The organism is Fibrobacter sp. (genome assembly GCF_045131395.1).
Lineage (GTDB): Bacteria > Fibrobacterota > Fibrobacteria > Fibrobacterales > Fibrobacteraceae > Fibrobacter.
This window is the reverse complement of record NZ_JBGUQY010000046.1, coordinates 115,343-173,013: the sequence shown is the minus strand read 5'-3', so window position 1 is coordinate 173,013 and position 57,671 is coordinate 115,343. Positions and strand designations below refer to the sequence as shown.

52 protein-coding genes (2 of these 52 running past the window's edge) are annotated in these 57,671 nt (G+C 52.1%); 23 read left to right on the top strand and 29 right to left on the bottom strand.

Features of this window, described 5'->3' with window-relative positions; genetic code table 11:
• Positions 1-2,044 carry the 5' portion of an RND family transporter gene (locus tag ACJMNB_RS11930; RefSeq protein ID WP_405342734.1) on the bottom strand. It extends 335 nt beyond the left edge of the window, so the window shows 2,044 of its 2,379 coding nt (coding positions 1-2,044); it begins with the start codon at positions 2,042-2,044; its stop codon lies beyond the left edge, outside the window.
• Positions 2,045-2,132: 88 nt separating this feature from the next.
• Positions 2,133-3,833, bottom strand: a complete 1,701-nt coding sequence (locus ACJMNB_RS11925) for an FISUMP domain-containing protein (protein WP_405342732.1) — start codon at positions 3,831-3,833, stop codon at positions 2,133-2,135.
• 403 nt (positions 3,834-4,236) lie between these two features.
• Between ACJMNB_RS11925 and carA the strand changes: the two genes are divergently transcribed.
• From carA to carB, 3 genes are read left to right on the top strand one after another with little or no spacing between them, the layout of a single operon-like run.
• Positions 4,237-5,364: a glutamine-hydrolyzing carbamoyl-phosphate synthase small subunit gene (gene carA, locus ACJMNB_RS11920; protein WP_405342730.1), complete on the top strand. Its 1,128-nt coding sequence runs from the start codon at positions 4,237-4,239 to the stop codon at positions 5,362-5,364.
• Positions 5,361-7,025: a CTP synthase gene (locus ACJMNB_RS11915; protein WP_405342728.1), complete on the top strand. Its 1,665-nt coding sequence runs from the start codon at positions 5,361-5,363 to the stop codon at positions 7,023-7,025. Before carA ends, ACJMNB_RS11915 begins: the two co-directional genes overlap by 4 nt.
• Complete coding sequence (gene carB / locus ACJMNB_RS11910; RefSeq protein WP_405342726.1) at positions 7,018-10,281, top strand: carbamoyl-phosphate synthase large subunit; 3,264 nt, start codon at positions 7,018-7,020, stop codon at positions 10,279-10,281. Before ACJMNB_RS11915 ends, carB begins: the two co-directional genes overlap by 8 nt.
• Positions 10,282-10,372: 91 nt before the next feature.
• Here the strand turns inward: carB and ACJMNB_RS11905 are convergent, their stop codons facing one another.
• Positions 10,373-11,479, bottom strand: coding sequence for an iron-containing alcohol dehydrogenase family protein (locus ACJMNB_RS11905; RefSeq protein WP_405342724.1), 1,107 nt, complete (start codon positions 11,477-11,479; stop codon positions 10,373-10,375).
• Between the two features lie 44 nt (positions 11,480-11,523).
• On the opposite strand from ACJMNB_RS11905, the gene ACJMNB_RS11900 reads away from it, so the two are divergent.
• The 11 genes from ACJMNB_RS11900 to ACJMNB_RS11850 all read left to right on the top strand — a co-directional run bounded on the left by ACJMNB_RS11900 (position 11,524) and on the right by ACJMNB_RS11850 (position 21,237).
• Positions 11,524-11,769, top strand: a complete 246-nt coding sequence (locus ACJMNB_RS11900; RefSeq protein ID WP_405342722.1) for a TIGR03905 family TSCPD domain-containing protein — start codon at positions 11,524-11,526, stop codon at positions 11,767-11,769.
• A gap of 71 nt (positions 11,770-11,840) precedes the next feature.
• Complete coding sequence (gene queC, locus ACJMNB_RS11895; RefSeq protein ID WP_405342720.1) at positions 11,841-12,494, top strand: 7-cyano-7-deazaguanine synthase QueC; 654 nt, start codon at positions 11,841-11,843, stop codon at positions 12,492-12,494.
• Between the two features lies 1 nt (position 12,495).
• A complete protein-coding gene (gene queD / locus ACJMNB_RS11890; RefSeq protein ID WP_405342718.1) occupies positions 12,496-12,825 on the top strand; it encodes a 6-carboxytetrahydropterin synthase QueD in 330 nt (109 codons plus the stop codon).
• 3 nt (positions 12,826-12,828) lie between these two features.
• On the top strand, positions 12,829-13,491 hold the full coding sequence (locus tag ACJMNB_RS11885) for a radical SAM protein (protein ID WP_405342716.1): 663 nt from the start codon (positions 12,829-12,831) through the stop codon (positions 13,489-13,491).
• 49 nt (positions 13,492-13,540) lie between these two features.
• On the top strand, positions 13,541-14,845 hold the full coding sequence (gene bioA, locus ACJMNB_RS11880; protein ID WP_405342714.1) for an adenosylmethionine--8-amino-7-oxononanoate transaminase: 1,305 nt from the start codon (positions 13,541-13,543) through the stop codon (positions 14,843-14,845).
• A 4-nt stretch (positions 14,846-14,849) separates the two neighbouring features.
• Positions 14,850-15,584, top strand: coding sequence for a 6-carboxyhexanoate--CoA ligase (locus ACJMNB_RS11875; protein WP_405342712.1), 735 nt, complete (start codon positions 14,850-14,852; stop codon positions 15,582-15,584).
• Between the two features lie 4 nt (positions 15,585-15,588).
• A complete protein-coding gene (gene bioF, locus ACJMNB_RS11870; protein ID WP_405342710.1) occupies positions 15,589-16,836 on the top strand; it encodes an 8-amino-7-oxononanoate synthase in 1,248 nt (415 codons plus the stop codon).
• An 81-nt stretch (positions 16,837-16,917) separates the two neighbouring features.
• Positions 16,918-17,595 (top strand): dethiobiotin synthase, encoded by a 678-nt coding sequence (gene bioD, locus ACJMNB_RS11865; RefSeq protein ID WP_405342708.1) that lies wholly within the window; start codon positions 16,918-16,920, stop codon positions 17,593-17,595.
• A 19-nt stretch (positions 17,596-17,614) separates the two neighbouring features.
• The gene (locus ACJMNB_RS11860; RefSeq protein WP_405342706.1) at positions 17,615-18,679 is read left to right on the top strand and encodes a glycoside hydrolase family 16 protein; all 1,065 of its coding nucleotides are present in this window, start codon (positions 17,615-17,617) and stop codon (positions 18,677-18,679) included.
• Positions 18,680-18,857: 178 nt separating this feature from the next.
• Positions 18,858-19,694: a TIGR02147 family protein gene (locus ACJMNB_RS11855; RefSeq protein ID WP_405342704.1), complete on the top strand. Its 837-nt coding sequence runs from the start codon at positions 18,858-18,860 to the stop codon at positions 19,692-19,694.
• Positions 19,681-21,237, top strand: coding sequence for a hypothetical protein (locus tag ACJMNB_RS11850; RefSeq protein ID WP_405342702.1), 1,557 nt, complete (start codon positions 19,681-19,683; stop codon positions 21,235-21,237). The genes ACJMNB_RS11855 and ACJMNB_RS11850 overlap by 14 nt, the downstream gene beginning before the upstream one ends.
• 4 nt (positions 21,238-21,241) lie before the next feature.
• Here the strand turns inward: ACJMNB_RS11850 and tatC are convergent, their stop codons facing one another.
• Together tatC and tatA are read right to left on the bottom strand one after the other, a co-directional pair.
• The gene (gene tatC, locus ACJMNB_RS11845) at positions 21,242-21,967 is read right to left on the bottom strand and encodes a twin-arginine translocase subunit TatC (RefSeq protein WP_405342700.1); all 726 of its coding nucleotides are present in this window, start codon (positions 21,965-21,967) and stop codon (positions 21,242-21,244) included.
• Between the two features lie 28 nt (positions 21,968-21,995).
• Positions 21,996-22,196 carry a twin-arginine translocase TatA/TatE family subunit gene (tatA, locus tag ACJMNB_RS11840; protein ID WP_405342698.1) on the bottom strand — a complete coding sequence of 67 codons (201 nt, stop codon included), beginning with the start codon at positions 22,194-22,196 and terminating at the stop codon, positions 21,996-21,998.
• A gap of 236 nt (positions 22,197-22,432) precedes the next feature.
• Between tatA and ACJMNB_RS11835 the strand changes: the two genes are divergently transcribed.
• Complete coding sequence (locus ACJMNB_RS11835) at positions 22,433-22,774, top strand: P-II family nitrogen regulator (protein WP_405342696.1); 342 nt, start codon at positions 22,433-22,435, stop codon at positions 22,772-22,774.
• 30 nt (positions 22,775-22,804) lie between these two features.
• Positions 22,805-24,079, top strand: a complete 1,275-nt coding sequence (locus ACJMNB_RS11830; protein ID WP_405342694.1) for an ammonium transporter — start codon at positions 22,805-22,807, stop codon at positions 24,077-24,079.
• A gap of 115 nt (positions 24,080-24,194) precedes the next feature.
• Here ACJMNB_RS11830 and ACJMNB_RS11825 read toward each other — a convergent pair whose 3' ends face one another.
• Genes ACJMNB_RS11825 through ACJMNB_RS11815 form a run of 3 tightly spaced genes read right to left on the bottom strand, consistent with a single transcriptional unit; the run spans position 24,195 to position 25,672 of the window.
• Positions 24,195-24,530, bottom strand: coding sequence for a hypothetical protein (locus tag ACJMNB_RS11825; RefSeq protein ID WP_405342693.1), 336 nt, complete (start codon positions 24,528-24,530; stop codon positions 24,195-24,197).
• A 14-nt stretch (positions 24,531-24,544) separates the two neighbouring features.
• The gene (locus tag ACJMNB_RS11820) at positions 24,545-25,129 is read right to left on the bottom strand and encodes a hypothetical protein (protein WP_405342691.1); all 585 of its coding nucleotides are present in this window, start codon (positions 25,127-25,129) and stop codon (positions 24,545-24,547) included.
• A gap of 12 nt (positions 25,130-25,141) precedes the next feature.
• On the bottom strand, positions 25,142-25,672 hold the full coding sequence (locus ACJMNB_RS11815; protein ID WP_405342689.1) for a sulfurtransferase TusA family protein: 531 nt from the start codon (positions 25,670-25,672) through the stop codon (positions 25,142-25,144).
• A 131-nt stretch (positions 25,673-25,803) separates the two neighbouring features.
• Between ACJMNB_RS11815 and ACJMNB_RS11810 the strand changes: the two genes are divergently transcribed.
• A complete protein-coding gene (locus tag ACJMNB_RS11810; RefSeq protein WP_405342687.1) occupies positions 25,804-27,378 on the top strand; it encodes a glycosyltransferase in 1,575 nt (524 codons plus the stop codon).
• Here the strand turns inward: ACJMNB_RS11810 and ACJMNB_RS11805 are convergent.
• From ACJMNB_RS11805 to ACJMNB_RS11785, 5 genes are read right to left on the bottom strand one after another with little or no spacing between them, the layout of a single operon-like run.
• A complete protein-coding gene (locus tag ACJMNB_RS11805; protein WP_405342685.1) occupies positions 27,362-27,574 on the bottom strand; it encodes a PilW family protein in 213 nt (70 codons plus the stop codon). The genes ACJMNB_RS11810 and ACJMNB_RS11805 overlap by 17 nt on opposite strands.
• Entirely contained in the window at positions 27,544-27,900 is a 357-nt protein-coding gene (locus ACJMNB_RS11800; protein ID WP_405342683.1) for a type II secretion system protein J, read from the bottom strand. The genes ACJMNB_RS11805 and ACJMNB_RS11800 overlap by 31 nt, the downstream gene beginning before the upstream one ends.
• A complete protein-coding gene (locus ACJMNB_RS11795; RefSeq protein ID WP_405342681.1) occupies positions 27,897-28,820 on the bottom strand; it encodes a hypothetical protein in 924 nt (307 codons plus the stop codon). The genes ACJMNB_RS11800 and ACJMNB_RS11795 overlap by 4 nt, the downstream gene beginning before the upstream one ends.
• Positions 28,810-29,874 carry a hypothetical protein gene (locus ACJMNB_RS11790; RefSeq protein WP_405342679.1) on the bottom strand — a complete coding sequence of 355 codons (1,065 nt, stop codon included), beginning with the start codon at positions 29,872-29,874 and terminating at the stop codon, positions 28,810-28,812. Before ACJMNB_RS11790 ends, ACJMNB_RS11795 begins: the two co-directional genes overlap by 11 nt.
• Positions 29,871-31,562 carry a type II and III secretion system protein gene (locus ACJMNB_RS11785; RefSeq protein ID WP_405342677.1) on the bottom strand — a complete coding sequence of 564 codons (1,692 nt, stop codon included), beginning with the start codon at positions 31,560-31,562 and terminating at the stop codon, positions 29,871-29,873. The genes ACJMNB_RS11790 and ACJMNB_RS11785 overlap by 4 nt, the downstream gene beginning before the upstream one ends.
• 300 nt (positions 31,563-31,862) lie before the next feature.
• Between ACJMNB_RS11785 and metK the strand changes: the two genes are divergently transcribed.
• Entirely contained in the window at positions 31,863-33,053 is a 1,191-nt protein-coding gene (metK, locus tag ACJMNB_RS11780; protein WP_405342675.1) for a methionine adenosyltransferase, read from the top strand.
• A 171-nt stretch (positions 33,054-33,224) separates the two neighbouring features.
• On the opposite strand, the gene ACJMNB_RS11775 is transcribed toward metK, so the two are convergent.
• The 4 genes from ACJMNB_RS11775 to ACJMNB_RS11760 are packed head-to-tail and all read right to left on the bottom strand — an operon-like array spanning position 33,225 to position 39,820.
• Positions 33,225-34,094 carry a hypothetical protein gene (locus ACJMNB_RS11775; RefSeq protein WP_405342673.1) on the bottom strand — a complete coding sequence of 290 codons (870 nt, stop codon included), beginning with the start codon at positions 34,092-34,094 and terminating at the stop codon, positions 33,225-33,227.
• A gap of 2 nt (positions 34,095-34,096) precedes the next feature.
• Positions 34,097-38,203 (bottom strand): C25 family cysteine peptidase, encoded by a 4,107-nt coding sequence (locus ACJMNB_RS11770; RefSeq protein ID WP_405342671.1) that lies wholly within the window; start codon positions 38,201-38,203, stop codon positions 34,097-34,099.
• A gap of 40 nt (positions 38,204-38,243) precedes the next feature.
• Complete coding sequence (locus ACJMNB_RS11765; RefSeq protein WP_405342669.1) at positions 38,244-39,119, bottom strand: hypothetical protein; 876 nt, start codon at positions 39,117-39,119, stop codon at positions 38,244-38,246.
• Positions 39,120-39,127: 8 nt separating this feature from the next.
• Entirely contained in the window at positions 39,128-39,820 is a 693-nt protein-coding gene (locus ACJMNB_RS11760) for a hypothetical protein (protein WP_405342667.1), read from the bottom strand.
• Between the two features lie 21 nt (positions 39,821-39,841).
• Here ACJMNB_RS11760 and ACJMNB_RS11755 point away from each other — a divergent pair, with 21 nt between their 5' ends.
• Together ACJMNB_RS11755 and ACJMNB_RS11750 are read left to right on the top strand one after the other, a co-directional pair.
• Positions 39,842-40,333: a peptide chain release factor-like protein gene (locus tag ACJMNB_RS11755; RefSeq protein WP_405342665.1), complete on the top strand. Its 492-nt coding sequence runs from the start codon at positions 39,842-39,844 to the stop codon at positions 40,331-40,333.
• Positions 40,334-40,444: 111 nt separating this feature from the next.
• Entirely contained in the window at positions 40,445-41,680 is a 1,236-nt protein-coding gene (locus ACJMNB_RS11750; RefSeq protein WP_405342663.1) for a lamin tail domain-containing protein, read from the top strand.
• Here ACJMNB_RS11750 and ACJMNB_RS11745 read toward each other — a convergent pair.
• Positions 41,677-42,132, bottom strand: a complete 456-nt coding sequence (locus tag ACJMNB_RS11745; protein ID WP_405342661.1) for a hypothetical protein — start codon at positions 42,130-42,132, stop codon at positions 41,677-41,679. The two genes, ACJMNB_RS11750 and ACJMNB_RS11745, sit on opposite strands and share 4 nt — an antisense overlap.
• Positions 42,133-42,232: 100 nt before the next feature.
• Here ACJMNB_RS11745 and typA point away from each other — a divergent pair, with 100 nt between their 5' ends.
• The gene (gene typA, locus ACJMNB_RS11740; protein ID WP_405342659.1) at positions 42,233-44,065 is read left to right on the top strand and encodes a translational GTPase TypA; all 1,833 of its coding nucleotides are present in this window, start codon (positions 42,233-42,235) and stop codon (positions 44,063-44,065) included.
• A gap of 264 nt (positions 44,066-44,329) precedes the next feature.
• Here typA and ACJMNB_RS11735 read toward each other — a convergent pair whose 3' ends face one another.
• The 10 genes from ACJMNB_RS11735 to radC form a co-directional block, all read right to left on the bottom strand.
• Complete coding sequence (locus tag ACJMNB_RS11735; RefSeq protein ID WP_405342657.1) at positions 44,330-45,052, bottom strand: fibrobacter succinogenes major paralogous domain-containing protein; 723 nt, start codon at positions 45,050-45,052, stop codon at positions 44,330-44,332.
• Positions 45,049-45,792: a hydroxymethylpyrimidine/phosphomethylpyrimidine kinase gene (locus ACJMNB_RS11730; RefSeq protein WP_405342655.1), complete on the bottom strand. Its 744-nt coding sequence runs from the start codon at positions 45,790-45,792 to the stop codon at positions 45,049-45,051. The genes ACJMNB_RS11735 and ACJMNB_RS11730 overlap by 4 nt, the downstream gene beginning before the upstream one ends.
• 13 nt (positions 45,793-45,805) lie before the next feature.
• Positions 45,806-47,104 (bottom strand): MgtC/SapB family protein, encoded by a 1,299-nt coding sequence (locus ACJMNB_RS11725; RefSeq protein WP_405342653.1) that lies wholly within the window; start codon positions 47,102-47,104, stop codon positions 45,806-45,808.
• Positions 47,105-47,161: 57 nt separating this feature from the next.
• Positions 47,162-48,805, bottom strand: a complete 1,644-nt coding sequence (locus tag ACJMNB_RS11720; RefSeq protein WP_405342651.1) for a GGDEF domain-containing protein — start codon at positions 48,803-48,805, stop codon at positions 47,162-47,164.
• 72 nt (positions 48,806-48,877) lie between these two features.
• On the bottom strand, positions 48,878-49,363 hold the full coding sequence (locus ACJMNB_RS11715) for a dihydrofolate reductase (RefSeq protein WP_405342649.1): 486 nt from the start codon (positions 49,361-49,363) through the stop codon (positions 48,878-48,880).
• Positions 49,364-49,382: 19 nt separating this feature from the next.
• Positions 49,383-50,195: a thymidylate synthase gene (locus ACJMNB_RS11710; RefSeq protein ID WP_405342647.1), complete on the bottom strand. Its 813-nt coding sequence runs from the start codon at positions 50,193-50,195 to the stop codon at positions 49,383-49,385.
• A 17-nt stretch (positions 50,196-50,212) separates the two neighbouring features.
• Entirely contained in the window at positions 50,213-50,452 is a 240-nt protein-coding gene (locus ACJMNB_RS11705; RefSeq protein WP_088628166.1) for a hypothetical protein, read from the bottom strand.
• A 26-nt stretch (positions 50,453-50,478) separates the two neighbouring features.
• Positions 50,479-52,152, bottom strand: a complete 1,674-nt coding sequence (locus ACJMNB_RS11700; RefSeq protein WP_405342645.1) for a GGDEF domain-containing protein — start codon at positions 52,150-52,152, stop codon at positions 50,479-50,481.
• Between the two features lie 195 nt (positions 52,153-52,347).
• Entirely contained in the window at positions 52,348-54,969 is a 2,622-nt protein-coding gene (locus ACJMNB_RS11695; protein ID WP_405342643.1) for an OmpA family protein, read from the bottom strand.
• Positions 54,970-55,128: 159 nt separating this feature from the next.
• Positions 55,129-55,815 (bottom strand): DNA repair protein RadC, encoded by a 687-nt coding sequence (radC, locus tag ACJMNB_RS11690; protein WP_405342641.1) that lies wholly within the window; start codon positions 55,813-55,815, stop codon positions 55,129-55,131.
• Positions 55,816-55,942: 127 nt separating this feature from the next.
• Between radC and ACJMNB_RS11685 the strand changes: the two genes are divergently transcribed.
• Positions 55,943-56,776: a S1 RNA-binding domain-containing protein gene (locus ACJMNB_RS11685; protein ID WP_405342639.1), complete on the top strand. Its 834-nt coding sequence runs from the start codon at positions 55,943-55,945 to the stop codon at positions 56,774-56,776.
• Here ACJMNB_RS11685 and ACJMNB_RS11680 read toward each other — a convergent pair.
• On the bottom strand, positions 56,773-57,510 hold the full coding sequence (locus ACJMNB_RS11680; RefSeq protein WP_405342637.1) for an OmpA family protein: 738 nt from the start codon (positions 57,508-57,510) through the stop codon (positions 56,773-56,775). The genes ACJMNB_RS11685 and ACJMNB_RS11680 overlap by 4 nt on opposite strands.
• Before the next feature lie 84 nt (positions 57,511-57,594).
• Here ACJMNB_RS11680 and ACJMNB_RS11675 point away from each other — a divergent pair, with 84 nt between their 5' ends.
• Positions 57,595-57,671 carry the 5' portion of a hypothetical protein gene (locus tag ACJMNB_RS11675; RefSeq protein WP_405342635.1) on the top strand. 982 nt of this gene lie beyond the right edge of the window, so only the first 77 of its 1,059 coding nucleotides appear in the window; the start codon lies at positions 57,595-57,597; its stop codon lies off the right edge, out of view.

Genomic DNA, 57,671 nt, shown 5'->3' with positions numbered 1-57,671 from the left:
TGTTGCAGAGACCGAGGTAACCACCCACAAAAATACCCGGAGCGATGTTCGGAATCATGCCGATAAGACCCGTACGGATGCTACCGAAGACAATCATCAACAGTACCGCAACAATCACCACAGAAATCAGGAAGGACGTCATCTGGCCCACTTCCAGGTACTGCTGCATGGCGGTGAACTGCGGTAAGTTACCCACAGCGGTCACCTTTGCATTCGGGTAGAGCTCGCGAGCAAATTTCTGCAAGTCCTCGATTTCCTTCTGCAGTTCGTTGGAGTTGTAGCTCGAAATTTCCACCATCAGACGGAGCTTCTTGTAGTCATAATCCATCCAGTAGGTCGCTTCGCTACCGCCCGCATTTTCGTAGAGCAAGAGCATCTGTGCTACCTGTTCTTCTGTTTCGGGAACGGTGTACATTTCCTGGCGGTTCTCGTTCAGCGTGCGGTCCAAATCCTTGACGATGTCGAGAATGGAGGAGGAACGCTTTGTCATCGGATACTTTTGAGCGTGATCCTGCAACTGTTCCAGTTTCTTCAGGTTTTCGACTTCCTTCGCCTTGTCGTTTTCGCCAAAGTCAATCACCAAGTCGTACGAATAGAAGCTACCGATTTCCGATTCGGCCACATAGAGCATCTTGTCCACGTATTCAACCTTGCGACCCATGGTGCGTTCCACGTCAAAAGCGGGCTCCATCTTGGTGACACCGTAAATCGAAATTGCCGTAATGATGGCGAATACGACGGCAATCGGCTTGCCGTGTCCGAGTACGAACTTGCCGATAGAATCGAGAATGATTCCCATGCGCGTGTCGCCGCGTTCAAGCACCTTGGCGTTCGGCTTCTTGTCTTTACCGAAGCTCAAGAGAATCGGTGAAACCGTCAATGCTACGAGAAGGATAAACGCAATCGCAATCGACGAGAGAATGCCCACGGAACGAATCGGCTTAAGCATCACGGACAAGAACGAAAGCAACGCCACGATGGTAGTAAGACCAGAGAATAGCACCGACCAGCCCGTTTCACGCATGGCGTAAAGCACCGATTCCTTGCGCTTACCCGTAAGCATCATGTTCTTGCGGAAGAACGAATTGATGTGAATGTTGTATGCAATCGAGACTGCGAAAGCCAAAATCACGGGCACCATGATGTTGGTTACGTCCATGTAAAGGCCAAGATAACCCACCAGGCCGAAAGTCATGATGACGCCTGCGAATGTCGTAATCAACGGTGAGACAATTCCGCGCAGCGAACGCGTCACCAAGAACATCACGATGATGGCACAGAGAATCGTCATGATGAAAATGCGGCCCATTTCCTGACCGATGTAAGTCATTTTCTCGAAGCTCAAGTAAGGCATGCCTGTCGCACGCGGATTCAGCGGTGCGTACTTTTCCTTCGCGATGATTGCAGCAGTTTCACGACCCGTTTTCATGTCGGGGGCTTCCGCCTTTTCACCCTTCGCTTCGCCTTCAGCCTTCCACACGGAATCTTCGGGGAAGGGACGCAGTTTGATGTTGATGAAGGCCTGCTTGCGGTCCGTTGAAATCAGCTTCTTTGCAAGTTCCGGCTTATCGGCCAGGCGCTTCTCGATTTCGGCAACGCCAGCTTCGTCCGTCGGAATTTCTTCGGGAACAATCTGCGTGATTTCCATGCCCTCTTCGGTGCCGAGCATGTATTCCAAATCGACAATCGAAGTCGCCTTGCCGTCAGAATACGAAAGGCTGTCGCGCAGTTCGTTCGAAAGCTCGCGCAAAAGCTTCAGGTTGTCCGGCGTCAAGATGGAATGGTCGCTTTCGACCAGCACGCCCACGAAGTAGTCGTTACCGAAAGTTTCCTTGAACTTGTCCGTTTCGACAAGCATCGGATCGCCCTCGATAAAGTAGCTGTCCCAGGAACTTTCTACGTAAATAAATTTCGTGCCCACGACCGAAACCGCGAGCAGCAGCACAAACACCAAAAGCGTCTTCACTCTGTGCCTGAGCAAAAACGCCCCATATGCCTCAAATTTGGCATTTATTTTTTCGATATTAATCTTAGGCAGACTCATCGTTTACTCCTGTTTTATACAGGCGCAAAACTAGCAGTCAAGCCCTAAAATTACTACTCCAAATAGTCAGCAGACAAACTGAACAGACTTATTCCTGTATACAGCGAACAGGATAATACTGGCCATCTTCGCGAGGGTCTATAAAGTCATCAAAATAGATGATGCTATCTGTAATACGTATATAAGATTTGCCTTCTACCCAGAAAATCCCATATCCCGAAGTATCGTCCCATCCGTAGGGGTCAACCGTAATCATGGCCAAGAAGGACAAGCCGAAATCATCGGAAGCCTTACGTACCCCTGACAGCTTAGAAAAGAGCTTCGGCAAGAACTTTTGACGTTCTAGATATTCAATGTCTATCCATTTTTGCAATTCTTCTTTCTTGGGCAAGCGCCAGCCTTCGGGGCACGCCTTCAGCGAGGCCTCCGCATTATAAAAACGGCCGTAATCGCACTTGATTTTTTGCGAGCACTTGCTGTAATTCTTGATGGTCGGATCACTTTCGGTATAATAATCGATATTTTCGGCCATCCATGTTTGACCATCGTACACAATTGTTCTGTAGACCTTATCATCTCTAGGGTCTTTCATAGTACCATATTCAATTTTGTCGTTAAAGAAATATTCCTTCGGCAATTTACCGAGCAGATTTTCATTGGACTTAAGCCACGTTCCTTCGTAACAGATATATTCCATCCCCGGCGTTGAATCACTCGGTATACGTGTATTGTTTACCTTGCATTCATGGTCCTTGGTTTCATAATCCTGTGCCGTCGGGACAACCCAACCCGATCCCTTGCATATAAATTCCCTGTTCTTGTAGCCACAATTGGGGAAATCTACACCGCAATCGTATTTTCTAAACTCACCTCTATTTGATATGCCACAATCCGTCAGGCCACCACAGAACTGCCACATATTTTCGACGATTGCCGAAGTCATGTTACTAATACTGCTGATGGACTGACCCCAAGGCACTCTAATCATCATTGGAGAATTCACAACCAACCCGCACCGATCCGATTTACTGAATTCTTTGCCGTTAGCGAGGTCATTAATGAAATTCACCCTCATCGTAGTATCGCCATTTTCCACCGGGAACAAGGTGCTTATGGCATAACCAACAGCCTTCTCATATAAGCTATCGTTCACTGGAGCAGAATCGATGTATAGGAAGTCATACAGCTTTTGCATGGCCGTCGCCTTTGCATCTTCCAAGGCCACCCCCTGATTCACCAGATTCTTGACCAGCCCATAAATAGTTTGCTTGACAACACAAGAAGGTTCTTCGTAATCCGAAAAATATTTCCCTACCAAAGAATCTTGGTAAACCTGAAAACATCCTTCTGCCTTGGAAGGGTCTAGCGGTTTAAACTTTGTAGAATCGTAATGCCAGTATGGCGAAAATCCGCCGGCAGCACCGAGACCGGAGAACAAGTCGCCCGAGCCAGACGCACCCGCAGAACTCGAGGACAGCTTGGAACCAGACGATTCACTGGAATCGGCCGATTCGCTCGCGCTAGAGGTCTCGTTTGAAGTTGCACTAGAGTTGATGGCAGAATCACCGGCATTTGAAGATATGTTTGCGCCGGATAGCACGGTAGAATCGGACAGCACTACCGAGCTGGAAGACTTTGGCTTTAGCGAACTCGACGACTCATCCGTCATTTCGTCGCTAGAACTTACCTGGGAAACTTCTTCAGCCGCAGTCGAGGAGGAATCCTCTCCACAGCCTATATATATGAATGCCGGAATTAAGGCCCAAAGTAGTTTTGCACTCTTGATCATTCTTTACCCTCCATTATAAAGATACATTCTTACACCATAGAGTTAACAAAAGTCACCGATTTTTTACCACAAAACCGCCCTAGTTTTACATTTTCTCGTTTTAAGGAATTTGGGTTTACATATTATGAAAAGCTATGAAAAAATGTTTGGTAAAATCCGTCCAAAACCTTGTGGTCTACCCCCTTTTTTACTACATTAAGAGTCCGATGAAAATATCGGAAACCATTGAGGCACACATGAGCGCAGCCGTTGCAGCAATCTCGCAACGGAATCAAGCCACTCTCTCCGATTTTCACAACATTTTTCTTATTTCCGTTTTTAATCGTCTTTATCGTTTGGCAAAAGCTTCTGGCTTTTGCCTTTATTTTTATAGAGTTTTTAACACTAAAGCAATGAGAATCGTATGACTGATAAGTTCCAATGGAAAGCGAAACGCGAAAAGAAGGCGTTTCTGGCACTGGCAGATGGCGCCGTCTTTAGAGGATACGCCTTTGGCGCCAAGACCGACACCGTCGGCGAAGCCGTTTTTAACACCGGCATGGCAGGTTACAAGCAGATTATCACCGACCCGTCCTATGCGGGCCAGTTCGTGGTCTTTACCACGGCAGAAGTGGGCGCTTATGCGGCCAACCTCGAAAAGAACGAATCTCGCCAGGTGTTCCTGAACGGCATCGTGGTGAACTCCTTGGACTGGGTTTCTCCGGAACTTAAAGAAGAAAGCCTGCACGACTACATGCTGGCCCAGGGCAAGCCGGGTATTGCCGGCGTTGACACCCGCGCCCTCACGCTCCATCTGCGTGAACACGGTGCCCAGAAGGCCTACCTCCACGTTGACGGCACCGAGATGAGTGAAGAAGAAGCCGTCAAAAAGGCCCAGGAATGGGAAGGCCTGGACGGTCAGGATTATGCCAGCAAGGTCAGCGACCCCAACGGTTACGAATTCAGCACCGAAGGCGACCTGAACGTGGTCGCTCTCGACTTCGGTATCAAGACAAACATTCTGCGCAACCTCGCCGAACAGGGCATGAAGGTGACTGTGCTCCCCATTACCGCCACCTACGAACAGGTTATGGCCAAGAACCCCGACGGCGTGTTCCTCTCCAACGGTCCTGCCGACCCGAACTCGCTGCCGCAGGTAGCCGCAGTCGTAAAGCAGCTTTTGGGCCAGGTTCCCCTGATGGGCATCTGCCTCGGTAACCAGCTGCTGGGCCTCGCCCTCGGCGCAAAGGTTTCCAAGCTCAAGTTCGGCCACCACGGATGCAACCACCCGGTGAAGAACCTGAAGACCGGCGCCGTGGAAATCACCAGCCAGAACCACAACTACGCCATCGACGAAGCCAGCCTCCCCGCCGATGTGGAAGTATCCCACATCAACCTGAACGACAACACGGTGGAAGGCATTCGCCACAAGAAACTTCCGGCATTCAGCGTGCAGTACCACCCGGAATCTGCACCGGGCCCCAACGATTCCTACTACCTGTTCGGTGAATTCAGACAAATGATTCTCGACTTCAAGGGAGCTAAACAATGACGAAGGCTGCCGCAAAAAAACAGACCAAGTACATCTTCATTACTGGCGGCGTGGTAAGCTCCCTCGGTAAGGGTATCACCTCCGCATCCCTCGCTCTTTTGTTGAAGAGCCGCGGTTACAAGGTGTTCATGCAGAAGCTCGACCCGTATCTGAACGTGGATCCGGGCACCATGAGCCCCTACCAGCACGGCGAAGTCTTCGTGACCGACGACGGCTACGAAACCGACCTTGACCTTGGCCACTACGAACGCTTCGCTGGCGTGCAGTGCTCCAAGGCCTCCAGCTATACTTCTGGCCGTATCTACTCTTCCGTGCTTTCCAAGGAACGCGCAGGCAAGTACCTGGGCGGTACCGTGCAGGTCATTCCGCACATCACCAACGAAATCAAGGACGCCTTCCGTTCTGCAGCCGAAAGCGGCGCAGACATCGTGCTCTGCGAAATTGGCGGTGTGGCAGGCGACATTGAATCCCTCCCCTTCCTGGAAGCCGCAAGACAGTTCCGCTTTGAAGTCGGCGTGGAAAACACCTGCTTTGTACACCTGGTTCTGGTGCCTTACCTGAAGGCCGCCGGCGAACTCAAGACCAAGCCCTCGCAGCACTCTGTGGCAGAACTTCGCAACATCGGTATCTTCCCGGACATTCTGGTGTGCCGCACCGAAATGACAATCCCGCAAGATCACCTGGATAAGCTGGCCCTCTTCTGCAACGTGAAGCCCGAATGCGTCATCGAAGAAAAGGACGTGACGGATTCCGTCTACGCCGTTCCGCGTGAACTTTCCAAGCAGGAACTCGACCTCCGCGTGCTTGAACAGCTTCACTTGAGCGTTCACCCGATTATCCACTCCGAATGGGACAAGCTCGTACGCAAGGCCACACAGCCCAAGTACGAATGCACCATCGCGCTCGTCGGCAAGTACATCGCCATCCGCGACGCCTACAAGTCCGTGCACGAAGCCTTGCAGCATGCCGGCATGGAACACAACGCCAAGGTTAAGGTGGAATGCATTGAAGCCGAAGACCTCGAAAAGAATCCGAACCTGATCAAGAAAGCCGACGGCATTCTGATTCCGGGCGGCTTCGGTAGCCGCGGCGTGAACGGTAAGTGCGTCGCCATCCGCTACGCCCGCGAACACAAGGTTCCGCTGCTGGGCATTTGCCTCGGCATGCAGTGCTGCGTGATTGAATTTGCCCGCAACGTGCTGGGCTGGAAGGATGCCAACTCCACGGAATTTGACGAAAAGACAACCCACCCGGTTATCGACCTGATGGACGAACAGAAGAACGTCACCGAAAAGGGCGGCACCATGCGTCTTGGCGCATACCCCTGCAAGCTCACGAAGGATTCCAACGCGGCCAAGCTCTACAAGAGCGAAAAGATCAGCGAACGCCATCGTCACCGCTACGAATTCAACTACAACAGCGAATTCCGCAAGGAACTGGAAAAGGCCGGCCTCAAGATTGCCGGTACATCGCCCGACGGAAAGCTGGTGGAAATGGTGGAAATCAAGAACCACCCCTATTTCGAAGCCTGCCAGTTCCACCCGGAATTTAAGAGCAGACCCACGGCACCCCACCCGCTGTTCAGCGGCCTTGTAAAAGCCGCACTCGCACAGAAGAACGCATCGAAAAAGTTGACTAATGGAGGCAAGAAGAATGCCTAAGCGTACAGACATCAAGAAGATTATGCTCATCGGTTCTGGCCCGATCGTGATTGGCCAGGGCTGCGAATTCGACTACTCCGGCGTGCAGGCCTGTAAGGTGCTCCGTCGCGAAGGTTACGAAGTGGTGCTGGTGAACTCCAACCCGGCCACCATCATGACCGACCCCGAAATGGCCGACCGCACTTACATCGAACCCCTCAGCGTCGACATTTTGCACGAAATCATCCGTCGCGAACGCCCGGATGCCTTGCTCCCCACACTCGGTGGCCAGACGGCTTTGAACCTGGCCATGGAACTCAACGAGCGCGGCATTCTCGACCGCTACCAGGTGGAACTCATCGGTGCTAAGGCCGAATCCATCCAGCGCGCCGAAGACCGCCACCTGTTCAAGGAAGCCATGCTCAAGATCGGGCTGGACCTTCCCCGTTCCGGTTCCGCACACTCCATGAGCGAAGCTCTCGCCATTGCCAACACCATCGGCAGCTGGCCGCTCATCATCCGCCCGGGCTTTACCCTTGGTGGTACCGGTGGCGGTATCGCACACAACCCCGAAGAATTTGAAACCATCGTCAACCGCGGCCTTGACGCCTCGCTGAACAACGAAGTCCTTATCGAAGAATCTCTCCTGGGCTGGAAAGAATTCGAAATGGAAGTCATGCGCGACAAGAAGGGCAACGCCGTTATCGTCTGCTCTATCGAAAACCTGGACCCCATGGGCGTGCACACCGGCGACTCCATCACGGTTGCTCCGATCCAGAGCCTCGATGACCGCGCTTACCAGGCCATGCGTGACGACTCCCTGAAGGTCATGGAAGCCATCGGCGTGGAAACCGGTGGATCCAACGTTCAGTGGGCTATCGAACCCAAGACCGGTCGCCGCATCATTATCGAAATGAACCCCCGCGTGAGCCGTTCTTCTGCCTTGGCTTCTAAGGCAACGGGCTTCCCCATCGCAAAGATTGCAGCCTTGCTCGCCGTGGGTTACACCCTCGACGAACTCCGCAACGACATTACGCAGACGACCCCGAGCTGCTTTGAACCGGCGCTTGACTACGTGGTGGTCAAGGTTCCGCGCTTCACCTTCGAAAAATTCCCGAAGGCCGATTCTACGCTGGGCACCCAGATGAAGTCCGTGGGCGAAGCCATGGCTATCGGTACGAACTTCAAGCAGGCCATGCAGAAGGCCCTCCGCTCCCTCGAAACGGGATTCGGCGGATTCGGAGCCTGCGCCAAGTGCGAAAAGTTCAAGGAATACGACGAAGAAACCCTCGCCAAGGAAGTCGCCCGTCCGAGCGCAGAACGCATCTTTGTGGTGTACGAAGCCTTCCGTCGCGGCTGGAGCATCGAAAAGCTCTACGAAGTCACCAAGATTGACCGCTATTTCCTCCGTCACTTGGAAGAACTGGCCTACTTTGAAGACGAAATCAAGGCCGCCAAGTCCCTGGAAGGCCTCTCCAAGAACAAGGCCCTGTTCCGCCAGGCCAAGGAATTCGGCTTCAGCGATATCCAGATTGGCTACATCTTCCACAAGACTCCGGAAGAAGTCATGGCCGTACGTAAGTCCATAGGCCTTGTCCCGAGCTACTACTCCGTAGACACCTGCGCCGGTGAATTCGAAGCCATTACGCCTTACTATTACAGCTGCTACGCCGACCATTCCGAACCGGTTCGCACCATCGTGGGCAACCGCGGCAAGAAGCGCATCATGGTGCTGGGCGGTGGCCCGAACAGAATCGGTCAGGGTATCGAATTTGACTACTGCTGCTGCCACGCCGCATTTACGCTGCGTCGCGAAGGCTACGAAGTCATCATGGTGAACTCTAACCCCGAAACGGTTTCTACCGACTACGACACCTCCGACAAGCTCTACTTCGAACCGCTCACGCTCGAAGACGTGATGGGCATTTACGAACGCGAACACTGCGCCGGCGTCATCGTGCAATTCGGTGGCCAGACCCCGCTGAACCTCGCCATGCGCCTCAAGAAGGCCGGTGCAAACGTCGTCGGCACAAGCCCCGAAGACATCGACCTGGCCGAAGACCGCGACTTCTTCAAGCAGCTCGTCACCAAGATCGGCATCAAGCAGGCCGAAAGCGGCATCGCCCACAACGTGGACGAAGCCCTCGCCATCGTCGAAAAGATCGGCTACCCCGTTCTCGTGCGCCCGAGCTTCGTTCTCGGTGGCCGCGGCATGGTGATTGTCTATAAGGAAAAGTACCTCCGCAAGTTCGTGGAAGAAGCCGCCGCCATTGGCGAAGGCAAGCCGATTCTTATCGACCGCTTCCTCGAAGACGCAACCGAACTCGACGTGGACTGCATCAGCGATGGCAAGCACACCGTCATCGGTGCCATCATGGAACACGTGGAACCCGCAGGCATTCACTCCGGTGACTCTGCAAGCGTGATTCCGCCCATGACCCTCTCCAAGGAAATCCAGGAAAAGGTTCGCCAGTACGCCAAGGAATTCGCGAAGGAACTCCACGTTTGCGGCCTCATGAACATGCAGCTCGCCGTCAAGGATGGCGAACTCTACATGATCGAAGTGAACCCGCGCGCTTCCCGTACGGTGCCGTTCGTTTCCAAGTCTATCGGCGTTCCGCTGGCCAGCTACGCTAGCCGCTGCATGCTCGGCGAAACCCTGGAACAGATTGGCTTCACCGAAGAAGTCCACGTGCCTTACGTGAGCGTCAAGGAAGCCGTCTTCCCCTTCGTCAAGTTCCCGGGCGTGGACATCACGCTTTCTCCAGAAATGAAGTCTACCGGCGAAGTCATGAGCGTTGATCGCGACCGCGGCCTCGCCTACCTCAAGAGCCAGCTGGCTTCCGGCAACAAGGTCCCGAGCGAAGGCAACATCTTCGTCTCCCTCAAGGACGAAGACAAGCAGAAGGCCGTACCGCTCATCAAGCGCCTCGTGGACATGGGCTACCAGATTTACGCCACCCGCGGAACCTCGACCCTTCTCTACAACGAAGGCATCAAGACCCGCGCCGTATTCCGCATCTCCCGTGGCCGCCCGAACCTCTTGGACCTCATCCACGATAAGGAAGTCCAGTGGATCGTGAACACCACCGAAACCGGTGCAGAAGCCATGGTGGACGAAATCCAGATGCGCTCTAAGGCTGTGGTGTCCGGCATTCCTATCACCACGACCATCGCCGCCCTCACCTCTACCGTGGAAGGCCTCATGGACAAGCACGACTTCGGAAGATTCGAAGTTTGCAGTCTCCAGGAATATCACCGCCACGTGAAGAAATAAATAGTTGTGCGGCAGTAAATGCCGCGCCCCTTTAAAACTTAAAACGCAGACTCATTCGAGCCTGCGTTTTTATTCATTTTAAAATACCCTACTACCCAACAATCAGTGACTTTTCGTAAATGTAATCAACGTCTTCAGCGGTAATCGGGCCCGGAGCAAGATCGAGCTTGGAGCGGTTTACCTTCATGGCGGCGGCAAAATTGTCGCGCATTTCGCGCGTGACGGTGTAGGTTCCGATGAGTTTCTGAATCATCGCCGTAAATTCATCCAGAGTCTTGAGGCCCAAAAGCTCGAGGATTTTATCGACATCTTGGGGAACGAATTTGGCACACACTTCGGTATATGCCGCAAGGAAGTAGCCAACGGCGGGCCCGTGCGGCACATTTGCATGGAGCGTGAGATCGTAGCTCATGCCATGCGGCAACGTGGTACTTGTATGCGCGATAGACATGCCAGCGATAGTTGACGTGAGCATGAGTTTTTCATAAAGACTTGCTTCCACATCGCTATCTGCAAGGAGCGCATCTTTGCATTCACCCCAGAGCTTTAGGCCGTATTCCGGGAACATGCGGTTAAACGCGTTCGATTTGACATTGAGAATGCTTTCGACCATGTGAGCAAGCGCATCGACCGCGGTATTCACAATCAACTGCTTTTTCGCAGAAGCGAGGTACTTTCCGTCCACAAGCGCAAGCGTCGGGAAAATCACATGCGGGATACTCTTCTTGAGATTTATCTTATGGTTCGTGATAATGGCAACCAGAGTGGCCTCGGAACCCGTACCGCATGTAGTCGGGACTGCAACGACGGGCAAATGTTCCAGCGGATGGCCCGGCACCTTGTGAAGGTCGTCGGCATCTACATCCGGGTTCGAAAGGAGCAACGCCACGGCTTTCGCGGCATCGATAGCGGAGCCTCCCCCAATGCCAATCACGAAATCAACTTTAAATTTCCTAGCGATAGAAGCGGCCTTGCGCAGCGTATCCGTTGACGGATTTTCTTCGACTTCATTGAAAACCAGGAACGAGACTTTCCCCGCAGCCAGCACGGCCGTCACATCTTTCAAGGAGCCATTCGCCGCAGCGGAATGACGACCCGTCATAACTAGCGCACACTTTCCGACGGCAAGCAAGTTCTTCGCATGATTCTTGACGCAATCGTTTTCAATGTAAATATCCGTGGGTACAAAAAAGCGCATAATCAACTCCTTGAACTATCCACAAATATACTACATTATCACCCATGGAAGAAACTTTCAAGACCAAAGGCACATGCGCCACCACCATCCAGTTCACCCGCGACGGTGACAAGATCCGCAACATTCGTTTTATCGGTGGTTGCAACGGCAACCTGAAAGCCATCGCCAAGCTCTGCGAAGGCATGACCGCCGAAGACATTGCCGCAAAACTCCTGGGCAACACCTGCAACAACAAGCCCACTTCTTGCGCCGACCAGCTAGCCAGAGCAGTTCTCGGGAAAGAACCATAACCCAAAATTTTGCTATATTTGGGTCAGTCAGTTCGAAATCCATCCTGACTATAAACAAAACTAGGAACCCCATGAAAAACGCATTGTTAATTTTATCCGGTGGCATGGACAGCATAACCATGCTTTATGACCGTGTTGATGAAATTGCCCTTGCCGTGTCCTTTGACTACGGTAGCAACCACAACGACAAAGAAATTCCCTTCGCCAAGTACCATTGCGAAAAATTAGGCGTCCTTCACCTGACGATTCCGCTGAAGTTCATGCGCGAGAACTTCACTTCGTCGCTTTTTTCCGGTGCAGACGCCATTCCCGAAGGGAGCTATGCCGACACAAACATGAAATCCACGGTAGTCCCTTTCCGCAACGGAATCATGTTGTCCATCGCCGCAGGCATTGCCGAAAGTCGCGGACTTACAAAGGTGATGATGGCCAACCATTTTGGCGACCATGACATTTACCCTGACTGTCGCGAAATCTTCGTAAAGTACATGTCCGACGCCATTTCTGCAGGGACCTACGCAGGCATTACCATAGACGCCCCGTACACAAAAATTTCTAAAGCGGACATCGCCCGCCGGGGCAAAATACTCGGCATTGACTACAGCCAGACCTGGTCATGCTACAAAGGAGAAAGCATCCATTGCGGTAAATGCGCCACCTGCATTGAACGCAAGGCCGCACTATCGGAAGCCGGCATCAAAGACACCACCGTATACGGAGCATAGCATGTACCGAGTCATCAAGCGCATGGAAATCTCGGGAGCACACAAGCTAGATCTCCCCTACGAAAGCAAGTGCCGGGGTCTACACGGACACAACTGGATCATTACCGTATTTTGCCAATCCGAAACTCTCGACGAAAACGGAATGGTCGTCGACTTTTCGCACGTCAAGGAACTTGTCCACGGCAAACTGGACCACCAGTTCTTAAACGATGTCATAGACGGGAACCCCACCGCCGAAAACATGGCCCGCTGGATTTGCGAACAAGTCCCCCACTGCTACAAGGTGCAAATTCAAGAAAGCGAAGGCAACCTCGTAGAATACGAGGTATAGCCCATGAAAGTTTCGGAAATTTTTAAGAGCATCGAAGGCGAAGGCCTCCGAACAGGGCTCCCTGCCGTATTCATCAGGCTTCACGGTTGCAACTTGCGGTGTTCCTATTGTGACTCCATGTACGCCGTCGAAGGTTGCGACTACAAACAAATAAACGTTGCGCAAATTTTAGACGCCGTAAAAGAATACGGCGACATAACCCATGTAACGCTTACGGGCGGCGAGCCCCTGATTCACCCAGATGTAGAGGATTTGCTCCGCCAGCTAAGCGACAACGGCTACCGAGTCAACATCGAAACCAACGGAACCATCCCTTGCAAATGGCATTTTCCCGGTCTATTCTACACCATGGACTGGAAATGCAAAAGCAGCGGGATGTCCGCCAAGATGAAATTGGAGAACCTCGAGACTCTCGGAGCCGACGACGTCTTAAAATTCGTGGTAGGCACCGTCGAAGACCTGGAAGAAACCGAATCCGTCATCAAAAAACTCGCCGAAAAAAAGAGCGACATGCCCCATGTATTCGTCTCGCCCGTTTTCGGGAAGCTCTCCAACGAAGAAATCGTGAATTGGTTACTGAATAGCGCCACAATGGTTAAGAACAACGCCCGTTTTCAAGTCCAATTGCACAAAATCATTTGGGATCCCGAGCGTCGCGGCGTATAGACAGCAACAAACAAGATTTACGGCCCAAATATGCTAAATTTGGCCCCGTATGATTAAGGATTTCGATAGTGAACACTTGTGGCATCCTTATGCCGCGCTTAAAAATACACCCGCACGGTTCCTCGCAAAATCTGCCCACGGAACCACAATCGAAACCGCCGATGGATTAAAGCTTATTGATGCTGTTTCTAGTTGGTGGTGCATGGCCCACGGGCACAACGCTCCTGAAATTGTAGAAGCCATTCAGAAGCAAAGCGAAAAGATGTGCCACGTGATGTTTGGCGGATTCACTCACGAGCCCGCTATTGAACTGGGTAAACGCCTTGTAGAATTTTTACCGAAGGGACTCGACAAGATTTTCTTCGCTGATTCAGGAAGCATCGCCGTGGAATGCGCCGCCAAGATGGCGGTGCAGTACCAGCATTCGCTGGGCCGCCCGGAACGCTGCAAGTTGGTCGCCTTGAAGGGCGGCTACCACGGCGACACCGCAGGTGCCATGGCCTTGAGCGATCCCGATGGTATGCATGTGCTTTTCCGCGGAATCATGCCGCACCACTATTTCGCCGAACGCCCCAACTGCCGATTCGACAGCCCTTGGGATGACAACGATTTCGCCTCCATGGAACGCGTCATCGAAGAACATGAAAGCGAAATTGCAGCCGTCATTTGCGAGCCCGTATTCCAAGGCGGAAACGGCATGTGGCTCTATAACGCCGGTTACTTAAAACGTCTCCGCAAGCTTTGCGACGAAAAAGGCATATTGCTGATTCTGGACGAAATCGCCTCGGGATTTTACCGCACGGGCCCGCGATTCGCGATGGAGCATGCGGGCATAACCCCGGATATCATGTGCATCGGAAAAGCTCTCACCGGCGGAAGTATCACCATGGCCGCCTGCGTTGCCTCCGACAAGGTTGCTGAAACCATTACGAACAGCAAGATTCCCGCATTCATGCACGGTCCCACCTACATGGCGAACCCCTTGGCATGTTCCGCAGGCATCGCCTCCCTCGACCTGTTCATGAGTCGCGACTACGCCGCAAACGTCAAGCGCATTGAAAGTCGCCTGCGCACAAACCTTGAGCCCCTCCGCAGTCTCGAAAATGCCGCCGACATGCGCGTTCTTGGAGCCATCGGCGTCTTGGAACTCAAGGCAAAGCCCTCTGCTGACGACATCCTGAAAGTCATCAAGGAAACAGGCGTGTGGCTGCGCCCCTTCTGCAACTATGTTTACACCATGCCGCCCCTAATTACCACCGACGCAGAAATTGACCGCATCTGCGAAGCCATCAAGCTTATCGGTGAATGCGAACCCGCGCCGATCGTAGAAGGCGAAGACGAATTTCACGAGTAGTGCAATGGATTATTACAGTTTGAAAATGCGCGCCTCGCAGCAAGTCGGCGAAGGCGAACAGAAACACGAACAGCATATTTCCGGTGCAGAACGCATCGTGAGCCGCGACGCCGTCGAAACAGTCTGTTCGGCCATGGCCCACCGCGCCATGACCCATTCCAAGGGCGACCCTGACTTTATCAACATCAAAATTGAAAAAGTCAAAGAAAGTGACATCCAGATTTTGAAAGCCTTGCCCGTCACCCGTATCGACGTGGATACATGGCAACAAGGGCTCGACAAGGCTTTTGAACTTGTCGGCGAAGCAGCCGCAGGCATTCGCGAAAAACTGCCGGAACTTTTGCAAGCCACCTTCCCCATGCGCGGAGCCATGCTCTACGACATCGCAACAGGAACGCGCCTAGAACCTGACCAGCAGCGCGGCGTACGCGCCACCTACATGGACGCGCTTCACTCCAGCACGGTCGACAGTTGCAAGAATCATTTTAACGAAGCCATCGTCCTTGCCACAAAGGTGGCAAATGCCCCCGGCATGGTTGCAGAGCTCTGCATCTCCGACGACCCGAATTACATCACGGGCTACGTCGCCAGCAAGGAGCTGGGCTATGTGCGCATCATGAAGATGAAGGAAATGGGCGATGAGAATGGAGGCCGCATTTTCCTGTTCGATTCCCGCAAGGCAAAAGCCGAAGATTGCATCGAATTCTTGCAAAAGAAAAAAGTTCTTGTAGAAGTATAAGACCATGCAAAACAGCATTCTTGATAAATTCACCAAAGAGGCATTGGATGCGGCTCGCGCAAGCAATACCTACCGCACCATGCGACTCTTGGAATCGCCGGAAGCAGCCCACATTGAATTGCATACAGCAATCGAAGGTGCGCCGCGCCACCAGATTTTACTTGCATCCAATTCTTACCTGGACTTGGCAAACATCGGCGAATTGAAGCAAGCCATGGCCGAAGCGGTCCTTGAATGGGGTACGGGAAGCGGCGGGGCCCGCCTTACCACCGGAAACAAGATTCCCCATGAGGCCTTAGAAGCGGAAATTGCAAAATTCAAGGGCGAAGAAGCCGCCATCACCTTCAACACGGGCTACATGGCCAACGTAGGGACCATTTCGGCACTCTGCGGCAAGAATGACTTTATTTTTAGCGACGAACTGAATCACGCAAGCATCATCGACGGCATCCGCCTTTCCCGCGCCAAGTGCTTTGTCTACAAGCACAATGACATGGCCGACTTGGAGCGCGCCATTGCAGACGCAAAGAAAGCCTTTCTCGAAACAGCCCGCGAGCAATCCGCAGAAAACTTCCGCGGTTTGATCGTCACCGACGCCGTTTTCAGCATGGACGGTGACCTCGCTAATTTGCCGGAGCTTCTGCAAATCACCAAGAAGCATGAAGTTCTGCTGATGATTGACGAGGCCCATGCCACGGGCGTGCTCGGGAGAACCGGCAGGGGTCTCGCCGAGCACTACGGCTGTGCTCACGCCGACATTACCCTCGGCACATTGAGCAAAGCCGTCGCCGCCGAGGGCGGCTTCGTGGCAGGAAAGCAGCAGCTCATCGACTTTCTCCGAAACAAGGCCCGCAGCTTTATTTTTACCACAGCCATGGCGCCGGCCGTTGCAGCCTCTGCGCACAACAACCTTAAATTCATCGAAGCCCATCCCGAACGCGTCCAGCAACTTCAGGACAATGTCAAATTTTTCTGTGAACGCCTCCGCAGCGAAGGCTTGAATGTCCCCACATCGCCTTCTGCAATCATTCCCATCGTCATCGGCGACGAAGCCAAGGCAATGCATATTTCAGAAGCCCTCCAAAAAGAAGGCCTCCTGATTCCGGCCATCCGCTACCCCACAGTCGCCAAAGGTGCCGCACGCCTCCGCGCAAGCCTCATGGCAACCCACACCCGCAAAGACCTTGAATTCGCCGCCAAGAAAATCATAAGCGCAATAAATAATCCGGTTTCGTCATTGCGAGGAACGTAGTGACGAAGCAATCTATTTTTTGCAATGGATTGCTTCGCTCACAATGACGTTAATGAGAAATTTTTCAATCAAGTATTTACTATGCATTCTGAAACTAAAGGTTATTTTGTCACCGCCACCGGCACCGATGTCGGCAAAACTTTCGTGACCGCACTTCTCGTAAAAAAATGGCGCGACTCAGGTATTGACGCCGGATACTACAAGGCTGCCCTCAGCGGCGCAGAACTTCGCGACGGCAAATGGATCGCTGGCGACGCCGATTACGTCAAGACCATTGCAAATCTCCCTGACTCGCAAGAAGAATTAGTCAGCTACGTTTACAAAGAAGCTGTTTCCCCGCACCTGGCAGCCCGCAAAGAAGGCAATCCCGTTGAACTTTCTAAAGTCCGCGAAGACTTTGAAGCTGCCTGCAAGCGCCACGAGTTCATTTTTGCCGAAGGTTCCGGCGGAATCATCTGCCCCATCCGTAAAGACGAAAATCAGACCATATTCCTCGAAGACATCATCAAGACCGTCAACTTGCCCCTCCTTATCGTGACTACGGCGGCACTGGGTTCCATCAACGCCTGTGTCCTGACGGTGGAATACGCCAAAAGCCGCGGCCTTGATATCCGGGGCATCATCGTCAACCGCTACGGTACCAGCAAGAACCTAGAAATGGAAAACGACAACATCCTCATGATGCAGAAATTAACCGGCCTTCCGATTCTCGCGAAAATTCCTGAGGGAGCCAAGGATCTGGGCACCGACATTTTCTAAGAATTTATATAATTAGAACATGCGGTTCACGAAAACTAAACTTGGCGTATTTTTCACAGGCGCAGCTGTAGCTGCGCTTACGGCATGTTCCTCGGATTCGTCTTCTAGCGTAGACATCCCCGAGCAATGGGATCCGGCGCCCGCCAGCAGCGAGGACGGAGCAACATATTCGAGTTCCCGCAACGAAACTCTAGACGCATCATCTTCTTCCGAAGTCATGGATTCCGGCTCCGAGGCCGAAAAAGCTTCATCCAGTTCCGCGGAACCGATTGCAAACAGTTCGTCCGACGCCCTCGCGCCCGAATCTTCCAGTTCCGCAGAAACACCCCCGAGTTCTTCTGAAGCCGTCACAAGCTCTTCCTGCGAATCCCCTTACCTCTGGAGCGACGAATTCGAAGGCCAAACCATCGATACCGACAAGTGGACTTTCGAAATCGGCACAGGTGCCAGCGGCTGGGGCAACAACGAATGGGAATACTACACCGACCGTAGCGAAAACGCCTACATCAAGGACGGCGTCCTCCACATCCGCGCCAACAAAGAAAGCTACGAAGGCGTCAGCTACACCTCGGCCCGAATGATTACCAAGGGCAAGTTCAGCTTTACCTACGGCACCGTCGAAGCACGCATCGCACTACCCACCGGCAAGGGCATCTGGCCCGCCTTCTGGATGCTGGGAGAAAACATTGATCAAGTTTCCTGGCCCGTCTGCGGCGAAATCGACATCATCGAAGCAGTCAACAGCGAGAACATCGTATACGGAACCAATCACTGGCAATACGAAGGGAATCACGCCCAATACGGAAACAACACCAGCGACTTCCACGGTGCAAAGAAAGAACTTGACATCACCCAGTTCCACACATACAAATTCACCTGGGACGAGAAGCTCATGGTCATGTACGTAGACGATTTCAAGTACCACGAAATTTCTATCGAAGACAACGCTGGCGGCACCGACGCCTTCCATAAACCCTTCTTCTTTTTGCTGAACGTAGCCGTGGCAGGCAACTGGCCCGGTTTCGAAGTTGACGACAGCCAATTCCCCAACGAAATGCTCGTCGACTACATCAGGGTCTACTAAAAGTCTTTTTTTAAGGAAAACGCCCCGCATATGCAACACATGTTGCATATAGAATATTTTTCTAAAATATTGTGCAAAATCTTGTGATTTTTCTCATTTTTCTTAGTTTTTGTTTCATAAAGCTATTGACGGCAGTAAAAAAAAGAGATATATTCTTGGCATAACAGGACGGAAAACAATGAAACCAATTATCGAATACTCAAACTTTCGCCAGTACCTGCTGGACTACTACGAGGAGCGCAAGCGCATTTCCGCCTTCTCGTGGCGTGAGTTCTCGAAAGTTGCAGGATTCACCTCTTCTTCTTATATGAAGGTGGTCTGCGACGGAAAGAGCAAGCTCAGCAAGATCGGAGTAGAAAGAGTCGCTACAGCCATCGGCCTCGCAGGCTTCGAGCTGGACTACTTCCGCGCCATGGTCAAGTTCGGCCAGGCTGCAAACGAAGAAACCAAGAAGGCAGCCTACAGGGACATGCTCGCCATCGCCAAGGTCCACAAGGTGCGCGTACTGGAAGGTGACCTGTTCGCCTATTACGACACCTGGCGCAACCCCATGATGCGCGAACTTGCACCGCTCATGCCCGGCGCCACTCCCGGCGAAATGGCAAAGATGTGCTACACGGAAACCTCGGCTCAGGAAGTCCGCGATTCCCTGGATTTTCTCACCAAGACCGGGCTCCTCAAAAAGGGTAAAGACGGCTCTTACGCACAGTCCGAAACATCCGTGAGAGGCACTCCCGACGCCACCAGACTCGCCATGCGCGGCATGCACCGTCAAATGGCACAACTCGCCGCCCCGGCACTGGAGCTTCCCACCAACGAGCGCAACTTCAGCGGCGTGACCATCGGCGTTTCCAGAAGCACTTACGACCGCATCGTGAACCTGCTTGACGAATTTCGCAGCAAGGTAATCGCCGTTGCCGCCGAAGACAAGAATATCGAACAGGTATACCGCCTGAACCTTCAACTTTTTCCGCTCACCAAAAGCATCAAGGAGAACAACAATGAAAAAGCTTAACATTTGCATCGCGGGCGCAGCAGCCCTCCTCTGCTTCAACTGCGGCGATTCCAGCAGCGACAAGATTGTGGGAACCTCCGAAGAGTTGAACGAACTCGCTGATAACGATTCCTCCAGTTCGACAAAAGACACCAAGCAATCCTCCAGCTCGGTTAACGACAAACAGTCTTCGAGCAGCACCGACCTGTCGTCATCCAGCATCGGCGATGCCCAGAATCCTCCCTCCGACAAGGGTTCGCTCGACTATTACGTATGGCAATATAGGCTCAGCAAGCCCAGCAAATTCGACAAGGGCGTCCTTGCTGTCAATACGATAAGAGCAACCGCCTCCGGCACCCCCGCAAACAATGTACAAGACGCCACGATGTACGGCGAAGAAAACGTCATTAAAGAAGGGGTATTGGAATTTACCAAGGACAATGTCGAAAAAGTCGCCAAATACTTCCCGAAGGCGTCCGAAAAATACGCCAGCTTGATTAACTCCGTCAAGGACGGCGTGAACGAATGCGGACTTTACGCGTTTAACCTCTACGGTAGCACCAAGTACGCAGGGTACATTTTGGAAGGCATATCCAAAGACACCATGAAGGTTGTCGACATTTTGGCCGAAGAATGCGAAACCGGCGACGAGCACATGCTTGTACAGTTCCTGATTAGCTACTGCGGCGACATCAGCAGCAAGCCGGCAACGATTCACACAACCGCCACATCGGACATTGCCGAAGATGAATGCCCTGCCGCAAAGACCGACGAAGAATGGGTCAGCACATTCGAAGCGAAGGACATCAACAGTTCTTCGTCCAAAAAAGATCCGAATTCTTCAAGCTCTAACGGTGAAATCGCAACCTGCAGGCACATTTCTAACAACGTAGCAACGGAGGATGGTACCAACTGCAACTCCATGATTGACACCAGCATTGTCATCGACTGCGCCACCGGCGAAAAAATGAAATGCGAAGCAAATTACTGGGTGCGAGACGTCTGCGCTCCGGGTGGCGACTGCGACGGCGACGGAATCCCCGACGGAATTTACAGGCCCGACCTGGAATCCTGCGATACCGACACCCTGCTGTATTTCTACGGGAATCACTACCAGTGCGTCGAAAACAAATGGGTGAAGGTGGCCGCCGACAACAACCGCTCCCAGGCACGTAACGCCTCCCTGCAGCACCGCGAAGGCCCCGCAGTCGCCCCGCATGTCGTCATGGTGAAAAACGAAGACAACACCATTACCATTCGCGATGACGGGTACAACGCTTCCAACAACTTTGTTATTGAAGATGTTTACACGGAACTTTCTGGCGACACCATAATCGTAGATGTCATTTACCCTGACGGGGCAAACGTAAGCTCCTACGAAATAGGCGTACTCACATTCACCGTCAGCAAGGTCTATGCAAATGTCAAGTACCTGAAGTACAAAAACGGGGAAAGAAGCAACCAGGAAATTTTTGAAGAAGACGAATTGCGCCCCTGCGCAAACAACGGCTCATGCCAAGAATGCGATCCCATGAAAGATTGCGATCCCATGGTGGCCTGGTAAGCAATCAACCGCGAGGCTTTTTATAACGCCTCGCTGCTAAAAGCCCCGCCTCGAACAACAAATAAGTCGGCACGCCAAGCACCAGCTGGCTTATAATATCAGGCGGAGTCAATAGCGCCGAAAGAGAGAGAACGCCCACTACTACGTAGGGGCGTTTTTTGCATACCGTCTCATACTCCACGATTCCGGCACGAACAAGGGCGAAGGTCACCAGCGGAAACTGGAACATGCAACCGAAAGCCAGCGAAAGCCAAAGTGCAAGACTCACCAAGTTCGACACGCCAAAAACAGGCTGCAGCAAATCGCTGGCAAAACTCATGCCGAACTTGACAATCAGCGGGAAACAGACAATCAGGCAAAACGCCACCCCCGCCACGAACAGGAACGAGGTCAGCGCCACAATGGAGCTGATAAACTTTTTCTCTTTTTCGTAAAGGGCCGGCAAAACGAACTGCCAAATATTCCAGGCAATGGCCGGCGAACAGACGACCACATCCAAAAGGGCCGCAATCTTAAGCTGTAGCAAGAATACTTCTAGCGGCGAGAAATAATGGAGTTGAAAATCGCCCTGTAAGGCAATCTGGCCACAAAACCAGTCAAGAACGTAGGGCGAAACCAGAAAAAGCGGCACGATGCCAACGGCAAGAACCCCAAGGGAACGCAACAATGCACGCCGGAGATCTTCCAGGTGCGTTATCAGACTAGATTCTTGATTTTGCTCAATCGACATGGTTGGCAGCAAGAAGTAGATTTAACATCTACTTTTTTTCTTCTGCTTCGGCAGCCTTCTCGACAGTCTTCTGCAAATCTTCGGCTTCTTCTTTCAGGGCGTCCTTGGCCTTTTTGTATTCGTTCTGAGCCTTGCCCAGGGAACGGGCCAGTTCAGGAATACGCTTGGCCCCGAACAGGAGCAGCACAACCACCACAATCAAGATAAATTCGGGAATTCCGATAGACATAATTCACCTGCTTTTCTATGAAATATAACATAATTTCAGGCTCTAGGCACAATTTTACATTTTCAGTTATCATTTCAATTATTGAAAAACACAGGTTGTAAACATACATTATCAAAACCTGATTTTCTTCTTAAAGACCGCCATTTTTTGTCGTTCCATGCCAGATTTTCGTTTTGGCACGGCTTTTGCAATAGGTTGAGCAAAACAAGAAATAACCTCAACCAAAGGATAGGAACATGAAGCTCGTTACAGCTTATATCCAACCCGAACGACTAAACCTCGTAAAGCAAGCGCTATACGAGAGAAGCATTTTCAAGATGTCCGTCACAAACGTTCTTGGCTGCGGTCAGCAGAAGGGCTACAACCAACGTTTCCGCGGTGTCGTAACAGAAGTGAACCTGCTCAAGAAAATCTGCTTGAAGATTGCCGTGAACGATGAATTCGTACAGCCCTGCATCGACGCGATTATCGCTGGCGCAAGGACAGGTACCATCGGCGACGGCAAGATTTTCGTTACCGAACTCGAACAGTGCATCCGCATTCGCACCGGCGAAACCGGCCCGGATGCGATTGGGTAAACAGTAACCACTTTTAAAAGGATTTTCACAATGAACGAAGCAGCAACTGTCGTACCTGTCAGCGACGCCATCTTTATGACAGAAAACATTTGGATCATGATTAGCGCCATGTTGGTGTTTATCATGGGCCTGGGCTTTGCCTGTGTCGAAGCGGGTCTTGTTCGCGCCAAGTGCGCGGCCAACGTCGCTTTCAAAAACATCGCCGTTCCCGCCATAGGAATCACGATGTATGCCGCCATTGGCTTTGCCCTCATGTACCCCGGAACGTTCAACGCGATCTCCGGTGTACTTGGATTTGCCGGATTCGGCATCGGTGACTGGGCAGACCCCTCTAAGTTCACTGCAGCCTACAACGGCCACTTCACCCTGTTCACTGACTGGCTGTTCCAGGCCATGTTTGCAGCAACCGCAGCAACGATCGTGTCTGGTGCCGTGGCAGAACGCGTGAAGCTCAACTCCTTCCTCGTGTTCACGGTCATCTACGTTGCCTTTGTCTACCCGATTGTCGGTAGCTGGACATGGGGCGGCGGCTGGCTCTCCACCATCGGCAAGGCTGGTTTCCATGACCTCGCCGGTTCTACCCTGGTTCACTCCGTGGGTGGCTGGGCAGCTCTCGCTGGCGTGATGATTCTCGGACCCCGTATCGGTAAGTATGTGAACGGCAAGGTTCACGCTATTCCGGCCCACAACATTCCGCTCGCAACCGTCGGTGTGTTCATGCTGTGGTTCGGTTGGTGGGGATTCAACGCCGGTTCCGCTCTCTCTGGCGACCCGAAGGCTACTAGCTGGATTCTCGTGACCACGAACCTCGCTGCTGTTGCCGGTATCATTACCGCCACCCTTACCAGCTGGATCGTTTCGAAGAAGCCGGACGCCACCATGGCCCTCAACGGATGCCTTGCTGGCCTCGTAGCTATCACTGCCGGTGCAGACGTGGTGAGCCCGCTTTCCTCTTGGATCATCGGTGCTATCGCTGGCGTGCTGGTTGTGGGTGCAGTCTTCATGTTCGACCGCCTGCACTTGGATGACCCGGTCGGCGCTCTCTCGGTTCACCTGGTGAACGGTGTGTGGGGTACGCTGGCAGTCGGTATCTTCGATATCACTGGCGACTACACTCTCGGCACTCAGGCCATCGGCGTGGTTGCTTACGCAGTCCCCTGCTTCGCAGCTGCTAGCCTGATCTTCTACGCTATCAAGAAGACGATGGGCCTCCGCGTTACCGAACGTCAAGAACTCCGCGGCCTCGACCAAAGCGAACACGGCCAAGAATCTTACAGCGGTTTCCAAATCTTCAGCAACATGTAATTTGTACTCCAGCCAAATAACGAAAGAAGGCTGCCAGAACGGCAGCCTTCTTTTTTATATCTAATCAAACGAACGGCAAGTGCGCCGCGAGCCGAGCGGGCTCTATGAGCAACATCTACAATAAACCCTTTCTCGCCGAGCGCATCAGGTTTTTGAGCTGGCGATTGTCGAGTTTCGGCACTTCGGCGTCCTTCTGGGCGCGGGACTTGGGAGCGCAATCTTCACAGAGGTGCTTGGTCACGGTACCGAAGCTGGCGGCACCGTTGCTCACGCTGGTTTCTTTAAAGCGGTAGGAGCGCAAAAGGGCTTCCTTCTTGCACTTGTCGCAAATACCCATCTTGGGGGCGGCAGGTTCACGGGAGCGTTCCTTTTTGGGAGCGTCGTTGGTTTCTTCCCAGGCCTTGCTCTGGGCAGCAATCTTGCGTGCGAAATGATCGTCTGTCAAGCTCATGTTTACCTTCCTTTTTATTTTAATTCTCTTTTTATAAAGTCGTACAGGAACAGCGCCATAAACGTATTGCAAATAGAAGTCGGGTTGCCCTCTTCGGTATAAAGGCTACGGCCGAACTTTCCACGTTCCAGCTGTTTTTCCTTGAAGTCCGCCACGTAGGCGGCAAAATCCAAAATTTTCACCCGCTTTTCATCTTTCTGCTGCAGCCCGCGAATCAGGTCGTTCAACGCCGTCAGCTGGGAAGGCGCCACCGGGAACATGTCCTCGGGGATTGTCAGAAAGTGAATGGGAGCCAAAGTCTTGTTCAAGACTTCGTTGGCCAACTTTTCGTAAGTCCCAAAAACTCCGTTATAGTCTTTACCGCCCCGTTTGAGTTCCTTGAGCCCAAGGCCAACTATAATGCGCCCGGCCTTCTTGCCGATAATGTCGGCGGAGGCCCGGTCATAGAGCTGTTGCAAACTTTGGGGGGCGGGAGCATTGATAGAAAACTGGACAGGTCTGTTGGCATCGCGACAAAGGAGTATTTCGGCAAAGCGGTTGGCGGCTTCGCCCTGTTCTCCCAAAAGTTCATCACCAATAATCAGAATCCTGTTTTCCATTACTCCTATAATCTACACTCTTCCAGGGCGTTTGACCACAGAAATCGACCAAAAGCCCTCTTTTTTTTGCCTTTTTTTGACAATATGGCCATCGGCGACCAAGGCTCCAGGTACATTTTCTATAGGCGACCCCTCGTCCAGGTATATCTCGAGTTCGGCCCCCTCGGGCAGGCCGGCCATCACCAGACGACTGCGCATGGCGTTGTTCGGACAAACCACCCCACGCAGGTCCAACAGCGTAGGCACCCCGCCCTTCAGGGCTTCCGGCAAGGGATCCACCTTGGTCCGCTCACAAAAATCGGCAATTTCGGGGGCGAACCTCGCAGGCGAGTCCAACCACATTCCCAGGGGGTAGTCGGGCAGGTTCGTGGCAAGTACCCGGGCAAGGGCCTCTTCGGGGGCAATCGTAACTAAATTTTCACGTCTAAACCATTCTGAACATGCAAAAGAAATTAAACTTCGAAGTGCCGATTCGAAGCCAATTTCGCCCTTTTGAGCGTCCATCCATTTTTCCAGGGCGGATTTTTCTTTTTTTACATTCATTTTGGGTCTTTATTTGGTATTTTTTTCAAGAAAATCTCTGTCACAATGTAGCAAACTTGGCCGCAGGTTTCTATATTTGGCCGCAAGTTCCGAATGGAGCAAAAGGTTTTACATATAGGTTATACGGTTATATGGCAATCAGTACAATCCTACTCGACATCATGTTCGTTGTCTACGTGATCGCAGGCATCGGCCTTGTCATCTACGGTTTTAGCTGTTACTATAGCATCTACTTATTCTTGAAGAATAGCCGCACCACGCGTCTCTCTGACCGCAAGCACATTCTGCAGTTCTATCGTGAACACTCCATGGACGAGCTGCCGCAGGTTACCACCCAGCTTCCCGTCTTTAACGAAGCCAACTGTGTCGAACGCCTCCTCGAAGCTGTCTGCGCCATCGACTACCCCAAGGATAAGCACGAAATTCAGGTCTTGGACGACTCTACCGACGAATGCTACGAAGTTGCCAAGAAGAAAGTTGAAGAACTGGCCGCCAAGGGCTACGACATCAAGCTGATTCACCGTACCAACCGTTCCGAATTCAAGGCAGGCGCTCTTAAAGAAGCCATGCAGGTTGCCAAGGGTGAATTCCTCGCTATTTTCGACGCCGACTTCGTCCCCGAGAAGGACTTCCTCCTCAAGACGATCCCCTACCTGGTCATGGACGAACAGATCGGTCTGGTCCAGGGTCGCTGGGGCCACTTGAACCGCACCGAATCCGGTCTTACTCTTGCTCAGTCCATCGGTATCGACGGCCACTTCGTGGTGGAACAGTCCGCCCGTAGCTGGGGCAAGCTCTTCATGAACTTCAACGGTACCGCAGGCGTGTGGCGCAAGCAGGCCATCTATGGCGGTGGCGGCTGGGAAGGCGACACCCTGACCGAAGACATGGACCTTTCTTACCGTTCTCAGCTCGCTGGTTGGAAGATGAAGTTCGTGTTCGACGTGATCGTTCCGGCCGAACTCCCCAACGACATCAACGCCTTCAAGGCACAGCAGTTCCGCTGGGCAAAGGGTTCCATCCAGACCGCTATCAAGATTCTGCCCCGCGTGCTCAAGGCCAAGGTTCCTCTCCGCGTAAAGATTGGCGCCATCCTCCACACGACTCACTACTCTATTCACCCCTGCATGTTGTTTACCGCCCTCTGCGCATGGCCGCTGCTCGCGTTCTTTGAACCGGTCGCCCACCTGCCGACTTGGGCCTACACCGTCGGTTTCAGCTTCATTTTCCTCGCCGCTATCGCTCCTTCTGTTCTTTACTTCGTTGCACAGCGCTGCTCCGGCTACACCGGCTGGAAGATCCGCCTGCTCAGCCTCCCGATCCTCATGGCTCTCGGTGTCGGCATTGCAGTGAGCAACTCCCGCGCCGTGTTCTCCGCCGTCATCGGTGCCAAGGGCAGCTTTGTCCGCACCCCGAAGAGCGGTGGTTCCAAGAAGAAGGCCAAGAGCCACTACGCCCAGAAGTTCCCCTGGCAGGCCGTCATGGAACTGGGCGTGGGCGTCTACTGCATCTTCGGTCTTCTGGAATACATCGGTGCGCAGAAGTTCATTATCGGACCGTTCCTCGCCCTCTATTCCGTAGGCTTCCTCTCGGTGAGCGTGCTGAGCTTCATGCACTACATCGGCAACCTCTTCGAAATGCACAAGGCCCGCGCTGCTGAAAAGGCCGCAGCCAAGGCTGCCAAGACCGCTAACGTCTTAGACTAGTGCCGAAACAATAAGGATTTATCCGCCGCAGTTCTTCGAGAATTGCGGCGGTTTCTTTTTGGTAGTCGCCGTAAAGGTGCAAGTAGAGGCGGAGGTAGCCCCCATAAACCTGGAGCGCCGCAAGGGACACCATCGAGGCCGCTACGACCGCCACCAAGAGCTCTATCAGCGTAAAGCCGGCTCGTTTCTTTTGCAATGGATTAACCTCCGAAAAACAACCTTCTGAGGCGCCGGTTTCGACGCATGGAGCCAGGCCAAAGGCTTGGCCCCGGGAACCGTTTCAAGGGACACCAAGATTGCAGTTGCTGGCGCACCGAAAGCGAACACCGTATCGCGGCAAGCCGGCGCATTCTGCACGAAATACTCCACTGCCTGGGCGGTCTCGATTACGGCCCGGGCCTGCTCCCGCTCCAAAGAACGCAAGCGGTTAAAGCCGTCTAAATAACGCCCGAATACGACGATTCCCGCCGAAAGTACCGCCAAAGCCACGCAAACTTCCATCAACGTAAAACCGTTTTTCATCGCAGCCCCCACTGGAAAGGTTTAAGGGGACCGAGTACAAAGTCGGGCACCAGCACCGAATCCGCCGCCGGAATTTCGGAGCTTTCAAGAGCCATTGCAAAAGAGGGATAACGCATTTTCACCTTGCCTACTCCATGGGGAAAAGCCACTTCATGTCGGGCGACCGCAACACCGGAGAATTCCACCCCCTGGGCTATTTCGATACGGTCTTCACTGAAAGCCTCCAACCAGCGGATTTTGAAGGGGTCCCGTAGAAGCGAGCTCCGTAAATACAGCGGTCCCCTAGCATAAAGCCGGAGCGTGTCCACTTCAGCGCTCCCCCGCACATCGATAGAGCCGTCGGCAATAAAACGGCCAGAAAACATCCGAGCGGCAGGATTCCCGCCGCCATCCAAATCCAGAAACAAGTCCCCCTCTTGCACCCAAAGCGCCCGGCTAAGGGCCGCCGAATCGGCAGATACGAGTCCCAGAAGCCGACGATTCCCGGACTTGATTTCTAATGCGAGAGGAGGCCGGACCACGGTAATTTCACGGTTCAGTTGCTGCCTGAAGCCCTCATAAATTTCACGCCGAAGCTTGGAAGAGCGAAGCATTCCGCAAGCGCTGTCGCAGGCAATACCCGCCAGCACGTGAATACGCTTTTCTCCTACCGGCACCGACAAGTCAACCCAAGGACCTTGCCGCGAGCGTTCAACTTTTGGCACCTTAAAATAGCCCTCCGGGAACCCCTCCAAGTGCGCAATCAGGGCAGACTCGCCGTCATAAATCAGTTGCAGCATTTGGGCACGGCGCACAATCACCCGCCGCAGGCCACCAGGCATTTGCAAAAGGGTTGTCAGCAAGAAGGTCACCGCCAAAAGGATTCCCAAAACCAGAGGCAAAACCGCGCCAGACCGATTCGCAAAAGTTTTAGGGTTCACGGGCACCCACCTTTTTCACGACGACGGAATCGCCACAAACCAGTTCTACACCCTCGCGCCCCACCGCATGAAGCACGAACGACTCTAAGGAATCTCCTACGGACAACGCACGGGATTCCCCAGCCTCCGAAGCAAGCATCACCACCGCCAGCTTTTCGGCCACCACCCCCTTCAAAAAGAACTCAGGCAGTTTGCATTTAGGCCTCACCACGTTCTTCTCAGAATACATCTTGGAACTTTTTTCTCGAGGTTCATCAAACATCGTCCACTCCGGCGGCAACGAGAGTTCCACCGGAACCGGATTTTCAATATTCAAAAAAGATTCTTCCCCTCGCCAGAAAAGCCATGCCACTACAACAGCCATCAACCAAAAACTTTTGCGCCCGAAAAACCGCAACATTTCAGGCCACCACACCAAACCATTTGTTTCATCCCTCTCGATTTTCTGCAAGTCTCGCCGACGCCAAAAAGAATCCCGAGCAGCCCTTTTAAATTGAGCCAACAATACATCAGGCCCAAATTCTCCTTGCAAACGGATTTCATCAAAATGATCCGCCCGGGAAAACAGCGCATCGTTCTGTAGAAAACGCCTAAATCGAGACAAAGCCGGTTTCAATTCTACAGCCTCTTCGGACCAATGGCACAACCGCCCCTCAAAAAACACGAAAATGCAAAGTACATTTCCACAAAAGCCGTAGCACAAGTAATTGCCATCATTCCCGCTCGCCCGTCCCAACGCTTCGGCCTCTCGAATCAGTTTGTCCGCCATGGCGGTCAAATAAACCTGTCGCGGCAACACTCGCCCACCGCATTTTTCCAAGGTGCCATCCACCAACGCCACCAGGAACCGGGAGCGTCTGCCCTCGGAAGAATTGAAGGACACCAAATGCCAGATCCGATAGAAACCGCCGCTCTCTTGAAGGCGCAAACACGTCTGCGGGAATTCTTTTTCAAAGAGACGTTCCAGCGTTTTCTGCTCGGGAATTTCATCGAAGGTGGTGGTACATTCCCACGTCAAGAGCCGCGCCTCAACCGCATTCACACGCCCCATCATAACCCCGCCTTTTCCACATGGGGCGTGATAAAGATGGCCAACTCGTTTTCTTCTTCCTCTTCGGAGGTATAGCTGAACAAGCGCCCCACCAGCGGCAAGCTCCCGAGGAAGGGCACCGCCGAGCGCACCTCGGATTTACTCTTGCGAATGAGACCGCCTAGGCAAAGGGTTTCGCCATCCTTCAACACCACCATCGTCTTCAAATTCCGCGTACTAATATCACGAGGGCCATCGCCAGAGCTGCGCCCCGCTGTCTTGATTTCAGGCGAAACTTCCAGCGTAATGCGTCCCTCCTGCGTGACCGACGGCGTGAGCTCTAATGAAATGCCATCGTTAAAGGAGCGGTAATCCGTAATCGGGTAACCGTCGGCAGACACTTGGCTCACCAAGTAGTAAACCGTATTCGTCACGTTGAGTTCCGCCTTGTTGCCGTTCAGCGTGGTCAACCGCGGCCGCGCCAGCACCTCGGCCTGGTTGTTTTCTTCCAGCGAGGCAAGCTCCAATTCGAAGCGGTCCGGCAGCAGCCCGATTTTTCCGAAGGCGCCCGCCACCGAAAAATCCTTGTCCATAAAATCGAAGTAGCCCCGGGCCCCAATGTCACGTTCCGCAGTCTTACGGGTGGCTCCGCTATGGAGCCCGATTTCAAAGCCCCGGCCCTTCTTGAATTCCACCACGATGCACGAAAGTGTCACCTGCAACGCGGGGATGTCTATCTGCTTGAGCAAATCTACCGCCATCTGGATTTCGAAATGGGAGCCGCCCAACAGCAACGCATTCTGTTCCTTGATTTCGGTGGCTACAAAATTCGGGCTAGGGGCAAACTTGCCCAAATAGGCCAGCGCCTTTTCAGAATGGATGTGCCGCAAGGGGTAAAGCCTGCTTGTCGAAAGCGCCTTGTGAGTTCCGCCCTCGCTCACATACAACGTTTTACCCTCTAGTGCAAAACTGTAACGCCGCCCCTTGAACAGGGACTCTATCAAGCTTTCCAGTGTCACCCCGTGAAGCTTCAAGCGAATGCTTTCGCGGATTTCGCCGTACAGAGCCAAGTTCAATTCCGCAACTTCAGCAAGCCTATTCAACACCTGGGAAAGATCGCCGTCATCTATTTCGGCAGTGTACAAATCCCCGTCTTTCCAAAGCCGAATCTTGTCACCATTTTCCTTGGCAGCCTCTTGACCGGGCCCCACCCGCAGGCATCCGTTTTCACGCCAAACCCGAAAGCCATGAGCATTCATCAGGGCTCGAAAGGCAGACTCTGCTGGCAGCCGGAACAAATCACCCGAAATTTTTCCTTCCAACCCCGGAGTCGCAAGGACGTTCAAGCCGGAATTCAAGGCAAACTCCCGCACGAACTCATTCACCTCCTTCTCTTTCACCGACAAAGAAATCAAGGAGTCCTGCCTAGAGAATTCATGCTTGCCCCGATTGCTAGCCCGCCGCACATGGAACACGGATTCCTCTTGAACTAATTCCAAGCCATTGGCCGAACACAGGGCCGAAAGCGCCTCCAGTACTCCAACCCCATCCAAGTGGACCGTCACCTTGAAATCCAGGGCATCATCAACCAATACAGGCGTATCATAGGCCAACGAAAGGGTGCGCACCACCTCTGCCACGGGGGTATCCACAAAATCCAGGGAAACAGCCTTTTCCGTAGCTCCCAGCGAATTAAAACAGACCAAAGCCACGCACAAAACAGGCGTTAACTTCGCAAGAAAATTCCTTGCGGATAAAAGCAACAATTTTAAGGGCAAAATTCCCTCGGGAATGGCAATAACCCTGCCGCGGGATATAAAAAGGATTCCCAATTTGGCGAATCAGGTTAAAAGTACTAAAAATCTCCCAAAGTTGTGCAAACAAGCGTTGTCAATCTTTATGCGTTTTTGTAGATTTATGCATAGAAAACCAAAAAACCCGTTTTTTCAGCGCTTGGGAATGCTCAAAAACGCGACATTCTTTTCGGTGCTGGATACATTAAGGAGCCTACAATGGCACATTATCTTTTTACTTCTGAATCCGTATCCAAGGGTCACCCGGACAAGGTCTGCGACCAGATCTCCGACGCTATCCTTGACGCATGCCTCGCTCAAGACCCGAACAGCCGTGTTGCTTGCGAAACCCTCGTGAACACCGGTCTCGTTGTTATTTCTGGCGAAATCACCACCAAGGCTGTGATTGACTACCAGCAGATCGCCCGCAAGACCATCAAGGGCATCGGCTACGTGAATCCGGAACTCGCCTTCGACTACAAGGGCTGCTCCGTGCTCGTGGCTATGGACAAGCAGTCCCCCGATATCGCTCAGGGTGTGGACGCCAAGGCTGCCGACGGTAAGGAAGACGACAAGCAGGGTGCCGGCGACCAGGGTATGATGTTCGGTTACGCCGTGAACGAAACTAAGGAATTGATGCCGCTCCCGATCAGCCTCGCCCACAAGCTCATGGAAGAAATCCAGAACCTCCGCGAAAAGGGCAAGATCAAGTGGCTCCGCCCGGATGCCAAGTCCCAGGTGACTGTTGAATATGACGAAAACGACAAGCCGGTCCGCGTGGACACCGTCGTTATCTCTACCCAGCACGACGAATTCGTGAACGGTAAGGAACTCAAGCACGCCACGATCGAAAAGGAAATCATCGAAAAGCTCATCAAGAAGGTGATTCCGGCCAAGCTCCTCGACAAGAAGACCCGCTACCTGGTGAACCCCACCGGTAAGTTCGTGGTCGGTGGCCCCCATGGTGACTGCGGCCTCACGGGTCGTAAGATTATCGTGGACACCTACGGCGGCATGGGTCGTCACGGTGGTGGCGCATTCAGCGGTAAGGACCCCTCCAAGGTTGACCGCAGCGCCGCTTACGCTGCACGCTATGTGGCTAAGAACATCGTGGCTGCAGGCCTCGCCTACCGTTGCGAAGTGCAGCTCGCCTACGCTATCGGTTACTCCAAGCCGGTGTCTGTTCTCGTGAATACCTTCGGTACGGGCAAGATCAGCGACCGCGAAATCGAAGCTATCGTTGCTAAGACCTTCGACCTTTCTCCGGCCGGCATCGTGAAGATGCTCGACCTGAAGAAGCCCGGCTACCAGGCTACGGCTGCCCTCGGCCACTTCGGCCGCACCGGCGCCCGCTTCACTTGGGAAAAGACCGACAAGGCTGCAGCTCTTAAAAAAGCCGCTCGGCTCTAACTTTTTCAACGAGTCGTGGCTTCGCCTCGCTCTCGCCACCACGACTCGTTAATACGAGTCGCTTGTGGCTCACAGAAAAAATTGGCAAAGGTGTAACAGACCGATTTCCTTTTACAAAAAAGAAAGCCCCGTGCATCGCACGGGGTTTCTTTCATTTTTTAGAAAGGCGAATTACTTCTTCTTTTTAGCGGTACCTTTTTTCTTCTTGTCCTTCATTTCTACGCGGCGGCTACCGGAGCGCAGGCGTTCCCAAGGGCCGAAGCTGGACATGGGGAAAAGGAACACGTAGAACCAAGCCGCAATAGCCACAAACCAAGCTACGGACAAGGGCCAGTAAATGCCACCGGGCATATCCACAGAAACCGCAACGTCCAGCAGCAAGGCACCCACAACTACAGGCACCAGCAACTGCTTTGCAGATTTCACGAGAGCGCCCGCCTGGGGAACTCCGGCACCGAGATGCTTTCCGGCCACCAAGGCATAAGCCATAGAAATAGCGAAACAGAACGCAGAAGACACGCCCCAAACAAGATCCTTCGGAACATCAGGAGTGCCCGGAGTCAAGTTCAACAGCACGCCCAGGAAAACCCACAAAAGTGCAAAAGGGAACAGCATGCAGGCCAGGGACATTTTCACAAAAAGGAACAGCACCAGCGAAACCACCGCCAACACGCCATACATGGGTATGGCCATATCTTCGCTACCGCCCAGCACATAAAGGGCGACAAAGAACAGGAGCGGAGCCACAGCGGAAGCAATCCCTGCGCGAAGACCTCCAAAAACAAACAACATTACAATGCAAGCGACACTGGCGACAATCAAATGCTGCGAAGAGCTCCAAAGGCCCTGCAGATTTTCGATACCGAAAAACCACATGCCAAATCTTTCAGAAGCAGCTATCGGAAATGCGACCATTTCGTCCCAAGACTTTGCAAGCATCGTCACGGACGCAACAACCATCACCACCAGCGCAATCAACCGGAAACGCAGCATCAATTCCAAAAATTTCTGCACCTTTCCCGGTTTTTCCCTTAAATCCATAATTACCTCGAAATCAATAGTTTCTGTTTTTTAGTCCAAGTTTTCTTTCCGAAATTCTCGTTAGCAGACACGGTACTGCGAACCACATAGTGGTACAAGCCGTTCGCAAGCAGGCGTCCGTGATTATCATGGCCGTTCCAATGGGTCACGCCCGAAACAGCATCCTTCAGCACACGGACCAGCTTACCGTTCTGATTATAGATAAAGATATCCACCTTGGAAGTTCTGTCGTCGGGAGTCAAGTTCTTGAAATAGAAGGTGGTTCCCTTTTTACCCATGGGGTTCGGCGCATTGAACACGTCGGCAAGGCCAGCTTCCATGTCATCCGTAATTTCAAGATTCAACGTCTTGATAGACACATTATCCAAGACATCCTTGGCAAGCACCTTGAACACGTACTTGCCGGCTGGATACTGTTCAGAACTAAAGTTCATGCGCAGCTTCGCACGCTTCGAAGTCTGTTCCAGGTAAGGCCAGGGATGGAAGGGATCCTGGACGCCCACAACCTCAAAGGAAATGCCTTCATCGGCCTGCTCCCTATAGTCAAGTGCCGTTGAATCTTCCACAATCACCTGCAGGCACGCTGGAGACTGCAACTTGACCGTTTCGCCATCGGCAAAATTAGTCGCAACGCCGCCACCATAACAGGACTGCACTTGAATCGACGGAGGCAACGTATCGTTCAGGGAATCCGCATAATCCGAAATACCGCTGATGACCAGGTTTCTCAGCCAAGAACGACCGACAGAGCTTTCGTTGGAAGAATAGGCCCAAGCGCTAAATTCCGCAGCCGTATCCCCAATCGAAATCTTGCGGGGCGTCACGAAGTCCGTAGAGAACTTGCCGCCCTTGACGGGAATCTTCTCTGAATAGATCAAGCCGCCATCATAGAAGACATCGATGGAATCATCATTCACCTGGAGATCCATCTTCTTGTTCGTACGGCCTTCACGCAATACCAAATCCACGAAGCCGTCGTTCATGCCTTCTACGGTTCCTGACAGCTTCATATGGTCAAGAGCCTTTATGGAATCCAAGGTTCCATCCAGCGTAACTTTTCTATCGCTACTGGGCATGCGAATCACCGGTTCGCCTAAAAGCACGTAGCGTTCATTGTTATAACGCTGCCTTCCATAGGTCCTGCTGGCGGCTCTCTTGGATTTGAGCATCGCCATGCCAATGGTTCCGCCGCTTTCCATCAAGGAATTCAACAAGAGTTCCGTTCCAAAACCCGAATTGTAATCCGCAAAAGTTTCACGGGTGGCGCCAACAGACGCAATGGATCCCGCCCTAGGAGCCAACAGGAATTCTTCAGAAAGGGAGCGAGCATTGCCTTCGTCAAACCGGCCCACCGTACAAGAGAAGGAACCCAAGATGGTATAGCGGCCCCTATTCGAAAGCTTCGCAATATAACTGGGTTTCAATAGACCTTCACTGGCCCAGTCCGTTTTAGAACCATGGCCAAAGTATGTCGTAAACAAGGCTCCCTGGTTCATGACATTGATAAAGTCTTCGGCGGCATCTTTCTTTTGGCCCGCAGCATCTTCGGCATAGTCCAGAAGGTAAATCTTCTTGAAATTCCAGCGTTCACCCTTGGTCATAGCCATCTTGTCAATCGCCTGCACAAGGTTTTCCTGGTACCAGGCGTGCTTCGTCTTATCGTCGACGCCGCTATTCTTGGCATCGTCAGCCGTATGCAACAAGGTGGCACGCCAGTCGGAATAGTCCATGACACCTTTCTTTTCGTAATCCTTCGCCTTTTCGATATAGTTTGCAAATTCGGTCACCGAAGTAACGGGCAGTCGGCCAATTGCAACATCCAAATCGTATTCGCCATACTGAATCACTTCTCCGGAATCAAGGATGCCAAAGAAGTCTTCATACACGCCGTCTTCCTTTTCGAAGGGCGGGAAATAGGAAGCCGAAAGCTTGCTATCGAAGCCACGGTAATCAAAATGACCGGCACCCACAAGCAACACATACCTGAAATTCGGGCACACGGAATAGACGTAGGCAATATAGTTACGGACAGCCACCGGCGACACGCGGCCAGCCGTATAGCGGTTATAGATATCTTCCAAGGCAACCACCGACGTGGGGATCGTTCCAGCGGCAGAGCCGTCATTACGGAATTCAGCCAGGACCTTTGCCGGTTCGATGAATTCGTTCGGAGAAATAATCAGGTATTCCAACTTCGAGTTGGGTTTCGACAAATCCGTCAGAACCCCGCTGCCATAAGCAGGCAAGCCCTCCACTGTCAAGCCCGAGCGATAAGCTTTCTCGCGAACAGCCAGGTACCGGACATCTTCACCGGCAGAAATGCTATCCTTCGCAACCGTTCCCGAAGCCTTCAGGAATCCCACCGGCTTCATGTTTGAAAACTTCATGACCTTCGTCTGGGAAGGAACCGGAACATTGATAACACCAGAGACTGAACCGCCCGGCAAAAGCCATTCTGCAGAATCCACTACGGGATTCCACTGGTAGGCCACCGTAAAACCGTCAAAGCGGTCAAACTGTCTCTCGTTAGGGAGCATTTCCAGAACGTACTGATTGTTTTTCGCAAGGAAACCAGGGTTATCGATGCGGAAATTGCCTCCAGGAATAAGAGTCATGTCGGAACGTTCAACGCGGTTGCCGTTAACCTCCATGGCAAACGTCACGGAATCCATGCGATACGCATAGCTTTCTTGAGACAGCGTCAGGTTTTCGGGCTGGTCTTTCCATTCCACAGCGGAATTCGCCCACACGGAACGATGGGGGAAGAAGGACACCGCCATATACTGCTTGCCGCCAGCAACCATTCCCGGCATATTGACGGTTTCTTTGACTTCTTCGGCAGAGAAGGAAATCTGAGTGGTTTCCAGACGGCCATGCCATTTCCAGAACCATTCCTTGCCAGTCGCCCTTTCCCAGTCAAGAGCCTTTCCAAAATAGGTGTCGCGCAAGATGGCATCCTTTTCGGCGCGGGCATAACGCATCCAGGTGACATCCTTGCCGCTAGCCGAAGGCGTAGGAACACTTTGACTCAGGCGCAGTCCCTTGCCCGATTTCTTATAGCCGAACAGGAACTTCTGGTAAAAGGAATAAGGAGAATAGGAATGGAAATAGTCCATCTTCCCATTCATAAAGAAGGGGTCTTCACGGTCGCAACGCTTCCAGAAGGCATTGCCATAGCCCACAAAAATTAGGGAGTCGCCCTCATTAAAAATACCGTCGGCGCTGCTGCCACCGGGAGTATGGTCACGAACCTCGATGGGAATTTCAAAAATCTGGTTCGGGTTGCGTTCACTTGCGCCGGGACCCATGTCGGCCAAAGTATCCGGCGATGCACCATAAAGGCAAATCCTATCCACCGAGATCCCGTCCAGGGAATCCTGGCGTTGCCACAGCAAAAGCGAATTGCGAATTTCACTAAAGGGAACCGCATACAAGCCGTCTTCGCTAAAGGTCGACATGCTCTTGTCACCCTTGTCGCCCACCTGGAATCTAGCCAGGAACGAGACATCACCCACTCCGCCGGCTTCCTTGCGCAGCGCCTTGATGGACTTCGCCCGGGAAGCTCCGAATCGGGAGGCCGCCACAGGGTTTACCACCTTGGAAAGCACTCGCTTGCCAGGGTTGACCCCATTATTGGAACCATTGAACTGGACCTTCAGGCGAAATTTTTCACGCAGGGATACCGAAGAGCCGCTCTTGATATAAAGGGGAACGCGAATATCTGTCATCCAGAGGCCATCGCGCATATACGGAGCAGAAACGTCTATCGGCAAAAAGCGCAAGGAATCTCCGGCACCGCCGGGTCCACCCTTACACAGGGATTTTCCCAGGGGAACCACCTTAGAATCCGTCAACGAGACACTGGGCTTTTGATTATTCGGGAGTGCAACACGATAATAGCGGAACGGGACCGAATTGCCGTCCAGGTAAGCGGCATTTTCAGGCAAGAAAACGCCACCCTTATCTTTTTCATCAAGACAGGAGTGAACACTGGATTCAATGACGACATCGTCCAAGACAAATCGGCTCTTGGAATCTTCGACCACCCGGGCAAACGAACACACCGCTCCCAGGACCACAAATAGAGTTATAAGTACTTTGGGCTTCACGTTTCTAAAATAGCAAATAGCGGGAGTCCAGATTTAATCTTTAGCGGCGAATTTCCAGTTCCGAATAGCCATTTCCGTTGGTGCGGAATTCAATGGTTTCTCCGGCCGCCGTGGTGGCCTTGAAAAGCCTGAAAAACGGAGGTGCCACCCCGCGCACAAGAATCGCTTCCAGCTCCGAGCGCTTAAGCATCCACTTGGAATTCCAAGCAGGCATATACCAGTGCCACGGCTGCCAATTGAATACTCCACGGACCGACTGTACAAAGGCCCTGAGCATCAACGAATATTCGTACTTAAAGTAATCTTCGTAATCCGTCAAGATAGAGGCCTTTTCGTCAAGAGTCTTCGACGCATAATCCTTCACCATGTACAGGGGTTCGTCACCGTTCTTGTCGTAAGAAAAAATCATTCCCGACGGCAACAATTTCACATTCAAGTTGACCTTGTCCCGATGCACGTATTCAGTCTCGGAAACCTGTCTATAATCCCTGAAAACAACTTCGGGGCGAAGAACCGGATTAATGGACAAGGGAGCCGGCTTGGCATCGAGGGACTGCAACTCGTAAAACAGGATTGTTTCGCCATTACCCTTGGGTAAAAGGACTGCGGCGAGGGGCTTCGAGCGTTCCGTAATCACCCAAACCATTTCAGGCTTGTTCGCGCCATTGAGCATAGGGTCGAGAATCCCCATCAGCGACGGATCCTTGACGCCATTGATATCCCACTCCATCCAAGTTCCCGTACCACCTACGGAATCCAGCGTCGCAAAAAGGCGGTCACCGCTAAAGGGCTTCTTGGAATCGACGGCGCCCAGCACCTTTGCTGAGCCTGCCGTATAAGGCTTACCCTTGGGGGCGGCCCAAAGCATGGAGTTTAAACAAACTAGAACTACAAGGACAATCTTCGAAAAATTCATTTTCACCACTAGAAGCCAATGGGTTCGCAAAGGGAATCATCGAGTCTCGAATAGGTCATGTGGTATTCGCGATCCAGCCAGTAAAGAGCCAGCTTCTTGTTGCTCCAGCTCTTCTTGACGGCAGTAGCTTCGATACCCTTCGTAATCAGGGGAACCGTTTCAACCAGGTCCAGTTTCCAGGCCTTGTCGTCCCATTCAAAAATCATGATGGGCACTTCGGGGCTCTTTGCAAGTCCGATGCTTCCGCGATCATTCTTGACCTTCATGGGCCCCAGTTTCAACTTGGTAAAGTTATGGATGATTCCTGCCTTGGACATGTAAAGCCAAAGCATACGGTCTTCGGATACCTGCCACAAGTGTTCGCGTTCATAAAGGCGGTAAAGCAGAATGGAATAGGCTTCGTAGAACTGGCAGGTGTCCAGATCTTCAGGCTTATACACCCTGGCATGATTTTCCAGCGTATCCAGCCAGTATTCCGAAGAGTCAGTCATCATGGCATAGAGATCATCGGCAGGCGTATCTTCGCGAATGGCGACCAGGAAATTCTTGAACATGGTTTCGAGCATGGCCTGCTTATCGGATTCCTGAAGCACCACCTTTTCATTCTTGACTTCGGCGGATTCACCAGAGCCTGCATCTTTTTGGGCAGAAGAACCCGCACAAGCCGAAAAGAAGGCGCAAGCCCCAATCGCAAGGGCCATAACAATTGTATTTTTAAGTGTATGCATCGCGATACCTATTTAAAAATGACGCTGGACGAACTGCTCCGTGCCTGCACCCTCAAGGGTTTTCAAGGGTCGGGCCCCGGCGGTCAGCACCGCAACAAGACCAACACGGGCGTTCTACTCGGTTTACGTGAATTCAATTTAGAAATCAAATCCTGCGAAGGCAGGAGCGCTCACGAAAACAAGGTCCATGCGCTACACCGAATGCAAATGGCCCTGGCCCTGCAGGTCCGCGAAGCACCCGCAAACCCCGAAATGCCATTCCCGGGGAGCAACGGCCACCTGCAACCCTCCAATCCCCTGTTCCCGCTGTTTGTCGCCCATGTTTTCGACATCATGGCCACCAAGAACGGCGACACCAAGGCCGCTGCAGCCGCCTTCAACCTGACTCCCAGCGCCCTGGTGAAAATCCTGCGCCAAGACAAGGCCTGTGCCACCAAGCTGCAAGGGAACCGCAAGCAGAACGGGCAGAAAGCGCTGAAGCTTTAACCCTTAAAATAATTTTACATCGAACCCCCTCCAAAAGAGGGGTGTTTTTTGAACTGTTTTTTCAATTTTGGCGTGTTAATAAATAGGACCACTCAACCAAATGGAGGTAATATGAGTCCTATTAGAACAAAACATGCAACCATGGCCACATCGATCCTTTGCGCACTCGCATTCTGGAACTGTGGCAGCGAAACCCACGAAACTGGCACCGCCATCAGCAATTCGGAACAAGCGTCCGTCGCCCTCCGACTGCAATACAGCACTCCCCCACTGTTAGATAGCCTGGTGCTGGACTGCTACGGCGCAGACACGCTCCACTACGTACACTCTGCCGACAGCGCCCTTTTCAACATGGACCTTTTCCCCAGCGACAACTGGTCCTTCAAGGCCAAGATTTACGCCAACGGGGCCCTGATGCAAATGGGCGAACTGACCACCAAGCTACAAGCCGGATCCACCGAGAACCTATCCATCCAGATGCACCCCATCGTAGGCTTCGTGGTGGTAGAAGTCCCTACCGGACTCAAGAACGAAAGCGGAATCGTGGGCGGCACCATGACGCTCACTTCCAAAAATGACCGCTACGAAATCCCCATGGAAGAATCCACCGGCAAGATTTATTTCAAGAGCGGCATGCTCAAGCTGGGCGTGGAATACGATGTGCAGATTTCCCTGCTCGATTCTACAGGGAACGCCATCTACAGTCTAAGCGACAAGTTCCTGCTCACCGAAGACAGTCCGGTGCCCGACCTCACGCTGAACTCCCTCCGGAGCAAAGTGGCCTTGGGCATCAAGACCGCAGAGGAGCGCCATGTCGAAATCACGCTGTCGCTCCGGTCCGGATTCCGAAAGCCAAAAGCTGACAACCTCCTGATTACGGAATACTTCGCCGCCCCCGCCAAGGACTCGGCCCAGTACGAATTCGTCGAAATCTACAACGGGACAATCGACACCCTGCTCCTGGACGACTGCGTCTTGGGGATTACCAGTTCCAACACCCTCAAGCGCTACAACCTCACTACCAGCGAAATCCTGCCGGGAGCGGTGATGGTCCTAGGCGACGTCACGTCCGAAAAGACTCCGGCAGAACACGTGAACACCGACGGCTGGAGCGACATGACCAACAGCAAAGGGAGCATCATTCTGCAATGCGACGGAATCACCCTGGATTCCCTGTACTATGCAAACGCCCCCGACTCGTTGCATGCCAGCGTAGTGCCCGCCCTGGGTAGCGGTAAATACAATCAAAGTGGCCAACTGAACATTGACCACTGGAAAGTGCGTTCGGATTCCTCGGCCTGGTGTCTTGCGACACCCACTCCGGGCGAACTGAATTTCTGTAATTAAGCGTGAATCTGCGTATTGGCCCGTTCCACGTCGAAAAGCCTGCGAAGCAATTCGGTGCGGGACGGATCACGTTCTTCGGCAAGAGTCAGCGGACCCATATTCAAGGCCACCAGGATAGAACCCGGATAGTTGTTCGCGCTCTTGATGAAGTCGCTGGCGGAAACGCCTTCGGTGTAGAAGTCGACAACGAAAGTATCCCAGTCGTCGTTTTCGAGCTGTTCCTGGGCTTCGGCCTCGGTCTTTACAGCCTTGATGGTTGCACCCACAAGAAGGTCGGTCAGCACCGTCAGGCAAGCTTCGCGATGGGAATCGTCTTCTTCCCAAATCAGGATACGGCGGTCGCTATAGTCGCGAACCTGGGGAGTCTGGGCAAGGGAGTCCTCGGAATCAAACTTCTCGAGGGCGGCTTCGTCCATTTCTTCATCGTCAAAATTGTCGAATTCTTTTGCCATAGTAGCCCAAATATAGTAAACTTGGCCCCAAAACATTGCCATAATCGGCTATAATTTCTAAATTTGCGCGCAAAAATAAACGTCAATCAAAAGAGCCTTTATGGATACATCTAAAATCAGAAACGTCGCCATTATCGCCCACGTTGACCACGGTAAGACTACCCTGGTGGACCAGCTCCTCAAGCAGTGCGGAACCTTCCACGAAAACGAAGAAGTGAACGAACGCGTGATGGACTCCGACAACCTGGAACGTGAACGCGGCATCACCATCCTTTCCAAGAACACGAGCGTCATGTACAAGGGCTATCGCGTGAACATCGTCGATACCCCGGGGCACGCCGACTTCGGTGGCCAGGTGGAACGCGTTCTTGGTACGGTGGACGGCGTGATTCTGGTGGTGGACGCCTTCGAAGGCCCCATGGCCCAGACCCGCTTCGTGACCCAGAAGGCCCTCGAAATGGGACTTATTCCTATCGTTGTCGTGAACAAGATCGACCGCGACGGCTGCAACCCCCACGGTGCCCTCGACAAGGTGTTCGACCTGTTCTGCGAACTCGACGCCAACGAACAGCAGCTGGACTTCGACAAGGTGTTCGGTTCTGGCCGTAAGGGCATCTGCAAGGCCGAAATGGAAGACCCGGATGGCGACTTCCACATTTTGATGGACAAGATTATCGAACGTATCCCGGCTCCGAAGGGCGATCCGGCTGCAGAACCGCTTCTGCAGATTGCTTCCCTCGAATACTCGGGCTTCCTCGGTCGTTTGGCCGTGGGCCGCGTGCAGCAGGGTACCTTCAAGCCGAACCTGACCGTTGCCCAGTCCATGAGCGACGGCAAGGTCAAGAACATCCGTATCCAGAAGATTCTGCGTTACGAAGGCCTGACCCCGCAACCCATCGAAGAAGCCGGTCCGGGCGACATCATCTTGATTGCCGGTCTCGACAACTTCGACATCGGTGATACCCTTTCTTCGACGAGCAATCCGGTGCACCTCCCCCGCATCCACATTGACCCGCCGACCATCTCCATGCTCTTCACCGTGAACACCTCGCCCCTGGCCGGTAAGTACGGTGGAAAGTTCATGACGGGTAACCAGCTCCAGGAACGTCTGGAACGCGCCCACATGGCTGACCCCGCCCTCCTCGTCGAAAAGGTCGACGGCGCATCTACCTTCAAGGTGTCCGGCCGTGGCATTCTCCACTTGACCATCCTCGTCGAAAACATGCGTCGTGAACTCTATGAATTCACCATCGGTTCTCCGCAGGTGATCTTCAAGAACGACGAAAACGGCAAGCTCCTGGAACCGATCGAAGAATTCAAGGTCGAAGTGCCGAACGAATTCAGCGGCGCCTGCATTCAGGAAATCAACACCCGTAAGGGCGAAATGGTCAACATGACCACCGACGAAAACGACCGCGTGACCCTCGAATACCTCGTTCCGAGCCGTGGCCTTATCGGTATCCGCCCGAAGCTGCTCTCCCTTTCCAAGGGTTACGCCATCAGCCAGTCCATCTTCAAGGACTACGAACCGTACAAGGGCGAAATTCCGGCCCGCGTGAACGGCGTGCTCATTGCCAAGGAACCGGGCGAAGCCGCAAGCTATGCCCTTTCCAACTTGGAAGACCGTGGTTACCTCATCATCGGACCGGGTGCCGAAGTTTATCCGGGCATGATCGTGGGTGAACACAACCGCGACGTCGATATCATCGTGAACGTCACCAAGGGTAAGCACCTCACCAACATGCGCTCCAAGTCCGCTGACGACATGATCCAGCTGACTCCGTACCGCCGCCTGACTTTGGAAGAATGCGTCACCTTCATTAACGAAGACGAATGCATCGAAGTCACGCCGGAAGTGCTGCGCCTCCGCAAGACCGAGCTCGACCCGATCAAGCGCAAGCAGCTCTCCAAGCGCCCTGCTGAGGAAGATTAATTTCTACGTCATTGCGAGCCCCGACGGGGCGAAGCAATCCACAAAATTTAAGGCACCCTACGGGGTGCCTTTTTTGTTTTATAAAGGGGGAAGACTCCCCCTAATTACAGCCCCGACTCAGCCTGCTCGCAAAGACGTTTTTGAAAAGCATTGATGCGCTTACGATTTTCATGTTATGCTCCGAAAGGGAAAAGCTCTTCTCTAAAAACAATTAAAAAATTACAAATTTCCCAGATAGCAATCACACGTTAAGTAAAACGATGGCTAAGGCGCTGCGGGGGCGTCTTCCACGCAGCGAACGGAGATTGCATAATGTTTAAAACACTTGTCCACTCTCGCTTTACCAAAGGCATCCAAAACAACACACGTAGCCAATTTCAAATACAAATCGGAAGAACTCAAAAAATGCGTGATACTACCATTTTGACCAAAGTGGCCTTCATCATCTCTGCCGGATACCGCAAAAGCGGAAAATCCTAAATCATTCGTTGCAGCCGGATACCCTTCGTAGTCATTCCATTCTCTAGTTGCCCTAAGGGCTACGCATGCCTCAGATTCATCACCCGCCAAAGCCAACAAAGCAGTCCATTCCTCTTTCGACGGCAAATGCCAGCCGTCAGGACAAACACCTTTAATGTTGCCAGAAATTTCGCAAACCTTTTCATAGCCACAATCCAAAGGATTATCTTCATCATTTGCTAGCGCCACCGAATCAATCGCCGCAGCCCAGGTATAAAGCCGACCGTATTTTTTACACATTTCTAAATCATCGGCATAACAATAGCTATTCTCCACCTCGAAATTCAAATTTTGCGCCATCCAGGTTTGTTCACCGATAACAATCGTCTTGTAAACTTGACCATCTCGCTCATCGGTAAAGGAGCCGTAAGTATGTTCCTTTACATATACATTATGGGAATTTTCTGTACTTTCACAACCCAGAAGGCCAAGAGCAATCACAGCCAGCGCAATTGAAATTTTTCTCATACCAAGAACCCCAGCCGACCTTCGCCGCTTTTCAGGTATTCGTTCATGTACTGCTTGGCGATTTCGCAGGCGGTGGGCACATCCTTGCCGAGGGCCACGTTTGCAAGGATTGCAGAACTCAGCACACAGCCCGTGCCATGCTTGCCCTTGCCAGGCAATCGCGGACTCCTGAACTTGTACTGTTCGTCCTTATACCACAAGGTATCAATCGATTCCTTGCCTCTAGCGTGCCCGCCCTTCAACAGTACCGCAAAATCACGGCCCATCTTGATCTGTTCACGAGACTCCGCAAGGCCGAGCCCCAAGTAGGCAAATTCATCTTGGTTCGGCGTCACCAAGTCAATAGACTTCATAATCGGCAAGAACTTTTCGGCATCCCGCATAAAGTGGAAACCGGCCGACGCACTTGCAATGGGGTCCCATACGATGAATGCATCCGGCGACTTTTCGCGGACAAATTCCACAATGCGCTTCAAGGTGCGAGACTTTTCCACAAGGCCGATTTTTACATACTTAAATGTGTGCTTTTTGAAAAGCGTTTCTAGCTGTGCCTCGATGCGGTCCCAAATGACCCAGCCGGGTGCCACGAATTCTTCTTCGTTTTGCTGCGTAAGCGCCGTACAGACCGCCTGGCCGTAAACGCCAAAATGCGCCATCGTCTTGATGTCCGAGATAAAGCCTGCTCCGGCAGAGCCATCAAAGCCAGCCACCGTCAAAGCGTGAATCATTTTTTCACCCATACCCTATCCTTTTTTATAAAAATGCATAATACCCAATGAGACCCGCCGTCACCAAGCAAATCAAGATTACCGCAGGCAATATCGGACGTCGCATGGACTTTGCACCCAAGAAAAACACCAAGCCACCCTTCGTAATCGTATTGGCGAGACTAGCAAACAACAATGCCAGCACCAATTCACGTACCGGGAGTCCCGCTTTCAAGTTCATGTCGATTACAGAGAAGGCCACCGCATCCATTTCGGCTGCACCACCCAAGAAGCTACAAGCAAGCAGCGCTCCCGAACCCAGGTAAACGCGAGCCGCATTGGCCACGAACATAACGCAGGTAAAGATGACGCCAAACTTGATCGCAGGCAACAGCTTGAAGGGGTTCGTAAAATCAGCCGACTTCTGCTGGTGATTGCGGAACTCTTTCACCTTGAGGTAAAGCGCATAACCCAGCGCAGGCACCACCGGCAACAACAGCGGCAATGCTAAAGGCCCCGCCAAGGAGCTGCTCAAGAAAATGCAAATCAGGTAAAGGCGGGCGTACATCACCGCCCAGCTCAGCACAATGCCAAGGGTAAAGTCAGAGGCATAATCTTCATTTTCGCGGCTGCGCCCAGCCAAATTCAAGGTCAGCGCCGTACTGCTGGCAAGTCCGCCAAGCAAGCCCGTAAGCCAAATGCCCTTGCCCGGCCCCACAAGCTTGATCAAGCCGTAGCCTACAAAACCGATGCCCGAAATGAACACCACAAAAATCCAGATTGACCGCGGATTCAAGACTTCAAGTCCCGGCGGACCGTAGGAATTGTTCGGGAGGAAGGGCAACACCAGCGCCGTAATCACCGCGAATTTCACGATGGCAATAATGTCTTCCTTGGAAAGACGTTGGGCAAAAGTATGCAACTGCTCCTTCGCCGAAAGCACCCAGAGCATGACCACCAGCACAATGCAGGACTCCAGCAGCCGCCCGTACCAAGAAATGGCTCCCAGCAAATACACCACAAGAACCGCAATATTGGTCGTTATTCCATCGTTACTCTCCGCCGGTTGCCCTTCTTGGGGGCGACGCCCCATGGCATAGGACAAATGAGAAGCCACAAGCAAAAGCCCGATAACGATAAAACCGGTCACAAAGGGAGCAACACCGTTCATCAAATCCGAAAGCATAGCCGTCATGGCACCGGCAAGGCCCACCAGCGTAAACGAGCGTACACCAGCCGGATGGCGATCCGACTTGTCCATATACGTATGCTCGCGCTGCAGCCCGATAATCAGGCCAATGCCAATGGCAGCCGCCAAACGGTAAAAAACATTAAAGTCAAGCATGCCTTTAATATATACTAAAAAAGGGGGAAAAGTTACCAATAACTCGGAAAAGCCGCTCTACAGCCTTGCGAGCTTCGACTTCATGGAGGATTTCATGGCGTACATGCGCTCATCCGCCAAATGATAGACTTTTTCTGCATCAACGCCCTTTTCTTCAGCAACGCTGAAAGAATACTTCAAAAATTCGTGCTTGAAGGCAATTCCATAGGCAACTTCCAAGGGAACCGGCAATTTTGCACTGCTGTTTTTCTGGAGTTCCGTCATTTTCGAAATGGCACTACCCACATCAGCCACATGTTCACTGCGAACAATGGCCAGGAATTCATCGCCACCCACACGAATGGTGGTTCCAATACCTCTGAAAGCCTCCCTAAAGACGTCTGCAAAGGTTTTAATGAACCGGTCTCCTTCGTTATGGCCATGATTGTCATTCACTTCTTTAAGACCGTTCATATCGATGCTTACAAAGGCATAGTCGCCAAAGCTCTTATCCAGGATTTCAAAAATCTGCTGGCACTTGGCACGGTTATAGAGCCCCGTCAGGGCATCCAAATAAGCCATTGTCGCCAAAGCACCCTTTTCGGCACGGTCTTCCAAAATGTAGACCAAGTAAACGACATAACTTTGAACAAGCAACAGCACAAAGCCCAGCGTACCCAGAGGAATCCAGGAGGATTCCAGCAGCGGGTTGTCGGTCGCGATATAACGGGTTAAGTTAAAACGAAACAGGTCCGCCACGACCATCACCACGAAGAACAAGACGCCACGGGAAAGAATTTTTCCGGACTCATCCATTTTCCTGTTGTAGAGAATACCGGAAAACACAAAGTAAGCCAATCCGGCAAAGACAACCAGATGGAAAAACGCCAGCAATTTAGGGTAGAACAACAAGCCCGTAAAATGAAGAACCGATGCGACAAGCAGGAATACGATTTCATAGCCTACCAAGAACTTCATGATCAAGGTTTTGGAACGGCCAAGATGCGTCTTGTGCATGTTCCATAGCAACAGCGTAAACGGAATCGGAGCAAAATAAAGGCAGATATATTCAAGAGTCGTATTGAGCGTCAAATTGTAAGACACAATCTGGATCAGTTTCGTGTAGCACATGGTCCAAGTGCCGAAGGTAAAAGACAGGAGTCCAATCATCAGCAGACGGAAATAGTTGACCCCGTATATCCGCATGACCACACCGACCAAAACCGCCAGCACGCCAAAAAGGATAAGGAAGATTCCAATGACAAGGGCAAAAACATGGCGTGAAGAATAATCACTCATGGCATATTCTTCAGGCAACAGTTCGTATTTCGAAAAAACAATCTTCCTGTTGTCTACTTTTTCAACAAGGACCACTTTCAATTTCTGGTGTTCGCCATGGTTCAAGTGGACATAATGGTAACCGCACCCAGGGAACACCCTGTTTTTACCATATTCATACACACTCTTGCCGTTTTCAAAAACTTCTACCGCCGTATGGGCGGTTCGAAACCTGAAAACAGAATTCGACAGTAATTTTGCAGGAATCAGACCTTCCAAGATCAGCGAATCGCCGCTTTTGAGATTCTTGGGGAAAGTGTAATTCGCCAAAGACTCTACTTCAGTTTTTTCGCCTTTGTATGTAATAGTCCAGCCCTTGTCAAAGCGGACATGTCTCGGCGCAACGCCGCTGGAACGAACGGCACCCAAAAAAACGACAAACAACAAAAGAAAAACAACGGCCGAAACCGACGTCACCCACAAATATTGCTTATGAATTTTTTCAGGTTCTACCAATTAGCGCTCCCAGACTTCAAAGGTTGTCGGATAATCGTTCTTCTCGTCGGCTTCAAAGCGTTCTTCGCTCACCTTATGCCAACCATCGCCCCATTCCGGGAACAGCACATCGCCGACCACATCGGCAAGTACGCGAGTCACGTAAAGCTTTTGTACCAGGGGCATGGCTTCGCGGTAAACCGCCGCGCCGCCAATGATAAAGCATTCCGTTTCGTGGGCGGCGCGAGCGCTCTCAATCGCCTGAGAAAGATTATTGCAAACAATGCAGCCAGGAGCTTCAAAAGCCGCATTCCGAGTCAGCACGTAATTGGTGCGGTTCGGGAGCGGGCGGCCTATGTCGTCGTAATTCTTGCGGCCAAGCACAATAGAGTGCCCGGTGGTAATCGCCTTAAAGCGCTTAAGGTCTGCCGACAAATGCCACGGCAAATGGCCATCGCGACCGATTACATTATTCTGAGAAATTGCGACTATTGCAGAAATCAGCATCTCTTTGCCTCCCCTATACTTACACGGCTATAGGCGCCTTGATGGTGGGCCACGGGTCGTAATCCACCAGTTCAAAATCTTCGAACTTGAATTCGAAAAGATCCTTCACGGCAGGATTCAACTTCATGGTCGGGAGCTTGCGGGGCGTACGGGTCAGCTGTTCGCGGGCCTGTTCGAAATGGTTCGAATACAGGTGCGTATCGCCCAGGGTATGAATGAATTCGCCCGGTTCGTAGTCGCAGACCTGGGCAAGCATCAAGGTCAAGAGCGCATAAGAAGCAATATTGAAGGGCACGCCGAGGAAAGTATCGGCACTGCGCTGGTAAAGCTGGCAGCTGAGTTTGCGCTTGCCAGAGGCGCCAACACCGCCTACATAGAACTGGAACAGACAGTGGCAAGGCGGCAAGGCCATCTTGTCCACTTCAGAAACATTCCATGCGCACACCAAGTGGCGGCGGGAATCGGGATTGTTCTTGAGGCTGTTCACCAAATTCTGGATCTGGTCGATATGACCGCCATCGGGGGTCGGCCAGCTACGCCACTGGTGGCCATAAACGGGGCCCAAATCACCGTTTTCGTCGGCCCATTCGTCCCAAATGGTCACCTTGTTGTCATGCAAGTACTTGATATTGGTATCGCCCTTCAAGAACCACAGAAGTTCATGAATAATGGACCGCAAGTGAAGCTTTTTCGTCGTCAGGCAAGGGAATCCCTTGGACAAATCATAACGGCACTGGCGGCCAAATACAGAACGGGTTCCCGTCCCCGTACGGTCAGAACGGTCTACCCCATTATCCAAAATATCTTTGAGTAAGTCTAAGTACTGTTGCATAGTTTTAATTTAATAATTTACTCACCAAAAATTTCTACGCGCTTGTACTGTTTCACCTTTTTGTCTTCGGTGACCGCTTTTTCACGCAAAAGGGCATTGACTGCCTGCAAAATGAGATCTTGGGTATGCTTGGGCACGGGCTTCTTGCCAAGGCGAGCCTTCTGCACCATCTTGTGATTCAAATTGGCCGGGAGCATTTCCACCAGGTCATGGTTGGAAGCTTCCAAGGACTGGAGAATTTCATCGAGTTTAGTCATAAACCCTAATATAAAAATCCCCAGCCTCACTTTCTGACTAAATTCGACTTCATCGACGCTTTCATGGCATACATGCGTTCATCGGCCAAATGATACACGTCCTCTGTCCCGACGCGGACATTCTCTCCGGAACCGGAGGCTCCTTTTAAAAGTTCATTCCTGTACGCAATGCCATAAGCCACTTCCAAGGGAATCGGCAACTTTACGCTACGGGCCTTCTGGAGTTCGGCCATCATGGACAAGGCCCCCTCCACATCGCAAACATGTTCGCTCCGAACAATCACCAAGAATTCATCGCCACCCACGCGGATGATCGAACCAATCCCTGCAAAGGCATCTTTAAGCACATCGGCAAAAGCCTTAATCAGCTTATCACCGGTACTATGGCCATAATTGTCATTCGCCAGTTTCAGACCATTCATGTCGATACTCACGATGGCATAATCGCCATCGCCTTTATCAAGCACTCCAAAAATCTGCAGGCACTTGGCGCGGTTATAAAGTCCCGTCAGCGCATCCTTATAGGCCATCTCCGACAAGGCATCCTTCTCGGCCTTTTCAGAAAGCAACTGGTACACATAAACTAAATAGCTAAGAACAAGCAACAGAACAAATGCAGAAGTCCCCACCGGAAGCAGCGTCATTTCAAGGACAGAATGTTCCATATGCACATACTTGGCCACGTTGAAGCGGACAAGGTCAATCACCGCAAAGCCGCCAAATACGGAGACTCCCGCCGAAAGGATTTTACCGGGAGCGTCGAAATGACGGTTATACAGGATTCCCGCAAAAATCATATAACCCAGTCCAACAATCGCATAAACATGGAACATCCACAATGTTCTCGGGAAGCGCAATACATGAGTTCCGTTCAATATGATCGTCGACACTAGGAATATTACACCAACAGCAGCAACGCAAAGAAGTCCCCACCAACGAGCTTTACTGATTTTCTTGTAATGCAAGTGCAGCAACAGCAAGCACAGCGGAATCGGGGCGGTATACAGGCTAATATATTCCAGACACGTGTTGAACGAAAAATCAAGAGAGAAAATTTGCATCAGTCTCGTATAACAAATCGTCCATAAGCCTAGGCTAAAAGAAAGAACGCCCGTCATCAAGATCCGGAAAAAAGACATTCCGTAATAGAACGCGCCCAAACTACAAAATAGGGAAAGGGCTCCGAACAAAAGCGAGAACAGCCCAACCGCCAACGACATGGAATGCCTGGCAAAGAAATCCCCATAGGCGTACCTGGCAGGCAACACTTCCATTATCGGCAAAACATCCCACGCATCATCTTCAGCCATATGGAACCGAAGTTCAAGCATCCTGTTCTTATACTGCAGAACTCCCAAGTACACGAAATGGAGGCTGCTTCCGACCACACTCCCTTCCGTGAAGTCTTTCTTGCCGCTTGAATACAGCAGGTCATGGTCTCGATAGGCTTCTATGAACGCATGATAGGTTTCAAAACGCAGTACCGGATTTTCCGGATAATCCGTCCCCAGCCTACGTCTCAAAATAAGGGAATCGCCCCTCTTTATACTATGATCCTCAAAGGCAAAATCCTTGATAGAGGGAATTTCGGTCGTATCATCGTGGAATATAAGCGTCCAACCTTCATCCAGATTAAGGATGGAATCGTACTTGCCCTGCTTAAGAACATTCGCTATCACAACGTTGATTATCATCATCATCGCGATGGCCAATATCCAAGCAAATATTTTCCGACGCCTATTCATTATAAACCTTGACGCTCCCCATAAAAATTAATCTAATAAAACAAATCGGAAAAAGTCCTAAAAAATATCCTTTTTCATTGTTACCAAAACTGCACAAAAAAATCCCCGGCCCTATCGGGTCGGGGATGATTTCAATGCTTTAGAAACCGATTACTGCACCAGGTTGCTTTCGCACTGGGTACCGTCGTTATCCGGCGTTACGAAGTGCATTTCGATACGGCGGTTCATTTCGCGGCCTTCGGCAGTGCTGTTGTCGTCGATCGGGCAGCTAGAGCCCATACCGATAGCCTTGATACGATCCTTCTTCACGCCAGCCTTGGTGAGGGTCTTCATCACTTCCTTAGCGCGGTTTTCGGAAAGCTTCTGGTTGGTCTTTTCCTTACCCACGTTGTCGGTGTGACCCTGGATTACAATCTTCAGATCCTTGTAGCTGTCTTCGTTCACGAGCTTCTTAGCCACATTCTGGAGGATCTTCTTAGCGTTGGATTCCAAGGTAGCCTTGCCGCTCTTGAAGGTCACGCCATCGAGCTTTTCAACAGCCTTCTTCGGGCAGCCATGGCCATCGTCACCCGGTTCATCCGGGCAGCGGTCGATACCGGTACAAACGCTTTCGAATTCCTTCTGCAGCTTCTTGGTAGCAACCCATTCAGAGCAGACGCCATCCTTATCCGGGTCCGGATCGTCGTCAATCGGACAACCCTTGTTCCATTCAGGACCGGCTTCAAGTTCGCAACGGTCATAGCCGCGGCACATATCCTTGAACTGGTCAAGCATCTTCTGCTTGGTCACCCACGGAGAGCAGAGGGAGTCACCATCCGGGTCCGGGCTTTCCATCGGGCAGCCCTGAGCAAATGCTTCACCGGCTTCGGTCGGGCACTTGTCGACGCCAGAGCAGATACCGTCATACTGATCGAGCATATTCTTTTCGGTTACCCACGGATCGCAGAGGCCATCCTTATCGGTATCCGGGTTGCCAAGCGGGCAGCCTTCGTTGGTTGCAGGACCAAGTTCGGTCGGGCACTTGTCGATACCCTTACAGGACTTGTCGATGAACCATTCCTTAGCCATATTTTCGTCTTCGGCAGCCTTTTCGAAGTAGAAGCCCATCTTCTTTTCGGTCACCCACGGGTCGCAGAGGCCATCGTTATCGGCATCCGGATCATCCCATGCGCAACCCTTGTTGGCAGCAGAACCAGCTTCACCCGGGCACATATCGTAGCCCTTACAGATGTCAGCGAATTCATTCATGGCACCTTCGTCAGTGACCCACGGAGAGCAGAGACCGTCACCATCCGGGTCCGGCTGCTTGGTCGGGCAACCGTTGAATGCCGGAGAACCAGCCTGGGCCGGGCAATCGTCAATGCCTTCGCAAACGTTGGCAAACTTCTTGGTCATCTTCTTCTGAGACACCCAAGCGTCGCAAACGCCGTCACCATCAGCATCCGGATTGTCAAGCGGGCAACCATCGTCGCCTTCGCCAGCTTCGTTGGGGCACTGGTCTACGCCTTCGCAAACTTCAATAAATTCAGATTCAAAGCCCTTTTCTGCAACCCAGGAATCGCAAACGCCGTCTTCGTCAGCGTCCGGATTACCCAACGGGCAACCCTGGTTCAGACGGTGACCAACATCGTCCGGGCACTTATCTTCATCATCCGTAACGCCATCGCCATCGCGGTCCTGAGCAAGCAGGAATCCACTCCAGGTGATACCGCCATAAACGGTGTATTCCGGGTTCACGCGGATACGGCTAGCCGTGACACCACCCGGACGTTCGCTAGTTTCGAGAACATTGCTTGCCACAAACTTATCACCACCCAGGTAGTAAGAAGCACCCATGTGGAGATCGACACCGACCGGCAGGTGGAACACCAAGGCACCGGTCAACTGCTTCATGTCAAGCTTGCCGTCACCATTGTCGAAACACGCATCTTCAATGCAATACTCGTATTTATCCATCTGGATATCCCAGTAGTATTCCACGAAGAGCGACATGAAATCCATAAAGTAGATTTCAGCAGCGGCGCTCATGAACGGGAGGGACAAATAATCAGAATTTGTCGTATAGCGGTAGCCGCCGTTCAAGTGCAACAGGAACGGGAAACCGTCACCACCGTCGAGCTTGCTTGCATCCATCGTTACAGCAAGACCGCCCTTAACCGTGGTAATCTTGTGTCCGAAGGGGTATGCAGTACCAGTCTTCTTGTTGATGTATTCCGGTTCACGAATCCAGAGGCCCTGTTTTTCGGCATTGGCGGTACCGGCAGTCACACCACCGAACACGGCAATATCGAACATCTGATCTTCGGGCAGCGGGAAACGGGCCTTCAAGTCAACCTTGAGGTTACCCACATAGCCAACCTTGGTATTGGGAATGGCACCCTGGCCACCCACGTCCTCGGCATTGAACTGGTCGTAATAGACCGGCATGGTCACGCCCAAGTCAAAGTAATGCCAAATGCCGATGGCAAAGCCGATATAGGCACTTCCGCCCACAAAGTCTGCTACCGGAGCATTCTTATCGCTAACAAGACTACCTTCTACATTGTAAGTTTCTTCGTGAAGAGCAGTACCAGTGGCCTCATTGTTCGGGAACATGTCGTTACCGAAAGTTGCATCGCCCAAAAGGGTAAATACTAATTTGGAATGTCCCAAGGACTGGGCAGACTGGGTCTTGTTCACACCCACAAAGCCTTCCTTGTTGATTGTCTGGGGATGTCCGGCAAAGGCAGAAGCTGCCAAAGCGAGGGCAAGACCCATAGCTACCTTATTCATAGCGTCTCCTTATAGTGGGCGGCCTACCAAACAAGGCTACCCGATTTAACTATTGTAAATATAACTTATTACTCAAAAAAGCAACAAAAAAATGCTCTTTTTTTTACGTATTTAATGAAAATCACACAACAAACGGACTGTAAAATTTTTGCAACAAATTTATTCCTGGTCTGTTTCGAAGGTCCGTTCGAACATTTCCGGCTGCATCCTGCAAATACTGGAAAATCCGCCCTTCCCCACAATAATGTGGTCCAATACGGGTATTTGCAAAATACGCCCCGATGCACAGAGCACGCGGGTAATGGCCAAATCTTCTAGACTGGGTTCCGGGGAGCCCGAAGGGTGATTATGGGCAAAAACCACCGATACGGCACGATCCTCGATGGCCTTCGCAAAGGCTTCGCGGGGGTGTACAGGCGTCTTGTTGACAAGTCCCGTCGTGATTTCATGAACCCGAATCACGCAATTGACCGAATTCAGGGTCACAACGACCAAATGCTCCTGCTCCTCGTATTTCAAAAATGATAGTCTGGACATGAGGTCATCCGGCGACATTATGGGATTTGACTTGGCGCTTAGGATATAGCGGCCTGAAAGTTCCAAGCAGGCAAGTACCTGGGCAGCCTTTACCTTGCCCAAGCCACGAATTTCCCGAATTTTGCTGAGAGAGGGCACCTGGGTCTGGTTTGCAAGGAAATCCGCCAGGTGGCGAGACAGTTCGAATACGTTGCAGTCCTGGTTTCCGCTCCCCAGAATCAGGGCGAGCAGTTCTTCGTTGGAAAGGGCGGAGGCCCCCATTTTTTCGATTTTTTCACGGGGCATCTGTACAGGAAGGTTTTGAATCACGTTTATTCCTTTTTTAGTGGTGTATCTATATATTACACGCCAAATCCGGAAAAACAGTTCAAAATCGCTCCTTCTCCCCCGCACATTTTCTATTTTTGGGCTAAATCACTTGAACGGAAGGTCCCTTATGGAATTAGGCAAGTACAACCGCGCCCGGGTAGAAGAAATCATGCCCCAGGGTTACTACCTGGAACTTGAAACTGGCGGACGCGTGCTTCTCCCCGGCAAAAAAGAAGAATTTACCCTGGAAGAAGGCGAAGTTCTAGACGTATTTGTTTACATGGATTCCGAAGACCGCCCCATCGCCACCCTCGACAAGCCCTACGCCACCGTCGGCGAATTTGCGGTTCTCGAAGTCAAGGACGTCAACCGCTACGGAGCTTTTTTGGACTGGGGCCTGAACAAGGACCTTTTCTTACCGTTCAAGCAGCAGCTGGGTGAACTCAGGCGTGGCGACCGTTGCGTGGTCTACATCCTCGAAGACGACAAGAGCAACCGCATTGTGGCCACCGAAAAAATCAAGAGCTTTTTAGATACCGACACCTCGGAACTCCACCTGGGTCAAAAGGTGCAGCTCGCCGCCTACGAAGTCACCCGCGACCACATCGATTTTCTGGTGGACTACAGGTACACGGGCCGCCTCATGATTACGCCAGCCACGCCGCGCATTTACATTGGCGACACCATGGCTGGCTACATACAACGTTTTACTGAAGACGGAAAGATCACCCTGAACCTCACCCCCGTAGGCTACAAGGGAATCATGAAGAGCGAAAGCCCCGCCGCCATTATGCAAAAGCTCGAAGAGGCCGGCGGATTCTTGCCTTACGGCGACCACAGCGATCCCGAAGAGATTCGCCGCGAATTCGGCATGTCCAAGAAGACTTTCAAGAAGATTCTGGGTACGCTTTTCCGCGAAGGAAAGATTGTCCTCGGCGACGACGGCTTCCGTAAAAACTAGTTGGTCTTTACTTCCACTTCGACTTCGTCTTCGTTTAACACACGAAGCTCGATACGGCGGTTCTTCTTGCGGCCCGCCTCTGTACCGTTGCTAGCCTTGGGCTGGCTGGAACCGTAGCCGCTTGCCGAAAGACGGCCGCGGTCAATTCCCTTGTCGACCATGTAAAGGAACACGGTGTAAGCGCGCTGTTCCGAAAGAGTCTGGTTGAATTGGTCATCACCTTCGGAACTCGTGTGGCCCTGGATTTCAATACGGGCCTGGGGATTTTTCTTGATTCCTGCCACGGCAGAATCCAGTATTTCCATGGATTCCGGCTCCAGTTCGGCGCTTCCAGCCTTAAAATTCACGCCTTTCAATTCCACACGGGTATCATCGAACACCACCGTAATACCGCCCGTACTTGCCGTAGGCGAAACGTAGGGCGTTGTACCACATTCAAAAGGTCCTGTCACACTTTCACAAAAGATGGTGTAGGTTTCTTCACGAGGAATATGGAACGTCACCTCGCCTTCTGCATCCGTTGTCACGGTCAACTTTTTCTGGGGATCGTTCTGTCCCACAAAAGTCAGCTTTTTATGCCCCTGGGGAACATCGTCATTGTTGGTATAAGTTACGGTCAGCACGGCGTGGGTCTTGTTCGGAAGCAAATCCCGAGCAGAAACGGGAGCCACCATCAAATTCACAATAAAAACACCCCCCAAAACAGGCAAATAACCGAAACGAAACACTTTCACGGAACACTCCTTAAAAAACGAGGCAAAGTTAGAAAAAATATTCTAAATTTGGACACGAATCAAAAAAACCTCCAAGGAGTAATCATGAAGTTCAGTAAAATCGCAGCAGCCGCGCTCGCCATGAGCATTTCTGCATTTGCCGCTGACGCCACCGACAATAT

Bases quoted from the DNA above. Each gene is read 5' to 3' on its own strand.
- ACJMNB_RS11695 (WP_405342643.1), bottom strand. From the start codon at position 54,969: ATGAATAAGGTAGCTATGGGTCTTGCCCTCGCTTTGGCAGCTTCTGCC.
- ACJMNB_RS11775 (WP_405342673.1), bottom strand. From the start codon at position 34,094: ATGGATTTAAGGGAAAAACCGGGAAAGGTGCAGAAATTTTTGGAATTG.
- queC (WP_405342720.1), top strand. From the start codon at position 11,841: ATGAAAAACGCATTGTTAATTTTATCCGGTGGCATGGACAGCATAACC.
- ACJMNB_RS11810 (WP_405342687.1), top strand. From the start codon at position 25,804: ATGGCAATCAGTACAATCCTACTCGACATCATGTTCGTTGTCTACGTG.
- ACJMNB_RS11915 (WP_405342728.1), top strand. From the start codon at position 5,361: ATGACGAAGGCTGCCGCAAAAAAACAGACCAAGTACATCTTCATTACT.
- ACJMNB_RS11750 (WP_405342663.1), top strand. From the start codon at position 40,445: ATGAGTCCTATTAGAACAAAACATGCAACCATGGCCACATCGATCCTT.
- carB (WP_405342726.1), top strand. From the start codon at position 7,018: ATGCCTAAGCGTACAGACATCAAGAAGATTATGCTCATCGGTTCTGGC.
- metK (WP_405342675.1), top strand. From the start codon at position 31,863: ATGGCACATTATCTTTTTACTTCTGAATCCGTATCCAAGGGTCACCCG.
- ACJMNB_RS11875 (WP_405342712.1), top strand. From the start codon at position 14,850: ATGGATTATTACAGTTTGAAAATGCGCGCCTCGCAGCAAGTCGGCGAA.
- carA (WP_405342730.1), top strand. From the start codon at position 4,237: ATGACTGATAAGTTCCAATGGAAAGCGAAACGCGAAAAGAAGGCGTTT.
- ACJMNB_RS11815 (WP_405342689.1), bottom strand. From the start codon at position 25,672: ATGAATGTAAAAAAAGAAAAATCCGCCCTGGAAAAATGGATGGACGCT.
- ACJMNB_RS11755 (WP_405342665.1), top strand. From the start codon at position 39,842: ATGCATCGCGATACCTATTTAAAAATGACGCTGGACGAACTGCTCCGT.
- ACJMNB_RS11745 (WP_405342661.1), bottom strand. From the start codon at position 42,132: ATGGCAAAAGAATTCGACAATTTTGACGATGAAGAAATGGACGAAGCC.
- ACJMNB_RS11885 (WP_405342716.1), top strand. From the start codon at position 12,829: ATGAAAGTTTCGGAAATTTTTAAGAGCATCGAAGGCGAAGGCCTCCGA.
- tatA (WP_405342698.1), bottom strand. From the start codon at position 22,196: ATGTCTATCGGAATTCCCGAATTTATCTTGATTGTGGTGGTTGTGCTG.
- ACJMNB_RS11835 (WP_405342696.1), top strand. From the start codon at position 22,433: ATGAAGCTCGTTACAGCTTATATCCAACCCGAACGACTAAACCTCGTA.
- ACJMNB_RS11820 (WP_405342691.1), bottom strand. From the start codon at position 25,129: ATGGAAAACAGGATTCTGATTATTGGTGATGAACTTTTGGGAGAACAG.
- ACJMNB_RS11705 (WP_088628166.1), bottom strand. From the start codon at position 50,452: ATGACTAAACTCGATGAAATTCTCCAGTCCTTGGAAGCTTCCAACCAT.
- ACJMNB_RS11765 (WP_405342669.1), bottom strand. From the start codon at position 39,119: ATGAATTTTTCGAAGATTGTCCTTGTAGTTCTAGTTTGTTTAAACTCC.
- ACJMNB_RS11685 (WP_405342639.1), top strand. From the start codon at position 55,943: ATGGAATTAGGCAAGTACAACCGCGCCCGGGTAGAAGAAATCATGCCC.
- queD (WP_405342718.1), top strand. From the start codon at position 12,496: ATGTACCGAGTCATCAAGCGCATGGAAATCTCGGGAGCACACAAGCTA.
- ACJMNB_RS11725 (WP_405342653.1), bottom strand. From the start codon at position 47,104: ATGCTTGACTTTAATGTTTTTTACCGTTTGGCGGCTGCCATTGGCATT.
- bioA (WP_405342714.1), top strand. From the start codon at position 13,541: ATGATTAAGGATTTCGATAGTGAACACTTGTGGCATCCTTATGCCGCG.
- ACJMNB_RS11855 (WP_405342704.1), top strand. From the start codon at position 18,858: ATGAAACCAATTATCGAATACTCAAACTTTCGCCAGTACCTGCTGGAC.
- bioD (WP_405342708.1), top strand. From the start codon at position 16,918: ATGCATTCTGAAACTAAAGGTTATTTTGTCACCGCCACCGGCACCGAT.
- ACJMNB_RS11830 (WP_405342694.1), top strand. From the start codon at position 22,805: ATGAACGAAGCAGCAACTGTCGTACCTGTCAGCGACGCCATCTTTATG.
- ACJMNB_RS11730 (WP_405342655.1), bottom strand. From the start codon at position 45,792: ATGGGTGAAAAAATGATTCACGCTTTGACGGTGGCTGGCTTTGATGGC.
- ACJMNB_RS11825 (WP_405342693.1), bottom strand. From the start codon at position 24,530: ATGAGCTTGACAGACGATCATTTCGCACGCAAGATTGCTGCCCAGAGC.
- ACJMNB_RS11710 (WP_405342647.1), bottom strand. From the start codon at position 50,195: ATGCAACAGTACTTAGACTTACTCAAAGATATTTTGGATAATGGGGTA.
- ACJMNB_RS11850 (WP_405342702.1), top strand. From the start codon at position 19,681: ATGAAAAAGCTTAACATTTGCATCGCGGGCGCAGCAGCCCTCCTCTGC.
- ACJMNB_RS11715 (WP_405342649.1), bottom strand. From the start codon at position 49,363: ATGCTGATTTCTGCAATAGTCGCAATTTCTCAGAATAATGTAATCGGT.
- bioF (WP_405342710.1), top strand. From the start codon at position 15,589: ATGCAAAACAGCATTCTTGATAAATTCACCAAAGAGGCATTGGATGCG.
- ACJMNB_RS11905 (WP_405342724.1), bottom strand. From the start codon at position 11,479: ATGCGCTTTTTTGTACCCACGGATATTTACATTGAAAACGATTGCGTC.
- ACJMNB_RS11760 (WP_405342667.1), bottom strand. From the start codon at position 39,820: ATGGCCCTTGCGATTGGGGCTTGCGCCTTCTTTTCGGCTTGTGCGGGT.
- tatC (WP_405342700.1), bottom strand. From the start codon at position 21,967: ATGTCGATTGAGCAAAATCAAGAATCTAGTCTGATAACGCACCTGGAA.
- ACJMNB_RS11925 (WP_405342732.1), bottom strand. From the start codon at position 3,833: ATGATCAAGAGTGCAAAACTACTTTGGGCCTTAATTCCGGCATTCATA.
- ACJMNB_RS11700 (WP_405342645.1), bottom strand. From the start codon at position 52,152: ATGATGATGATAATCAACGTTGTGATAGCGAATGTTCTTAAGCAGGGC.
- typA (WP_405342659.1), top strand. From the start codon at position 42,233: ATGGATACATCTAAAATCAGAAACGTCGCCATTATCGCCCACGTTGAC.
- ACJMNB_RS11800 (WP_405342683.1), bottom strand. From the start codon at position 27,900: ATGAAAAACGGTTTTACGTTGATGGAAGTTTGCGTGGCTTTGGCGGTA.
- ACJMNB_RS11900 (WP_405342722.1), top strand. From the start codon at position 11,524: ATGGAAGAAACTTTCAAGACCAAAGGCACATGCGCCACCACCATCCAG.
- ACJMNB_RS11735 (WP_405342657.1), bottom strand. From the start codon at position 45,052: ATGAGAAAAATTTCAATTGCGCTGGCTGTGATTGCTCTTGGCCTTCTG.
- ACJMNB_RS11860 (WP_405342706.1), top strand. From the start codon at position 17,615: ATGCGGTTCACGAAAACTAAACTTGGCGTATTTTTCACAGGCGCAGCT.
- ACJMNB_RS11790 (WP_405342679.1), bottom strand. From the start codon at position 29,874: ATGATGGGGCGTGTGAATGCGGTTGAGGCGCGGCTCTTGACGTGGGAA.